Genomic DNA, 41,246 nt, shown 5'->3' with positions numbered 1-41,246 from the left:
CCGGGCCCGACCCGGCGGCCGACCCGCTCGGCGCGGCCCGGGCGCTGGTGCGGCACGCCCTGGACGCGGGCGGCCGCGACAACATCACCGTCGCCGTGATCCCCCTCCCGTCCCCCGCCTCGTCCGTTCCCCGTCTCCCCGCCCAGAGCCGCGACATCCCGCAGAGCACGGAGCAGCCCCGATGAGCGAGCCGCAGTTCACCATCAAGATCGACCAGAATCGGTTCCTGCCCGAGGGCGGACGCGAGGTGCACGCCATCGTGTCCGTCGAGGCGACCGCGGCGGGCGGCGCGGCGGTCCCGTCCACCACCCGGGCATCCGAGGTGATCATCATCGACACCTCGGGCTCGATGTCCTATCCGGAGACCAAGCTGCGCGCGGCGGTGGCCGCCGCCCAGGTCGCGATCGACACGCTGCGGGACGGTGTGGAGTTCGCCGTCGTCTCCGGGTCCAACACCGCCACGATGGTCTTTCCCCGGCACCAGGGGCTGGTCGCGGCGTCGCCGGAGACCCGCGCGGCGGCCAAGCACGCGCTGAGCGGGCTGAAGGCGGCCGGCGGCACCGCGATCGGGTCGTGGCTGCGGCTGGCGAACCGGCTCTTCGACACGGTCCAGGGCGGTATCCGGCACGCGATCCTGCTGACCGACGGCAAGAACCAGCATGAGACGCCCGAGGAACTGGACGCCGCGCTGGCGGAGTGCGGCGGCCGTTTCGTGTGCGACTGCCGCGGCGTCGGCACCGACTGGGAGGTGGCCGAACTGCGCAAGGTCGCCTCGGCGATGCTGGGCGGTGTCGACATCGTCGCCGACCCGGCCGGCCTCGTCGCCGACTTCCAGGCGATGACGGAGGCGGCGATGGGCAAGTCCGTCGCCGACGTCGCGCTGCGGGTGTGGACGCCGCAGACCGCGACGCTGCGGTTCGTCAAGCAGGTGATGCCGTCGGTGGAGGATCTGACCGGCAAGCGCGTGGAGTCGGCGCCGCAGGCGGGCGACTACCCGCTGGGCGCGTGGGGCGCCGAGAGCCGTGACTACCACATCTGCGTGGACGTGCCGCCGGGTCCGGTGGGCAAGGAACTGCGCGCCGCGTGGGTGAAGCTGGTCGTGCCGGGCGGGCCGGGTGAGGAGGCGAAGGTCCTCGCGACCGGGAACGTGCTCGCCCAGTGGACGGACGACGAGGCGCGGTCCACCCAGATCAACGCGCGGGTGGCGCACTACACCGGGCAGGCGGAACTGGCCGCCGTCATCCAGGAGGGGTTGCAGGCCCGCAAGGACGGCGACCTCGACACCGCGACGGCGCGGCTTGGCCGGGCCGTGGTGCTCGCCGACGAGGCCGGCAACGACGCGATCACCGCGATGCTGCGCCGGGTCGTGGACGTCATCGCCCCGGCGACCGGGACCGTCCGGCTGAAGCGCGACATCGACAAGGCCGCCGAGATGGAGCTGGACACCCGCTCCAGCAAGACGGTCCGGACCCGCAAGGACGAGACCGTGACCACGCGGAGGGGCGAGGGCTGAGCATGGCGAGCTGCCCCAACGGACACGCCTCGCAGGCGGCGGACTACTGCGACGTCTGCGGCGAGCGCATCGGCGACGCCCCTGCGGCCGGGCCGCCGGGCACGGCCGGGCTCCAGGCCCCGTCCGGCGGTGCCGCCCGGCCCTGCCCGGACTGCGGGACGCCCGGCACCGACCGGTTCTGTGAGGCCTGCGGCTACGACTTCGCGACCGGCGGCGGCAAGCCGACACCGCGGACGGCGCCGGCGGGGGACCGGGCGCCCTCCGATCCGCGGCCCGCGCCGCCCGTACCGGCCCCTCCGGTGCCCGGCCCGCCGGTTCCCACGCCGCCGGTTCCCGCGCCGGCGCCCCCGGTTCCGGCGCCGCCCGTCCCTTCCCCGCCCGTTCCCGGCACGGCCTGGACGGCGGTGGTGACGGCCGACCGCGAGTACTTCGCCACGGTCATCGCCGAGGAGGGGCCCGACTCGGCGGCGCTCTCGTTCCCCCCGTACGCGCCCGAGCGCCGGATCCCGCTGACCGGGCGGGAGGTGCGGATCGGGCGGCGCAGTTCGGCGCAGCCGTCCCCGCCCGAGATCGATCTGCGCGAACCGCCCGAGGATCCCGGCGTCTCGCACGTCCACGCGGTGCTGCTGGGCAAGCCGGACGGCACCTGGACGCTGGTCGACCCCGGCTCCACCAACCGGACCTGCCTGAACGGGTCCACCGAACCCATCCCGTACAACGTGGAGGTCCCGGTCTCTGACGGCGACCGGATCCACGTGGGCGCCTGGACCACCATCACGCTCATCCGAGGCGAGGCGACATGACCGCCGTTCAGCAGTCTCCCCCGGCGGGCCCGCCCGCCCCTGCGACGCAGGCGCCGCCCGCCCGCCGCGGCTCCGCCGGGCGGCTCCGGCATGCGCCCGAGAAACCGCCGGCAGGCATCGCGCGGTTGCTGCCCCGCACGGTCGCGGCCCGCGTCCGGGCGCTGACCGCGCTGTCGCTCGTCCTGCTCGTGGTGCTGCTCGGCATCGGCTGGGCGGCGGTCGCGAACGCCCGCGAGGGCGTGCGGGTCATCGGGCACGACGCGGGCCCGCAGGTCGTCGCCACCGGCGACCTGTACTTCCAGCTCTCCGACATGGACGCGCAGCTCGCCAACGCGCTGCTCATCGGCGACGCACCGGGCGGCGGACGCGATCAGGCCGTCGCCCGCTACGACGACAACCGGCGCAAGGCCGGGGACGCGCTGCTCAAGGCCGCCAAGCTCGCCGATGAGACGACGGAGAACAACACGGCCCGGGACCTGCTGGACGCCCTGGGCCGCTACGAGCGCCTCGCCGGGCAGGCCCTCCTGCTGGACCGGCAGTCCCCGCACCCGTCCGGTCCGCCGTCGCAGCAGGTCACCGAGCTCTACCGGCAGGCGGCCGACCTGATGAAGCTGGACCTGCTGCCCAAGGCGTACAACCTGACGCTCGACAACGGGACCCTCGTCCGGCACACCTACGAGGACAGGCGGTCGGCCGTCCTCATGGGCCGCACGGGCGTCCTGGTCGCGGGCGTGGCGCTGCTGGCGACCCTGGCCGGATTCCAGCTGTACCTCGCGAAGCGCTTCCGCCGGCTGCTGAACGTGCCACTGGCGCTGGCCACGATCGGCACGCTCGTCCTGGTGGGAGCGGGCACCCTCATGCTGTCCGGCCAGGCCGGCCATCTGCGCAAGGCCAAGGAAGAGGGCTTCGACTCGATCCTCGCGCTTTCCCGGACGCGCGCCATCAGCAACAGCGCGAACGCGGACGAGACCCGGTTCCTGCTCGACCCCGGGCGAGCCGACGCCTACGAGCAGGTGTATCTGAGCAAATCCCAGACCGTCCTTTATCTGAAGGCGGGCAACCTGACCCAGTACAACGCGGCCGTGCAGAAGGATCTGTCGTTCGAGCCCGGACGGGCGCCGTTCCTCGGCTTCCTCGGCACCGAGGCCAACCGCCCGGCGGAGTCGGCCGAGCAGAAAGCACAGCTGGTGAACGTCATGAACGGCGTCCTGCGCGATTACCGGAAGGTCCAGGCGAACGACCGGCGGATGAGAGACCTCGTCAAGGGCGGGCAGCGGGATCAGGCCGTGGCCGCCCGCGGCGCCGCGGGCGCGGACTTCACACGGTACGACCGGTCGCTGCAGGCACTGATCGGCATCCACCGGAAGGCGTTCGACGACGCCGTGCGGGACGGGGACGGCGGGACGAGCGGCTGGTACGCCGTCCTGCCGGCCGCGGGCGCCGCCATCGCCCTGCTCGTGCTCGCCGGGGTGCGGCCCCGCCTGGCGGAGTACCGGTGGTCGAAGTGAGGGCGCGGCGCACCGCGGCCGCCGCCGCCGCGCTCACCATGCTCGGCCCGGCCGCGGCGTGCGGCCTCGCCGACGCCGGCGAGACCTCCGTCGCGACGAAGGATCGGCTGGTCATCGGCGTCAACGCCGACCAGCCGGGCGTCGGCGAACGCGAGGGCGACGGTCCGTACAAGGGCTTCGACATCGACGTCGCCAAGGCGATCGCCGGGCGGCTGGGCGTCGCAGGGAAGAACGTCGCGTTCAAGCGGGTGTACTCCGCGACGCGCGAGAAGATGCTCCAGGACGGCGAGGTCGACCTCGTCGTGGCGAGCTACTCCGTCACCCCCGAACGCAAGGTGAAGGTCGCGTTCGCGGGCCCCTACTACGTCGCCCACCAGGACGTCCTCGTCCGCGCGTCCGACGCCGGGAAGATCCGGAGCATCCACGACCTGAAGGGCCGGCGGCTCTGCAAGGTGCGCGGCTCGGTGTCGTTCCCGCGCATCCACGACGAGCAGGGCGTCGCCGCGCTGCCGGTCGAGGAGGACGGCTACTCCGCCTGCCTCACCGATCTCGTCGAGAACCGGCTGGACGCGGTCTCGACCGACGACCTGATCCTCGCCGGACTCGCCGGGAAGGCGGCCGCGAACGGCCGGAAGCTCACGATCGTGAACGCCTCCTTCACCGACGAGCCGTACGGCGTCGGCATCCGCAGGAGCGACGTGGACGGCTGCGAGGCGGTGAACAAGGCGATCACCGGGCTGTACCAGGACGGCACCATGCCGCAACTGCTGAAGCGGTGGTTCGGGAACACCGGGCTGAAGCTCACCACCACCGTCCCGCAATTCGAGGGCTGCGTCTGAAAGGCCGCGACTTATAGCACGCAACCGATTACGGAATGACATGGAAAGGGCTGGCGGGAGCGGGCGGTCACTGAGATCAGTCGGTTACGTAAGTTTCGGTCGGCGCACATGATCGCAAGTTATGGTCGCGATCAAAACTGGATCCGGCGATCGCCGTCACGCCCCGAGGAGTGCCATGACGACCGTCATCCTGGTGGTGATGTGCGTCGTGGTGGGGGCGCTCGAACTGTACGCGGGCAAGCAGAGCCGCGACCAGGCCGACGCGTTCACCCGGCGGATCGAGGAGCTGAACGACCAGGTCACCAAGCAGAACAACGTCCTGGTCACGGTCGGCGAGCGGCTCACCGCCGAGCTGGCGCGGGTCAAGCAGGACGTACTGCCCGCGCTCGATGACCGGCTCCGGCGCAACACCGGGCAGGTCGAGGAGCTGGCGGGCCTCGTCCACCGGGCCGACGACCACCTGCGCGCGCAGGCGGGACGGCTGCACGAGCTGGAGCAGCAGCGGATCACGCTGGCCGCGCTGCGCCGCAAGCTCGGCGAGGTCGAGACGTCGGTGCGCACCGTCACCCGCGCGCACGCCGGCACGGCCGCCGGGAAGGTCGACGCGGCCCTCGAACGGCTCGCCGACCTCGAACGCGGCGGCACGCAGATCCTGGAGCTGCAGCGCACCCTCACCCGCACGCTGGAGGACGTCGAGGACATCGTCGCCGAGTTGCTGCAGTTCACCGAGGGCGAGCTGGACGGCACCGTCACCGCCGCGCTCACCGGGCGTCCCCGCGCGCCCGGCGACGCCGTCACCGCCACCGGGCGGCTCTGGACCCGCGACGGCCAGTTGGAGGACATCCTCTGCGAGGTGTACGAGCGGTGCGTCCGCGCGAGCCGGCTGAACGTCCGGTTCCGCACGGCGGAGGGCGCGGACGACCCGGCGCCCGGCTCCCCCGGACGCCGCCGCTACTTCCTCGGCGGGCATGCCTGCGAGGACCTCGCCGGCGTGTTCAGCGCGCTGCTCATCTCCACGGGCGCCGACCTGCCGGGGGGCGGCGCCCGCGGGTCCGGGCACGGCCTGGCCCGGGTGGAGCCCGGCGTCCCGTCCGGGGTGAGGCCGGCGCGCCCGCCCGAGGACGAGGTCGCGCTCAAGGCCCTCCTGCGGACGCTCGCGGAGTGCTCCGGCGCCGTCGCGCAGATCGGCCCGCTCCTGGCCGTCCGGACGCGCGGCGAACTGCTGTGCGCCGTGCTGACCGCCGCGCAGTCACTGGAGCTGGAGAGTGACGAGGTGTTCTGGGATCCGGCCGCCGCGGCCGTCCGGCTGCGGCGGCTGCCGTCCCATCAGCTGTGGGACCTCACCGGCTGGGCCGGCCCGTAGGGCGGGGCGCCCCGTAGGTTCGCACGGTCCGCTCCGCCGGGCTTCCCATGCGCACGTACAGCGGGCAGGCGGCGGCGCGGGTGAGCGGGTCGACCTCGGCGCACAGCCCGATCCCGGCCGCGCGGTCGAGGAACACCACGTTCTCCACCGCCCGCGCACCGCGCACCGCGTACGGGACGGAGCCGGCGTCGCGGGTGTCGAACAGCTCCTCGAACGTCAGCCGGCGCGCGAACCGCAGCAGCACGCCGGCGTCCACGACCCGGCTGCCGATCGCCGCGGCCGGGCCCGCGACGACGATGCCGAAGCTCGGGTTCTCCCGGCCGCGGACGTAGATCTCCCGGTCCGGTTCCAGGCCCCGGCGGCGGTCCGGGATCTGGATGCCGAACCCGGCGCCGCCGTCCAGGTAGGCGGGCGGCCCGAACCCGCCGGCCGCCGCCGTGTCCCGGACGTGCAGCACGCCCGCCGGCATCTCCCAGCCCGGCAGGTACACGCCGAGGCCCCGCAGCAGCAGCCGCCAGACGGGGCGCGCCGTCACGTCCGGAGCGAACTCCATGGCGCCCATCTTCGGGCGCCCGGCCTTCCGCCGACAAGATCCCTTACGACCCCAGAGCCCTTACCACGCGGCCCCCTGCGCGGCCGGCGCGCCGTCGGCTACCGTTGGGACCAACCGGATCATGACGAGGACGCCGCCGTGAATCTGCAGGACATGATCGTTCACCGCGACAACTCGTCGCGCACCGTCGACAAGTACCTGATGGCCTACGAGGGACGGGTCATCGCGGTGCGCCGGCACCCCGCCGTCCTGCTCGTGCCGGTCTCCGCCGTCGTCGCCGGGCTCATCGTGTGCGGCGCGGTCAGCGCGGTCACCGGCGCGGCCTGGATCTGGTGGCTGTGGCTGATCGCCATCGCCTACCTGGTCTGGAAGGTCATCGCCTGGTCGTTGGAGTTCTTCCTGGTCACCGAGCACCGGGTCATGGTGATCAGCGGCGTGTTCAACCGGAACGTCGTGATGATGCCGCTGACCAAGCTCACCGACATCGCGCTGAACCGGTCCATGCTCGGCCGGATGCTCGGCTACGGCGAGTTCCGCACCGAGTCCGCGGGCCAGAAGCAGTGGCTCCAGAGCATCAACTTCATGCCGTACCCCGAGCAGCTCTACCTGGAGATCTCCTCAGTGATCTTCGGGACGACCGACGCCTCCCCCGACTGACTCACGAATCGAAGCCGAGGCCGAGGCGGTCGAGGGTGTGAAGCCAGAGGCCGCGGCGGCCGGCGTTGCGGTCGGCGCGGGCGATCTCGCGCCGGGTCAGTTCGATCACGCCGTACCGGAGCGGTTCGGGCGGGAACGGGACGGGCTTGGTCCGCACCATCTTCAGCCGGGTCCGCTCGGTCTCCTCACCAGGTGCGAGGCCGACGTGCAGGAGGTCGAGCATGACGTCCGCGCCGAAGCGGGTGGCTCCGACGCCAAGGCCGGTGTAGCCGGCCGCGTACGCGAGCCTGCCGTCGTAGGCCGTCCCGAAGAACGCGCAGAAGCGGCTGCACGTGTCGATGACACCGCCCCAGGCGTTGGTGAAGCGGACGTCTTCGAGCTGGGGGAACGTTTCGTAGAAGTGCCGGGCGAGGGTGCCGAACGTGGCGGGACGCTGTTCCAGGTCGGAACGTATCGCGTTGCCGTAGTGGTATATGGCGTCGTAGCCGCCCCACAGGATCCGGTCGTCCGCGGTGAGCCGGTAGTAGTGGAACTGGTTGGCGCTGTCTCCGATGCCCTGTCGGTTCTTCCAGCCGATCGCCTCGCGCTGGGCGGCGGTGAGCGGTTCGGTCATGAGCGCGTAGTCGTACACGGGGACGACGAAGCCGCGCAGGCGCTTCAGCAGCGGCGGGAACGCGCCCGTCCCGAGGACCACCCGCCGGGCGGTGACCACGGCGCCGTGGCGCGCGGTCAGGTGGAGCCCGCGGATCCCGGAGCGCAGGCCCGTGATGCCGGTGTTCTCGAAGACGCGGACGCCGAGGGAACGGCAGGCGTCCGCGAGGCCCCAGGCGAGCTTGGCGGGATGCACCATCGCGGTGGCGTCCGGGTCCCAGAGGCCGGCGAGGTAGGTCGGCGAGTCGACCTCGGCGCGGACGGCGTCCCGGTCGAGCAGCACGGGCTCCCAGCCGAGCTCGATCGCCGTCTCCGCCGCCTCCTCCAGGGCGGGCACCTGCCATTCCTCGGTGGCGACGCTCAGTTCCCCGGTGGGTTCCCATTCGGCGTCGATGCCGTACCGGGTGAGCGTGTCGCCGATGGCGCGGAGATTGTCCCAGCCGAGGCGTTCGAGCGTGTGCATGTCGTCCGGCCAGCGGCCGATGCCGTTCTGCAGCCCGTGGGTGAGGCTGGCGGCGCAGAACCCGCCGTTGCGGCCGGACGCGGCACCGCCGATCCGGCCGGCCTCCAACACGATCACATCCAGCGACGGGTCGCGCTCCTTGGCCAGCAGGGCCGCCCACAGGCCGCTGTACCCGCCGCCGATGACGGCGAGGTCGCACTCCCGCGCGCCCTCCAGCGGGGACCCGGCCCCGGGACGGGCCGGGTCCTGCAGCCAGTACGGCTTCGGCTCGGCGTCGGCGAGCGCCTTCTGAACGTCCATGTCGTCCTCCGGCGGACGTCGTCAGCGCGGCGCGCGCATGTTGCGCCGTGCGGAGACGACCGCGATCACGATGCCGACCGCGAAGATGAGCGTTCCCATCACGTTGACCTGCGGCGGCGTTCCCGTCCGGGTCGAGCCGTAGATCCACAGCGGGAACGTGATGGTGGAGCCGCTGGTGAAGTTGGTGATGATGAAGTCGTCGATGGACAGCACGAACGCCAGCAGCGCGCCCGCGACCACACCCGGCATGATCATCGGCAGGGTGACCAGGCGGAACCGGGTCCACGGCCCGGCCCCGAGGTCCTGCGCCGCCTCCTCCACCGCCGGGTCGAGGCCGACGACGCGGGCCCGGACGGTCACCGCGACGAACGCGATGGAGAACATCACGTGCGCGACGAGGATCGTCAGGTAGCCGCGCGGCAGGTTGAACGTGACGAACATCGACAGCAGCGACGCGCCCATCACGATCTCCGGGCAGGAGATCGCCATGAACAGCACGAGGTTCGTCGAGCCCTTGCCGCGGAACCGGTACCGGCCGAGCGCGAGGCCCGCGAACGTCCCGAGGATCGTGGTGATGAGCGTGCTGAGCAGCGCGATCGTCAGCGAGTTGATCACCGCGGTGGTGAGGTCGCCCTTGTCGAACAGGTGGGCGTACCACTTGAGCGTGAAGCCCTGCCACTCGAAGTTCTGCTTGCTGCGGGTGTCGTTGAACCCGAACAGGATCATGATCGCGATGGGCAGGATCAGCCAGGCGATCAGCGCGAGCGTGTAGGCGTGCAGGCCGGAGATCCGGCGTTTCGGGCGGGCCGGACGGCCCCGTACCGGGGTCTTCGTGGTGGTGAGCGTCGTCATCGTCCCGCCGCCTCCAGAACGTCCTGTGTGCCGAGGGTGCGCGCGTAGGCGAAGATGCCGACGAGCAGGATCGCCATCAGCGAGAACGACAGCGCCGACGCCATCGGGTAGGCGCTGTTGTTGAAGTACTCGGTCTGGATCACGTTGCCGATCATGGTGTTCTGCGGTCCGCCGAGGACCTCGGCGTTGACGTAGTCCGACGACACCGGCACGAACGTCATGATCACGCCGGCGAACACACCGGGCAGCGACAGCGGCAGGATCACCCGCGTGAACGCCTGGAGCCGGCTCGCGTACAGGTCGTAGGCCGCCTCGACCACCCGGTGGTCGATCCGCTCCAGCGCCACGTAGATCGGCAGCACCATGAACGGCAGGAAGTTGTAGGCGAGCCCGGACACCACCGCGACGCTGGTGTCGAGGATGTGGAAGTCCTTCGGCAGGATCCCGCTGCCGCGCAGCGGCCCGAGGATCGGCCCGTTGTCGGTCAGCACGAGCTTCCACGACACCGTCCGCAGGATGAACGACACGAAGTACGGGAGCAGGAGCAGGAACAGGTACGTCGACTTGTGCCGTCCGCCGCGGAACGCGATCCAGTACGCGGCCGGGTAGGCGAGCGCGATGCACGCGACCGTCGCCAGGAGCCCGTACCAGAGCGACCGGACGAACTTGTCGCCGTAGGTGTTCAGCCCGTCGGTGTAGTTCTGCCAGTGGAACGTCTGCCGGAACCCCTCGATGAGGTTGCCCGTCTGCAGCGACAGGGACACCATCAAGACCATCGGGATGAGGAAGAACACCGCCATCCACAGCCCGCTCGGCAGGATCATGAGGTACGGCGCGAGCCGCCCCCGTCCGCGCGCCATCACGACCCCTTGGCGATGGGTTCGAAGATCTTCTGGTACTCGGGCTCCTCGGCCTGGGTGAGCCGCCGGTAGTGCCGCAGCCGGGCCAGGTCGCTCTCGGACGGGAAGATCAGCGGGCTGGTGCTCAGCCGGGTCAGGTCCCTCTTCTGCGACCCGGTGGCCTTCTCCGCCTTCTGCGCGATGAGCCGCTGGGTGGACGGGATCGGCGGCATGTAGTTGATGAACTCGGTCAGCGGGACGTTGTTCTCCGGGACGTACAGCCAGTCCATGAGGGTCAGCGCGTCCACCGGGTTCTCGGCGGTCTTCGGGATGCACAGGTTGTCGGTCCAGATCGTGCCGCCCTCCTTGGGCACCACGAACTTCACGTCCGGGCTCGTCAGGCTGTAGACGTCACCGGACCACGCCATCGTCAGCCACACGTCGCCCTTGCTGACGGCATCGACGTAGTCCTGGCTGTAGTACTTGCGGACGATGCCCTTGTCGCGCTGCTCGCGGAGCTTCTCGGCGGCCTTCTCCCAGTCGGCCTTCGTCGACTTCTCCGGGTCGATGCCGAGCAGGAACATCCCGAAGTTGCCGAGTTCCTGCGAGTCGCCCAGCATGCCGACCTTGCCCTTGTACTTCGGGTCGAAGAGCTGGGCGATGCTGGTGATCTCCTCCTTGACGTACTTGGTGTTGTACGCGATGCCGGTCACGCCCGACTCGTAGGGGATCGTGTGGGCGTTGCCCGGGTCGTAGGACGGGTTCTTGAACGCCTCGCCCGCGTTCGCCTGGAAGTTCCTCAGCTTCGACAGGTCGAGCGGCGCCAGGTAGCCGAGCTGGCGGCACTGCTCCAACTGGATGCCGTTCGTCATGATCATCAGGTCGAAGCCGATGGACTGGCCCGCCGCCAGCGGCGCCTGGATCTTGCCGAACCACGGCGCCATCTCCTGGATGACCTCCTTGTAGGTCACCCTGATGCCGGTCTCCTTCTCGAACGCCTTGATCGTCTCGCGGTCGTCCTGCATGTAGCCCGGCCAGTTCGCCCAGTTGAGCCGGCCGTTCCTCGTCTTGCCCGCCCAGTATTTCTGGACGTCGCTCTGGCTGACCTTCTCCTTGCCGCCCTGCCCCTGCACGCCGCAGGCCGACAGGGCGAGTCCCGCACCGGCCGCGCCCATCATCCGGAGGACGTCCCTGCGGGCATAACTGGAACGTGCCAGGCGGGGGCGGGTGAGGCCGCGCAGGAAAGCGGGGTCGATGCTGCTCACTGGGGGGCTCCTATGGCGTAAGAGTGACGCGGCTCCCACGACAGCCAGACACTGTCGCCGCGGGTGGCGATGTCATCGGCGGACGTGGCGTTCTGCAGGAAGACCACGACATCGGCGCCGGTGTGGGTGGTGATGTTGTAGCTCGTCGACGTCCCGAGGTAGACGACCTCGGTCACGGTGCCGCGGACGGCGCACAGCCCGTCGGCCGGCTTGTCCAGCCCGATGTCGATCTTCTCCGGGCGGATGGTCAGCTCCAGCCGCTGCCCCGCCGCGACCTTCACCCCGTCGCGCACCGGGACCTCGATCCGCCCATCCGGCCCGTAGGAGATCACCGCGGTGCCCTGCCCCATCTCGGCGACCTCGCCGTCGAGCAGGTTGGACGTCCCGATGAACCCGGCCACGAACCGGGACGCGGGATGCTCGTAGATCTCCCGCGGCGTGCCGAGCTGCTCGATCAGCCCGTCGTTCATGACGGCGATGCGGTCCGACATGGTCAGGGCCTCGCTCTGGTCGTGCGTCACGTACACGAACGTGATGCCGACCTCGCGCTGGATGCGTTTCAGCTCGACCTGCATCGCCTGGCGGAGCTTCAGGTCCAGCGCCCCCAGCGGCTCGTCCAGCAGCAGGGCGCGCGGCCGGTTCACCAGCGCGCGGGCCAGCGCGACCCGCTGCTGCTGGCCGCCGGACAACTCGGCGGGGCGGCGCCGCTCCCGCCCCGCCAAGTCGACGATGTCCAGCATCTCCCCCACCCGCCGCGTGATGTCCGCCTTCGGAACGCCGCGCCGGCGCAGGCCGAACGCGACGTTCTCGAAGACGCTCATGTGCGGGAACAGCGCGTACGACTGGAACACCATGTTCACGTCGCGCCGGTTGGGTGACACACCCGTGACGTCCTGGCCGTGCAAGTGGACGGCGCCCGCCGTCGGCTCCTCGAAGCCGGCGATCATGCGCATGGTCGTCGTCTTGCCGCAGCCGGACGGGCCGAGCAGGGAGAAGAACTCCCCCTGCCCGATCTCCAGGTCGACACCGCGGACCGCGGCCACGGTCTCGCCATGGGCGTAATACGCCTTCTCCACTCCCGTGAGCTCGATGGCGGGAACTGCGCGACCCGGGTCGTCGCGCGCCGGGGCCTGCTGGGTCTCGGTCATGGCGGGTCTTCCTTCACGGGCTCGGGCGGCGGTGGTCAGCCGCCGATGTAGTGCATGACGTGCTTGATGCGGGTGTAGTCCTCGATGCCGTACATCGACATGTCCTTGCCGTAGCCGGAGTGCTTGAAGCCGCCGTGCGGCATTTCGGACACGAAGGGTATGTGGGTGTTGACCCACACGGCGCCGAAGTCCAGTGCCTTGCTCATCCGCATGGCGCGGCCGTGGTTCTGCGTCCACACGCTCGCGGCGAGGCCGTACTTGACGCCGTTGGCCCACGCGATGGCCTGCTGCTCGTCCGAGAAGCTCTGCACGGTGATGACCGGCCCGAACACCTCGTTCTGCACCATCTCGTCGTCCTGCTTCAGGCCGCCGACGACGGTGGGCGCGAAGAAGTAGCCGCGGTCCCCGACCCGTTCGCCACCGGTCAGGACCTTCGCGTGGCCGGGCGCCCGGTCGATGAACCCCTGGACGCGCGCGAGCTGGTTCTCGTTGTTCACCGGCCCGTAGAAGGCGTCCGCGTCGCTCGGCGGCCCGACGGCGGTGCCCTTGGCGGCCTCCACGAGCGCCTCGGTGAACTCGCCCCGCAGCCGCTCGGCGACCAGGACGCGCGTGGCGGCGGTGCAGTCCTGCCCCGCGTTGAAGTAGCCGGCCTCGGCGATGCCCGTCGCCGCCGCCTCGACGTCCGCGTCGTCGAAGACGATGACGGGCGCCTTGCCGCCGAGCTCCAGGTGCACGCGCTTGAGATCCCTGGCCGCCGCCGCGGCGACCTCCATGCCGGCCCGGACGCTGCCGGTGATCGACACCATCTGCGGCGTGGGGTGCTCCACCAGCGCGCGTCCGGTGTCGCGGTCGCCGCAGACCACGTTGAAGACGCCCGGCGGCAGGACCTCGGCCGCGATCTCCGCCAGCATGAGCGTGCTCGCCGGCGTCGTCTCCGACGGCTTGAGCACGACGGTGTTGCCCGCCGCCAGCGCCGGCCCGAACTTCCAGACCGCCATCATCATCGGGTAGTTCCAGGGCGTCACCTGCGCACACACCCCGATCGGCTCCCGCCGGATCGAGGAGGTGTGGTCCGCCATGTACTCGCCGGTCGCCTTGCCCTCCAGCACGCGGGAGGCCCCGGCGAAGAAGCGGAGGTTGTCCACCATCGGCGGCACCTCCTCGTCCAGGGTCAGCTGGACCGGCTTGCCGGTGTCGCGGACCTCGGCCTTCACCAGGTCCTCGGCCCGTGCCTCGACCGCGTCCGCGAACCGCAGCATCGCCAGGCTGCGCTCACCCGGCGTGGCGTCGCGCCAAGCGGGGAACGCGTCGGCCGCCGCGCGGAACGCGGCATCGACGTCCTCGGCGCCGGACACGGGCGCCTCCGCGTACGCCTCGCCGGTGCTCGGGTCGACCACCTCCAGCGTCCGCCCGTCCTTGGCGTCCACGTACTCGCCGCCGATAAAGTTGCGCAGCCGCTCGCCGCTCATCCTCAGGTCCCTCCTGGGCAACGTCGCCCGTTGTGTCCTGTTGGCCCGACCCTGACAGAGGATTCAGCCCAACACAAGTGATTCCGTTGTTACGATCCAGTTTCACGACTGATTCGCTTGGTCCAGACGCCTCCCACTCTCGATGCCGCAACTAGGAGACCGCCCATGGAACGCGCATCCCGCGTCCAGCTCGACGAGACCGCGAAGCACATCATCGAGCAGCTCCAGCAGGACGGCCGCCGCTCCTACGCTGCCATCGGCAAGGCCGTCGGCCTGTCGGAGGCCGCCGTCCGCCAGCGCGTCCAGAAGCTCCTCGACGCCGGCGTCATGCAGATCGTCGGCGTCACCGACCCGCTCATGCTCGGTTTCTTCCGGCAGATGATGATCGGGGTCAAGTGCGAGGGCGACCTGGAGAGGATCGCCGACGAGCTCGCCGGCCTCCCCGAGATCGACTACGTCGTCATCACGGCCGGCTCGTTCGACATCCTCGTCGAGCTGGTCTGCGAGGACGACGCACGTCTGCTGGAACTTCTCGGCCGTATCCGCGCCGTGCCCGGGGTCGTCTCCACGGAAGGGTTCGTCTACCTCAAGCTGCGCAAACAGACCTACTCCTGGGGGACCCGCTGACTCCTCCGCACACCCGACGATTCTCGTTCTCAATGGGGATGTCCAGGCAACACCTCGCGGCGTACTTTTAAGAGCCGCAAGGAAGGAGACCGGCCATGCCAGAGTCGGTCCGCCAGGACCTTCCCGCCACCGATGACCACATCGCCTTCTGCACCTCCGCGGACCAGTTCCACGCAATCCGCAAGGCGGCCGAGCTGATCGGCTGGACGATCACCGACTACGTCCTCTCCGCCGCCCTGGACCGAGCCGAACGCGACCTCCACGAACACGCCACCTGCCAAGCGCCCCCCGCCGACGTCGACCCGACACCTCCCTACGTGGCTCTCCTGATAGCACTGACCTGAGCGCCGCACCGGCCGAGGAGTCTCCCGCCCCGCCACCAACGCTCCCGAGCATCCCCCGCCTCCCACCGAGCGCGCCCGACCACGGGCATCCGAACCGGCCACCCTGATTGGGTGCGCGGACACCCCGTGGCTTCGGGCGGGCTCGGCGGGAGGACACCACCGCGCAACCGGAGGACCGGTCCATGGGCGAAGCCCTGGCGGAGGACGACGAGGGCAACGCGCTTCTCGGCTTCCCGGCGGCCACGCACACCCCCGCCGCACCGCTCGACGCGCCGATGCCCGCGGCCCTCGCCGCCGTCTGGCACGATCACCACCTGCTCCTGGTCTTCGACCGCCACCGCCACCGCCACCAGTGGGAGCTACCAGAGGGCCGCATCGAACCGGGCGAAACACCCCTCGAAGCGGCCGTCCGCGAACTGCGTGAAGAGAGCGGCCTCCACCTTCCCGGCCTCGTCCTCGCCGGCCATGAGCAACGGCCGCGGACACACCCCGGGCACCCGGTGGGGTCATGAACGGCCGGCGACCGCTTCGGACAGGCGCGCCGCATACCCGGCCGCCTCCCCGTCGGAGTCGTACTTGTGCCGCGGCCAGAAGAAACCCCGGAGCCCGTCCTTCCGATTGCGCGGCACCACGTGCACATGCAGATGCGGGACGCTCTGGCTGATCCGGTTGTTCATGGCCACGAACGATCCCGCCGCGCCGAGCACCGACTCCATCGCCCCCGCGAGCCGCTGGGCGTGCCCGAAGAACGGGCCGAGAAAGTCCCCGGGCAGATCGCCCAGCGTCTCGTAGTGCGTCCGCGGAACCAGCAACGTATGGCCCTTGAACAGCGGCCGCGCATCCAGGAACGCCACCGCGTCCGGCGCGTCCAGCACGACATGCGCCGCCCGCTCCCCCGCAACGATCTCGCAGAATACGCAGCCCTTGCCCGCCGGCTCACCCATCCCCTCATTCTCCCGCCCCCGCACAGTCCCGCAGCCCCCGCACACCGCTGAGGGGACGTACGGGTTCCGGCACCTCTCTGTGTCAAGCGGCGGTGAGCAGGGAGGCGGCCGCCTTGCCGGCTCGGTGGCGTCGATCGCGGTCCGCAGCCAAGATCAGCAAGGCGATGGCCGGATCGCTCGCGTCCCACCTGCCGTTCACCGGCCCCCCGCCGAGGAAACCTGCGGGCCGCCACACGCTCGCGGGTGGGGGCGAGTGCGATTAACGCCGCCCTTACGGGCGGGGGCTTATCGTGCGGTTCTCATGCGGCTTGAGAGTGTCGCCTTTCGTTATCGCCGGTCGGACCCCTGGGTGCTCAAGGACGTCACGCTGTCCCTCGATCCCGGCAGCGTGACCGAGGTGACCGGGCGTAACGGCGCCGGGAAGTCCACCTTGCTGCGCATGGTCGCAGGTTTACGGAAACCTCGTGCGGGCGTCGTCAAAGACCGGCCGGCACGGGTGGGGTACGCGCCTGAGCGTTTCCCCGTGGACCAGCCGTTCAGCGTCCGCGGGTATCTGCGGCACATGGCCGCGATGCGCCGCGTGCCGGCGGACGCGGCCGGCACATGGGCGGAGCGGCTCGGCTTCGATCACCTTCTCGACGTGCGGCTCCCCGAGTTGTCGAAGGGCAGCGCCCAGAAGATCGGGCTCGCGCAGGCCCTCATGGGCGACCCGGAACTCCTGGTCCTGGACGAGCCGTTCGCAGGTCTGGACGCGGCCACGCGCGGCGCCCTCCCCGGGCTGATCTCCGACCTCGCAGGCGACGGCGCGACCGTGGTCGTCAGCGACCACCAGCGGTGCATCGAGGCTCTCCCGGACGTCGACCGGCTGCGTGTGGCCGAGGCGACGGTCACCCGGCTCCCGTCCGGTGCGGCCACGGACTGGACCGTCCTGGAGGTCGAGGTACCCGAGGACCATGCCGACACCGTGGAGACCAAGCTCCGCGCGGACGGCTACCGGGTACGGAGGCCCAAGCGATGATCGCGCTCGTCCGATTTCAGGTCGCCGGCTACGCCGGTTCGCTGCGCGTCCTGCAGCCGCTGATCATCGTGGCGCTGTTCGTGGCGCTGTTCCTCGTGCAGGGGCCGAGCGGACCGCATGCGGCCGACCTCGCCGCCCGGACGTTCGCGGACACGGCCGCGTTCATGTTCCCGGTGTGGGCCTGGGCGGCGCGCGCCCTGCTCGACACCCAGCCCGACGAGCAGCGCGCACTGACGGCCACCGCCGTCCGCCACCGTTCCACTCCCATCTGGGCGGGGCTGCTCGCGGCGTACGGAACGAACCTCTCCCTGGGCGCCGTCGCATTGCTCGTTCCCCTCCTTCAGGCCGTCCGGTTGGAGTGCCCCGGATCAGCGATCCTGGCCGGCTGTGCCCTGAACGCTCTCGTCGCCGTTCCCGGCACCCTGCTCGGCGCCTGGACGAGCCGGGCGCTCATCCCCGATCCGGGCGTGTCCCTGCTCGTTCTCCTCGGCGGGGCCACCGCGCTTCTTCTCCTCGGCATCGGACGCCTCGCCTGGCTCTCCGTCCCGATGATCGATTGGCTGCGTGCGGCCCACCACGGCCCGGCGGCCTTCACCTCCCGCTTCCCCGCGATAGCGCTCCACCTCCTCCTCTGGTCCGCCGTCGTCGGCGCCGCCTACGTCGCCACCGCCCACCGCCGCCCCTGACCTCACCGCGGCGGGTGTGGCGCGCGGTCAGGCGGCTTGCAGAATCAGGCGGCTTGCAGGGTCAGCCATGCTCGTTCCAAGGGGTCGTCCTGGCGGTTGCAGAAGTACACGCGGCCCGGGTCGCCCCAGTACCAGCCGAGGCGGTCGTCGGAGTCGAGTTGGAGGAGGAGGCGCCACTCCTCCACGGCGCGCTGCTCCTCGGGGGTGAGGGATGGCGGCTTGACGGAGTCCAGGGTGCGGCCCGTTGACGCGTACAGGCAGTCAGGGCCGATCGGACGCTGGATCAGGGTCGGCCATCCGCCCAGTTGGTGGACCGGCATGTCGTCCGGCCACGTGTGGCGCGTCCAGGCTGCGTGCAGTTGCTCGTAGACGGGCAGGAGGCCGCTGTAGATGGTGTCCATGCGCCGCACCACGGCCTCTTGGGGCGAGGGCAGGGAGAGGAACGGAGTGGCACTCAGCGCGGCCTGGGGGTAGATGGCCGCGCCCGGCGGCGGGCTCGTTTCGCGGAGGTCGCCGGTGAGGACGCGCCAGCCGTTCCGCTGTGCGGCCTTGTCGCCCCAGGGCCGCGGGATCTCGTCGGTGTAGTAGAAGGCGGCATTGCCGGACGACGGCAGACCGGGGATCCCGCCGAAGCGGGCGAGCCCGGTGAAGTCGATCGCGCCGAGGAAGGCCAGGGAGCGGCCCTCCCACGTGGGCCAGGGTTCGCCCGGCGGCAGGAGGGGCGTACCGCCGAGGCGGACGTGGACCCCGTCCCCGGCGCCGGGCCGCAACGCGGGCCTGGCCAGGGGCAGCAGGACCGCCGAGAGCTCGGGCGTGAGGAAGACGTCGAACAGGGCGCGGAGCCGCTGCCGCTGTGCCACGAAGTTGTCCATGCGCGTAGCGTGACCTCGCGCGGCGGCCACACGCAGCCGCGGCCGAAATTGTGGATAACTCCGGTCAGTGCTCCAGGGCGCTCGCGAGCTGCACCAGGAACCGGTCGACCTCCTGCTCGTCGTAGCCGGGCCCCAGCCGGACGACGCGGAAGGCGCTTTCCCGAACATCCCGGGCCGTCACGGGCGGGGCCGCGCCGCGCAGGCCGGCGATCACCCGGTCCAGGAACGCGTCCACGTCCCGCACGTCGTAGCCGGGGCGCAGGCCGGCCCCGGAGAACCGGGCGTTCTGGATCCAGGTGATCAGCCACGCCGGGTGCGCGCGGGGCCGTCCGGGACGTTCCCTGATCGGCGCCCTGGCCCAAAGTTCCCTGATGCACTCGCGCAGCAGTTCGTCCACCGCGCGGTTGTCGTAGCCGCGCAGGACGACGTCGAAACGGGCCGCGCGCACCTCGTCCGCGGAGACCGGCGGCCCGCCGTCCAGCGCCTGCGAGATCCGCTTCAGCAGGGCGTCGACCTGGTTCCGGTCGTAGCCGCGCAAGGCCACCGGCAACCGCGCGCTCGTCCTCACCCGTACCGTGCTCCTCAGCGGCGTCCCGCGCCCGCGGGACGCCGGGGACACGTCCGCGGCGCGCTCAGTCCCTGGTCGACGCGGCCAGCTGGCCGCAGGCCCCGTCGATCTCCCTGCCCCGGGTGTCGCGCACCGTGACCGGGACCCCGTGGGCCTCCAGGCGCCGGACGAACTCGCGCTCGTCCTCGGGCCGGGAGGCGGTCCACTTGGAACCCGGTGTCGGATTCAACGGGATCAGATTGACGTGTACGAGATGCCCGCGCAAGAGCCTGCCGAGAAGATCGGCCCGCCATGCCTGGTCGTTGATGTCCTTGATGAGGGCGTATTCGATCGAGACACGGCGGCCACTGCGATCCGCGTAGGCCCACGCCGCGTCCAGGACTTCGGACACCTTCCACCGGTTGTTGATGGGCACCAGATCGTCCCGTAGCTCGTCGTCGGGCGCGTGCAGGGACACCGCCAGCCGGACGGACATGTCCTCAGCGGCGAGCTTCTCGATCGCGGGGACGAGCCCGACCGTGGAGACCGTGACCGACCGCTGGGAGATGCCCAACCCGGCAGGCGCCGGATCAGTGATACGACGCACCGCGCCTATCACGGCCTTGTAGTTGGCCAGGGGTTCACCCATGCCCATGAAGACAATGTTCGAGACGCGTCCCGGCCCACCCGGGATGCGCCCACGCGCGAGTGCGCGCGCGCCCGCGGCGACCTGCTCGACGATCTCGGCCGTGGAAAGGTTACGGGTGAGCCCCGCCTGCCCCGTCGCGCAGAAGGGGCAGTTCATGCCGCACCCCGCCTGGGATGAGACGCACATCGTGGCCCGGTCCGGGTAGCGCATGAGCACGGATTCGAACAGGACGCCGTCGAACGCCTTCCAGACGGTCTTCAGCGTCGTCCCGCCGTCACAGTCGAGTTCGCGCACGGGCGTCAGCAGCGAGGGCAGCAGCTCGGACACGAGGCGTTCGCGGACGGCGGCCGGCAGATCGGTCATCTTGCCGGGGTCGTCGACAAGACGGGCGAAGTAGTGCCGGGACAGCTGGTCGGCGCGGAACGGCTTCTCCCCCAGCTCGGCGACCGCCTCCCGGCGCTCGGCCGTGGTGAGGTCGGCCAGGTGCCTCGGCGGCCTGGCGCGCCTCGGGGCGGCGAAGACGAGTTTCGCCGGGGTCTTCGCGGGCGCGGTGCCGCTGGTGTCGGGCGGGGTCGTAGACATGGTCCTTCCAGTGTCGCAAACACCGGCCGGTGCCTCGTCCGTCCGCGAACGACGTGTAGGGCGACATTCCTGCACATGACCTTGTCTGCGACTAAGGTCTCGATCATGGCGGTATTGCGTAGGGGCGACGCCTCGCCCCGAGGGTCCGCGGCCAAGGTCGTTCACGCCGCGGCGAGCCCGTACGGCAGTCGGCGGCTCATCGTCGAGACCGACGGCGACGTCACCGTGGCCTACCTGAAGGACGCACGGGACTCGGTGGTCGGGGCAACGTGGGTCGCCAACCACCGCAAGGCCCCGCCGGAGCTGGACCAGTCCCGGCTGGACGCGGGCCGTGCGCCCCTCCTGCCGGAGTCCCACGTGCACCATCCGCCGGGACGCGCCGCGCTGGACGCCGAGGCCCTGGAAGTGGTGTGGTTCGAGGAAGGCGACGGTGTCGCCGTCCTGGAGGCGGGCGATCCCCTGTTCGTGATCCCCGGCTGGTCGGACATGGGACGCGGCATCCCCGGATACGCCCGCGACGCCACACGGCAGAGCCCGTTCGCGTTCCCCCTGGACGAGGAGATCAAGGACTTCGGGCCACGCATCGACCAGGCGCGTGAGCACTGGAAGCGGTGCCACGCCGACGGTTCCTGGGCTGAGTTCCAGCAGTCGGTGCTCGGCCATCTGCTGCAAAGGCTCGGACCAAGTGGCCACTACTGGCACGACGTTGGACGGCAACTGGCGAGCGGCAGAACCGGGGTGGCCCCGACTGTAGGCGTGTCAGAACGTCCCGCGAGAGGCGATCGTGACTTCACCGTGTTGAGCACGGTCGGGATGAGCCGCCAACGTATGCCCACGGTCGAACTGTACGAAGACGACGTCGCCCCATACGGACGGATAGAACTCGCCGTCGCCAGCACACTCCCCAGCCAGAAGGCCGGCAGCATCTTTCCCTGGCTGGCGCAGTACCCATGGCGGTCGGTGACATGGTTCGCGCCTGGAGACGTCGTCAAGTGGTACCACGAGGCCCGCACGTTCCCCCTGGGCGGCGGCGAGTCGTCCTGGGAAGGCGTACTGCTCCTGGACGACCCGAGCCGTCTGGCAGGCCCTGAAGCGCCCGCGCTGACCGGGCTGACACTCAACGGCGACGCCGTCCGATGGCTGTGGCTCGTGCCCATCACCGGTGAGGATCACCGCTACGCCAAGAGCGAGGGATCGGACGCGCTCATCCGGCGTCTTGCCCAGCAGGGCCGCTCCTGGGTCATTTCCCAGGAGCGCTCTGGCTGACCTGTCCTCGAAACGCGCCCTGGCGGCGTCTCAGCTCGGAAGGAACAGTTCCAGAAGAAGCCACACGACGGGGGCCGTCGCGATCAGGGAGTCGAGGCGGTCCATCACCCCGCCGTGGCCCGGAAGGAGTGTTCCCATGTCCTTGATGCCGAGGTCACGCTTGACCATCGACTCGACGAGGTCGCCGGCGGTCGCGGTGACCACGGCGGCGAGCCCGATGAGCACACCTTGCCAGACGTGCCCGCCGTCCAGGAGCCACCACACCAGCCAGCCACCGACGGCCATGCACGTGATGGCCGAGCCGGTGACGCCCTCCCATGTCTTCTTGGGGCTGATCGTGGGCGCCAGCTTGTGCCTGCCCAAGAAGGACCCGGCGAAATAACCGCCGATGTCGCTCGCGACGGTCGTGGCGATGAAGATGACGATGCGGTGGTCGCCGTCGTCCGGGCGCATGAGCAGCGCGACGATCCCGCCCATGAGCACCAGGTAGCCCGCTATGAACGACCCTGCGGCGACATCCCGCACGTATCCGGCGGCGCCCTCGGTCATGCGCGTCATCAACAGCGCCAGCACGGTCAGGGACACCGCCGCCACCGTGGCGGTGGGCCCCCATATGTAGGCGGCGATGGGTGTGCCGACCATGCCCGCCGCGACCGGAATGAACGGGACGTGGATGTCGCGGCTCTTGAACGCCTCGGTGATCTCGCGCATACCGAGGAAGAGGAACACGACCATCACGCCAAGGAAGATCTCCTTGACTGTGTAGAGCGACACCAGGACCAGCGCGCCCAGGGCGACGCCCACGCCGATGGCCAGCGGCAGGTTACGGCCGGTCTTGCTCTCACGTTTCCCTTCGGCCTCCCCAGAGGGGCCTTCAGGGGACGCGTCGGAATGCGTCGTATTCGACGTCCCAGAAGGGAACGCGGCGGTGGCACCGGAGGGCGGCACGTCCGCAGGGGGGACGTTCTTCGCGGAGCCGTCCTGCTCGGAGGGCGAGTCCAGTGCTTCTCCGGGGGGTGGGCCGGCCATGTCGACCTCCGGCTCATCCGGGGAACCCGAAGGCCCCCCGGCATCGTCGAGTTCCATCAAACCTCGAGCAGTTCGGCCTTCTTGTGCTCGAGCAGTTCGTCGACCTGCGCCACGTAACGGTGCGTCATGTCGTCGAGATCCTTCTCGGCACGCCGCACCTCGTCCTCGCCGGCCTCGCCGTCCTTGGCGAGCTTGTCGAGGGTGTCCTTGGCGCGCCGGCGGATGTTGCGGATGGAGACCCGGCTCTCCTCGGCCTTCGTCCCGGCGACCTTGATGAACTCGCGGCGGCGCTCCTCCGACAGCTCGGGGAACACGACCCGGATGACATTGCCGTCGTTGGTGGGGTTCACGCCGAGGTCGCTGTCGCGGATCGCCTTCTCCACCGCCTGCATGGACGACTTGTCGAAGACCTGGACGATGACCATCCGCGGCTCCGGGAGCGTGAACGACGCGAGCTGGTTGACCGGCGTCGGCGTCCCGTAGTACTCGGCGGTGATCTTGTTGAACATCGCGGGGGTGACCCGCCCGGTGCGGATGGCCTGGAAGTCCTCCTTGGCGACCGCGACCGCCTTCTCCATCTTCTCCTCGGCTTCGAGGAGGGTCTCGTCGATCACTGCGACTCCCATGTCATCTGGTCGGCCCTGGTCCTGCGGTCGGGCGGCACGGACGGCGCCGCCGCGGGCTGCGGTCAGCCCTGTGCCGGGCTGACCAGCGTGCCGATCTTCTCACCCCGGACGGCCCGGACGATGTTGCCCTGCCCCATGAGGTCGAAGACCACGATGGGGAGCGCGTTGTCCATGCAGAGACTGATGGCCGTGGCGTCCATGACCTTCAGGCCCCGCTGTAGAACTTCACCGTATTCCAAACGGTCGAACTTGACCGCCTCTGGATTCTTTCGTGGATCGGCGTCGTACACGCCGTCCACCTGGGTTGCCTTCAGTACCGCCTCTGCCCCGATCTCCAGCGCGCGCTGCGCGGCGGTGGTGTCGGTGGAGAAGAACGGCTGGCCGAGTCCGGCGCCGAAGATGACCACGCGGCCCTTCTCCAGGTGCCGCATGGCGCGCCGCGGGATGTACGGCTCCGCCACCTGGCTCATGGTGATGGCGGTCTGCACGCGCGTGTCCAGCCCGAGCTTCTCCAGGAAGTCCTGGAGGGCCAGGCAGTTGATGACGGTACCGATCATCCCCATGTAGTCGGCGCGGCCCCGGTCCATGCCGCGTTCGGCCATGACGGCGCCGCGGAACATGTTGCCGCCGCCGCACACGACCGCCACCTGCACGCCGTCCCGGACGGCTTCGGCGATGGCCTCGGCGACGTGCTGCACGACCTCGGGGTCGATGCCGAGCGGGTCACGTCCGGCGAACGCCTCGCCCGACAGCTTCAGCAGCACCCGCTTCCAGCCGGCCCGCGGCGCGTGCTGGCCGGAGGCGCTCCGAATGGATGGGGCCCGGTCGGACGACGAGGCCGCCGTCGCGCTGGTGGTCGTCTTGTCCTGCACGTCGGCGGCCTCCTCGTTGCGTTGCGATGTCTCGGGTACCTGTCTCCAGAGTGCCCTTATGCCTGCCCGACCTTGAACCGGGCGAAGCGGACGACCTTCACCCCGGCCTCGTCGAGGACCTTGGCGACCGTCTTCTTGCCGTCCTTCACGAACGCCTGCTCCAGGAGCACGAAGTCGCGGAAGTAGGCGTTCACCCGGCCCTCGACGATCTTGGGAATGGCCTGCTCGGGCTTGCCCTCGTCGCGGGTGAGCTGCTCGGCGAGCGCCCGCTCCTTCTCGATCGCCTCGGCGGGGATCTCCTCGCGGGCGAGGTACTTCGGCGCCATCGCGGCGATCTGCTGCGCGACGTCCTTGGCCACCTCGGCGTTCTCGGTGTCCAGCTCGACCAGCACGCCGGTGGTCGGCGGCAGGGACGGGTCGGACTTGTGCAGGTAGCTGGCCACGAAGGCGCCCTGGAAGTGGGCGAAGCGGCGCAGCTCCAGCTTCTCGCCGATCTTGGCGCTGTTCTCCTCGATCAGGGCCTGGACGGTCTTGCCGGGCTCGATCTCGGCCTTCAGCAGGGCCTCGGCGTCGGCGGCGCCGCTGCCGGCGGCGAACTCGACAAGACGCTGGGCCAGCTCGATGAACTGCGCGTTCTTGGCGACGAAGTCGGTCTCGCAGTTGAGCTCCAGGAGCGCCCCGTCCCCGGAGTTGGCAAAGTACTCGGCGACCAGCCCGTTGGCGGCGGTGCGCTCGGCGCGCTTGCCGACGTCCTTGGCGCCCTTGAGGCGCAGCAGTTCCGTCGCCTTCTCGAAGTCGCCGTCCGCCTCGGTGAGGGCGTTCTTCACGGCCATCATGCCGGAGCCGGTCAGGTCGCGGAGCCGCTTGACGTCAGCGGCGGTGAAGTTGGCCATCGCTCTCTTCGCTTCTCTCGTCGTTGGTCGTGGGACCCGCGACGGTCCCGGCGGCGCCCGCGGGGCCGCCGGGACCGCGGGATCAAGCCTGCTCGGCCTCGGCGGGCTGCGCCTGCTCGGGCTGAGCGGCCTGCGCCTGCTCGGACTGGGCGGCCTCGGTGCTCGCGGCGGCGTCCGCCGGAGCCTCGGTGCTCGCGGCGGCGTCCGCCGGAGCCTCGGCGGGCGCCTCGGCCGGAGCCTCGGCCGGCTTGTTCTCCAGCAGGTCGCGCTCCCACTCGGCCAGCGGCTCGGCGGAGCCCGCCGCCGCGGCGCCCTCGGCCGGCTTCTCGTCCCCGCCGGTCGCGGCGCCCGCGCGGGCGAGGAGGCCGTCGGCGACGGAGTCGGCCACCACGCGGGTCAGCAGGCTGACGCTGCGGATGGCGTCGTCGTTGCCCGGGACCGGGTAGTCGACCTCGTCGGGGTCGCAGTTGGTGTCGAGGATCGCCACGACCGGGATGCCGAGCTTCTTGGCCTCGTTGACCGCGATGTGCTCCTTCTTGGTGTCCACGATCCAGATGGCGCTCGGCACCTTCGCCATGTCGCGGATACCGCCGAGGGTGCGCTCCAGCTTGTCCTTCTCACGGCGCAGGCCGAGCAGCTCCTTCTTGGTCATGCCGGAGCCGGCCACGTCGTCGTAGTTGATCTCCTCCAGCTCCTTGAGCCGGGTCAGCCGCTTGTGGACGGTGGAGAAGTTGGTGAGCATGCCGCCCAGCCAGCGCTGGTTGACGTAGGGCATGCCGACCCGGGTGGCCTGCTCGGCGATGGACTCCTGGGCCTGCTTCTTGGTGCCGACGAACAGGATCGTGCCGCCGTGGGCCACCGTGGCCCTGACGAACTCGAACGCGCGGTCGATGTAGGACAGCGACTGCTGCAGGTCGATGATGTAGATGCCGTTGCGCTCGGTGAGGATGAAGCGCTTCATCTTCGGGTTCCACCGGCGGGTCTGGTGGCCGAAGTGGACGCCGCTCTCAAGGAGCTGCCGCATGGTGACGACGGGTGCCATTGCCCGTGTTCTCCTTCTCTGGCCCTGCCGGGCCGCATTTGGTTGTCTGCCTGCGCCCGGGTGCCGTCCCACCGCCGCCGAGGCGACGGACCAAGGGACTGCGCCCCACCAGGTCTGCGGTGGCATGCGGACGCGTGAAATCAGCCGCCGTGGGAAAACCCAGGCGGCTGGCCCGTTGCCGGGTCTGAGCCTGTCCGTTCTGGGAGCGGCTTCTCTTCTCCCCGCACTCGGTGGGTCGATGACGGCCTGGCCCTGGCCGGTGCCCTTCCAGGCACCCCTACAGATTATCAGGGCGCCGACGCGGCCGGGTCTCCTCGGCCTCCGCGGTTATCCACAGTTGGCCGACCCTGTCGACGCGCCGCCGCGGCCTCGGCAGGCTGCGGTTCATGACGCTGCTCACACTGCTGCTCACCTGCCTGATCACGGCCGGCCCACCGGGTCTGGACGCCTGGCGATGGCCGTTGGGCCCGCCCGCACCGCGGATCGTCCGGGCCTTCTCACCGCCGTCCTCCCCCTGGGGTCCCGGCCACCGCGGCGTGGACCTGGCGGCACACCCCGGCCAAGCCGTCTACGCCGCCGGACCGGGCCGCGTCTCCTACGCCGACCATCTGGCCGGACGAGGCGTCGTCGCGATCGACCACGGCGTGCTGCGCACGACGTACCTGCCCGTGCGGCCGAGCGTTCACGTTGGCCGTCGGGTCGCGTCCGGCACCCGAATCGGCATTGTGGAGGGCGTCCTGCTCCACTGCCCCGTGCCCTGCCTGCACTGGGGTCTGCGCCGCGGCGCCCTTTACCTGGACCCGCTCACTCTCGTCCAACGCCAGGTACGACTTCTCCCGCGCTGGCCACGCCCTGCACCGTCCCAGAGCCGGCCCGCCGCAGGGCCGGCGCAGCCTCGGATGGTCCTGCGCGACGCCACCACGGCGACGGGCGGCGCACTGGCGGGCGTGGTCCTGACCTTGTCCCTGGCCTTCGCCTGGCGCCGCACCCGGCTGCGTTTCCGCCTCCACCGCCATCGCCGTCCGCCCCCAGGCGTCATCAACCTCTCCCAAGAACGCCGGCTACGCCGCACCCCGTAGCCCGCGCGGCTGCTCCCAGGCTCCCCGGGAGGAATGCCGGTGAGGCGGGCGGCCTTCGCGCTGCGCAGCCGGGATGCCCCCGCTCGCGGCTCCTGGCCTCGTGGCAGGGTCGTGTACCCCGGTCATTCGGGCCGCGTACCGCGAGGGTGGGCTTGGCGATGGACCTGTTTCAGGCGTTCGGCCGAGACGTGCGTGTAGATCTGCGTGGTCTGGAGGGAGGCGTGGCCGAGGATCTCCTGGACGCTCCGCAGGTCGGCGCCGCCCTCCAGCAGGTGGGTGGCGGCGCTGTGCCGGAGTCCGTGAGGGCTCAGGTCCGGGACTTGGCCGACCTCGGCGATCCGCGCATGGACGATGCGGCGTGCACTGGTCGGATGGAGGCGTCCCCCGCGGGCACCCAGGAAGAGGGCCGGGCCGCTGTCTTCTGTCGCAAGTTCGGGACGTCCGGCGCGCAGCCAGTCGTGGACGGCGCGGACGGCGGGTTCGCCTACGGGGACGCTCCGTTCACGTCCGCCCTTGCCGAGGACTCGGATTGTCCGGCGCCCTGTGTCCAGGTCATCGACGTCGAGTCCGCAAAGTTCGCTGACGCGGACGCCCGCCCCATAGAGCACCTCCAGGACGGCCAGATCGCGAAGCCCGAGAGGCCCTTGAACGTCCATGGTGTCGAGTAGGCGTGCCGCATCGTCCTGGGTGAGGACGCTAGGGAGGTCGCGCTGTCGTTTGGGTGTGCCCAGGAGCAGCCCTGGGTCGTCCCGGAGAAGGCCACACCGATGCAGGTGCCGGGTGAACATGCGGACGGCAGCCGTACGGCGAGCCAGGGTGGCACGGGACCGGCCAAGAGCGTGCTGGCGCGCGAGCCAGGCCCGCAGTAACGAGACGTCCAGTTCCGCGGGATCGGTCACGCCGGCGACGGCGGCATAGGCGCACAGGTCGGCCAGGTCACCGAGATACGCCCGCAGCGTGTGCGGCGACACGTCGCGTTCGGCGCGCAGATGGCGTCCGAAGTCGGAGACTGCGTCCTCCAGCGCATTGGTCACAGGCGTCACGGTCCGCCAACGCCCCCGCCGACGCAAGCACCCGCAGGCGGTTTCGAGTGAATTGCCGCGGATCTTCGGCCACGTTATCCACAGGAAGTCGTTCAGCGGATACGCGGCGTCACTCTCCGGCACCGTCGAAGTCAGGAGGTGAGGCCCCATGAACGCCCACATCGGTCTCGGACAGCGCGGCGAGGACGCCGCCGCCGGCTACCTCGTCGGCCTCGGCTGGACGATCCTCGACCGCAACTGGCGGTGCCGCGAAGGAGAGCTCGACATCGTCGCCCATGACGGGCGCAGGCACATCGTCTGCGAGGTGAAGACCCGCCGCTCCACCCGGTTCGGCGACCCCCTCGAAGCGATCACCGCCGACAAGGCGGCCCGGTTACGCCGGCTGGCCTGGCGGTGGGCCGCCGCACACGGGGTCAGCGCGCCCATGCGGGTGGACGTCCTCGGCCTGACCGGCGACGGCGACGGCTTCTCCATCGACCACCTGCGGGAGGTGTGCTAGATGACGCTCGCCAAGACACGCTCGGTGTCCCTGGTCGGCGTGGACGGTTTCGTCGTCGACGTAGAGGCCGCCATCACCAGCGGCGTCCCCGGCCTGCATCTGGTCGGGCTTCCCGATACGGCGCTCAGCGAGGCCCGCGACAGGGTCCGCGCGGCGATCTTCAATTCGGGCGAAGACTGGCCCAACCGGCATGTCACGGTGTCGCTGTTCCCGGCGAGCATGCCGAAGAAGGGGTCGACCTTCGACGTCGCCATCGCGATCGCCTTGCTCGCGGCCGCGGAGGCCGTTCCGGCGCGCAGTTGCGCGGGGTTGGTGCTGATCGGCGAACTGGGCCTGGACGGGCGGATGCGCCCGATCCAAGGCGTACTGCCCGCCGTGCTGGCCGCCGCCAACCGGGGCTGCCGCACGGTCGTCGTGCCCCGCGCGAACGCCGCCGAAGCCGAACTCGTCCCCGGCATGCAGGTGGTGTCGGCGAGCACGCTGCGCGGGCTGCTGTGCCTCCTGCGCGACGAGCCCCCGCCCATCGAGGAGGACGAGGACGGCTCCCTGGCCATCCCCGCGGACGGGTACCCCATACGGCAGCAGGAGGTCCCGCCAGATCTGGATCTGGCCGACGTCCGGGGGCAGGCCGAGGCCCGGCGTGCCCTGGAGATCAGCGCCGCGGGCGGGCACCATCTCTTCTTCGCCGGGCCGCCCGGGTGCGGGAAGACGATGCTCGCGGAGCGGCTGCCGACACTGATGCCGCCCCTGGAGCCGGAGATCGCGCTGGAGGTCACCGCGATCCACTCGGTCGCCGGAACCCTCCGCCCGGGCCAGCCGCTGATCACCCAGCCGCCGTTCTACGCCCCGCACCACACCGCCTCCCGGGCGTCGATGGTCGGCGGCGGGTCGGGCCGTGTGCTCCAGCCGGGCGCCGTGTCCCTCGCGCACCGGGGCATCCTCTTCCTGGACGAGGCACCGGAGTTCATGGCGGGAACGCTGGACGCCCTCCGCCAGCCCCTGGAGGAAGGCGAGGTGCGGATCACCCGGATCGAGGGCATCGCGCATTTCCCCGCGCGGTTCACGCTCGTCCTCGCGGCGAACCCGTGCCCGTGCGCGGCCGCGAAACAGATCGACTGCTCCTGCGCCCCGGGCGTCCGCCGCAAATACGCCAGCCGCGTGTCCGGCCCGCTGCTGGACCGCATCGACCTCAAACTGGAGCTCACTCCCGCGAGCCGGGCCGAACTCCGCTACGACCTGGAGTTCGCCGAGTCGAGCAAGGTCGTGGCGGAACGCGTCCAGCTCGCCAGGGAGCGGACGCTCCGCCGCCTTGCGGGCACCCCTTGGCGCTCCAACTCCGAGGTTCCCGGACCGGAGCTGCGCCGCCGCTTCACACCGTCCGCCGAAGCGATGCAGAGCGCCGACGAAGCCCTGCAGAGAGGCACGCTGAGCGCACGCGGCCTCGACCGTGTCCTGCGGGTCGCCTGGACCATCGCCGACCTGGCCGGCCACGACGACCCCTGCCCGGACGACGTCGGCGGCGCGCTCGCACTGTGGTCCGCGGGGCGCCAATGAGCGACGAGCGCACCGCCCGCGCCACCCTCACCGCCGTCGCGGAGCCCGGCGACGCCTTCCTCAACCGGATCATCGACCATTGCGGGCCGGAGGAGGCGCTCGAAGCGATCCGCACCGGCCGTCTCCCCGGCGGCGTGGACGCCTCCCCCAAGGAGGTTCAGCGCCTCGGCCACTGGCGGATCCGGCTGATCGCGGCGGAACCCGACCAGGACATGGCCGTCTGCGCACGGTTCCGCGGCCGCCTCATCTGCCCGGGAGATCCCGAATGGCCGACGCCCCTGGACGATCTCGGCGCCGGACGCCCCTACGCCCTGTGGCTGCGCGGCCCCGGCGACCTGCGCTACTGCTGCCTGCGTTCGGTCGCCATCGTCGGGTCCCGCGCCGCGTCCCCCTACGGGCTGCGCGCCGCCGCCGACTTCGCGTCCGACCTGGCCGACGCGGGCTGGACGGTGCTCTCCGGCGGCGCCCTCGGAATCGACGCGGCCGCCCACCGCGGCGCGCTGGCCGCCGACGGCCCCACCGTCGCGGTCCTCGCCAACGGGGTCGACGTCCCCTACCCGGCGTCGAACGAGGGCCTGTTCGCCGAGATGGCACGGCGATCCCTGCTGGTGAGCGAGTCGCCGCCGGGCACTCATCCGCACCGCCTCCGGTTCCTCGTCCGCAACCGGGTGATCGCCGCCCTGTCCCGGGGCACGGTCATCATCGAGGCGGAGGCGCGCAGCGGCGCCCTGAACACCGCCGGGTGGGCATCGAAGCTCGGCCGGGTGGTCATGGCCATGCCCGGACCGATCACTTCCCGCTCCTCGGCCGGCTGTCACCGGCTCCTGCGGGAAGAGGGCGCCACGCTGGTCACCCGCCCCGAGGAGATCATCGAGGCGGTGGGACGCATCGGAGCCGACCTGGCCCCGCCACCGCACACGCCCGTCCTCCCCCGCGACCGTCTCGAACCGGTGACCCGCTCCGTTCTGGAGGCGTTCCCCGCCCGTGGCGCGGCCGGGCCGGCGCAACTCGCCGTCAAGGCGGGCGTGGACCTGACCACGGTCAACGCCAAGATCGGTCTCTTGGCGGCCGGCGGCTTCATCGAACGCGCCCCGTCCGGCTGGCGGCTGACCAAGTCCGGGAAATCCCCCAAGGGGCCCGCCGACGACCCCGGGATCGTCCAGCACCGTCCCGAGGAGCCGGAATGACCCGCCGACTATCCACCACCGGCAGACCAAAGCGACACGGGATCACCGAGATGCGCGGTTTGGCGGTGACATCGGCCTCTACGACGGCCGATGCGAGAGAACTCACTCGATGTACAGAGGGACCCGTGCGTGCCCCGCCCACCACATGGCCCAGGCCCCGCGCATCACCTGGGAGGGGTCATAAGCCGACGCTGCCGCTCGCCGCGTCTCGGCTACTCGTCGGCCGGGAGTTCGAAGTCGCTCTTGGCGAGTTCTTCGACGTTCACGTCCTTGAACGTGACAACACGCACGTTCTTGACGAAGCGGGCGGGACGGTACATGTCCCAGACCCAGGCGTCCTGCATCGTGACCTCGAAGAAGACCTCGCCGTTGTCGGTGCTGCGCACCTGCAGGTCGACCGAGTTCGTGAGATAGAACCTGCGCTCGGTTTCGACGACGTAGCTGAACAGCCCGAGGACGTCGCGGTACTCCCGATAGAGCTGCAGCTCCATCTCGGTTTCGTACTTCTCGAGATCCTCGGCGCTCACGCTCGTGCCCCTTCCGTGCGGCCCTCGCCGGAGACCTCTCTTTCGGTCTCCTCCCCCACGGCCACCTCTCCATTGTTACGCAAGGCCCGCATGACGTTGACGTAGGAGAACCGATGTTCCGGACATGGACCGTGCGCGGCGAGCGCCTCGCCGTGCGCGCGGGTCACATAGCCCTTATGGACGTCGAAGCCGTACTCGGGGTACCGCTCATGGAGCCCGGTCATGATCCGGTCTCGGGTGACCTTCGCGACGATGGACGCGGCGGCCACACAGGCCGCGACCTGGTCCCCCTTGATCATCGCGAGCCCGGGAACGTCGAGGCCGGGCACCGGGAAGCCGTCGCTGAGGACGTAGGCGGGCCGCTCGTGCAGGACGGCCAGGGCCCGCCGCATCCCGGTGATGTTGCATCGGTGAAGGCCGATCCGGTCGATGTCGTGGCACGGGATGACGATCGTGCTCCACGCGCACGCACGCTCGGTGATCTCGGCGTACAGCTCTTCGCGGCGCCTCGGGGTGAGCAGCTTGGAGTCCGTGAGGCCGTCGATCCCGCCCCGTCCCCCCCGCAGGATCACCGCGGCGACGACCAGTGGCCCCGCGCAGGCCCCCCGCCCCGCCTCGTCGACGCCGGCCACGGGGCTGAACCCGCCGTGGGCCAGGGCGCGCTCATATGCGAACAGCCCGGCGTCCCGGCGCGGCGTGAAGCGGAGTGGACGTCCCCTCATGCACCGCAGCGTACGTCCCCTACCTCCGCACCGCTCCCCGAATGCCCGCGATCGCCCCCGGCTCGCTCCACCACGACCACGACCACATGCAGTGGCGCACTCCAGGGCCCTGGAGAAACATTCGCGGCCCACCGCCCCATGGTGGGGCCGGCTTAAGTCCCGTGCGATCCTTCGCCGGCCGGGCGGTGCGGCGGGGCGGGGTTCAGGTGGTTCTCCGGTAGTGCCGACGGCGGAGGTAGGCGAACGGAAGGGTGCAGAGGATGCCCAGAACGTAGGGGGTGGCGGGGATGGCGGCGGCGGCCGGTTTCTCCAGGCCGCGTTGTTTGAAGGTGCCGGGGATCGGGAGGGTGCCCAGGCGGTCGAGGGGCCAGACGATGACGAAGGCGCGGCCGATGACGCGGTCGGTCGGGATGGTGCCGCCGCCGGGGTCTCCGCGGTGGGAGCGGGAGTCGTAGGAGAGTTCGCGATGGTCGCCCATGACCCAGAGCTGGCCCGGCTTGACCGTGACGTCGAAGGGGTCGTTCGACGGCTTGTTCTGCTCGTGCGTGATCGGGTCGGTGAAGAGGTAGGACTTCTCGTCCAGCGGGACGCCGTTCACGGTGACGCTGCCCTGGGCGTCGCAGCATTTGACGTGGTCGCCGGGGATTCCGATGACGCGCTTGATGTAGTCCTTCTCGTTGGGCGCGACGCCGAAGGCGGTACCGACGGCGCGCAGCGCCTTGGAGACCGGGTTGCTGGGCTCGTCGACCTGGACCTCGGGGTCCCAGGAGTCCAGGCCGTTGAAGACGATGACGTCACCGCGGGCGATGTCCCGCGTGTGGTAGACGATCTTGTTGACGAGGACGCGGTCGCCGACCTGGAGGGTGTTCTCCATGGAGCCGGACGGGATGTAGAACGCCTGGACCGCGAATGCCTTGATGACGAGGGCCAGGACGACGGCGACGACGATGAGGACAGGGAGTTCCTTCCAGAACGAGCCCTGCTTCTTCTTGTCCTTGCCGTCGTCTTCGGAGTCGTGAGCCGTCTCCTCGGCGGGGTTCACGGGCTCCTTCTCTTCGGGCACCGCGCCCTCGGCCTCGGATCGCACGTCTCTCCGATCGTCCTCGTCAGTCATCAGAGCGAAAGCCTAGCGGCGCAAGGTCGACGGAACGCCGCACGCGGGCGTGTCGCCGGGGTTCGAGCCGGCCGTGCCCCTCCGAAACGGGCAACGCCCCGGTCACCGCCTTGGGTTCCCGGGGCGTCGTGGTCCATCGGCTCAGTGCTCGCGCTTCTCCTTGATGCGCGCGGCCTTGCCGCGGAGGTTGCGCAGGTAGTAGAGCTTGGCGCGGCGGACGTCACCGCGGGTGACGACCTCGATCTTGTCGATCGACGGGCTGTTGACCGGGAACGTCCGCTCGACGCCGACGCTGTAGCTGACCTTGCGGACGGTGAACGTCTCGCGGGAGCCGCCGCCCTGCCGCCGGATCACCACGCCCTGGAAGATCTGGATACGGCTACGGTTGCCTTCAGTGACGCGCACGTGCACCTTGAGCGTGTCGCCCGGACGGAAGTCCGGGACGTCGGGGCGCATCGCGGCCTTCTCGATCTCCTGGATCAGGGTGTGCATCGCAGCGGTTCCTTGTGGTCGAACGCGGGCGCCGAGAGGCCCCGATGGGACATGCGTGGGGGCGTCGCGCCGCGGGAAGTGGTCTGTGGGTGCCGTGCGTTCTGGACGCACGGACGCTCTAGTCTGCCATATCTTCGCCGTCAACCGGAAAACCGGCCTCGCGCAGGACCGCACGGTCCCGCTTGTCGAGGCTCTCCGGCGCGAGGCGGGCGAGAAGTTCGGGACGGTGCCGGGCCGTCCGGCGCAGTGCCTCGTCGCGCCGCCAGCGGGCGATCGCGCCGTGGTGTCCCGACAGGAGGACGTCCGGAACCGGCCGACCACGCCAGACGGGAGGCTTGGTGTAGACGGGGCCCTCCACGAGTGACTCCATGGCGCCGGGGGCGAAGGAGTCGTCCGCGACCGAGTCGGCGTTGCCGAGGACGCCGGGCAGGAGGCGCCCGATCGCCTCCACCATCACCAGGACGGCGACCTCCCCGCCGGCCAGGACGAAATCGCCGAGGCTGACCTCGTCCACGGGCATGCGGGTGCGGGCCTCCTCGGCGACGCGGGAGTCGATGCCCTCGTAGCGTCCGCAGGCGAACACCAGCCAGGGCTCGGCGGCGTACCGCACCGCGTCGGCCTGCGTGAAAGGCCGGCCGCTCGGCGTGGGAACGAGCAACCGCGGCACCGCCCCGGAGCCCCCGGGGTGCGCTGCCTCCGCCCCCGCGTCCCCGCTCGCCGGCGCGACGCCGCGCGACGCCGAACCCGGCGGGTGCCCGTTCCGCGGTGTTCCCAGGGTGGGAGACGCCGCGGCGAGGGGCGCTTCCGCGATCGGCGAACCGGCCGGTGAGGAGCCGGAACCCCCCGGCGGCACCAGGGTGTCGAGGGCCTCCCCCCATGGGTCGGGCTTCATGACCATGCCCGGACCGCCGCCGTACGGGGTGTCGTCGACGGTGCGGTGCCGGTCGTGGGTCCAGTCGCGCAGATCGTGGACGCGGACGTCCAGCAGTCCGGCACGCCGGGCCTTGCCCAGAAGGGAGAGGTCCAGGGGGGCGAAGTACTCGGGGAAGATCGTGACGATGTCGATTTTCATGATTCGTCGAGCAGGCCGGGGGGCGGGTCGATGACGAGCCGCCCCCCGGGAACGTCCACCTCGGGGACGAGCGCGGCCACGAACGGGACGAGCTTCTCCCCGCCGGGAGCGCGCACGACCAGAAGGTCCTGACCGTGGTGCAGGATGTCGGCGACCTCGCCGACATCGGCGCCGTCCGCGGTGACGACGGCGAGGCCGATCAGTTCCTGGTCGTGGAAGTCGTCCGGATCGGTGGACGGAGGGATGTCGCCCGGGTCGACGACGAGCCACGTGCCGCGCAGAGCGTCGGCGGCGTCGCGGTCGCCGATCCCGGCGAAGCGCAGGAGCAGGCGTCCCGAATGGTGGCGTATCCGCTCGATGGTGAGCGGGCCGGCGGCGGCGGGATCGGTGGCGATCCGCGTGCCGGCGGCGAACCGGCGGTCCGGATCGTCCGTGCGGACGTCGATGGTGACCTCGCCCCGGACCCCGTGCGGCCGTCCGATCCGTCCCACCACGAGCGGTTCGCTCATCGGGACGCCACTCAGCGGACCTCGTTGACGTCGAGAAGGTCAACGCGCACGTAGCGGCCCCCGGACAGGGCGCTGATCACCGTGCGGAGTGCCTTGGCGGTGCGACCGCCGCGGCCGATGACCTTCCCGAGGTCCTCGGGGTGCACGCGCACCTCGAGGACCCGGCCGCCCCGGATCCGACGGGCGCGGACCCGGACGTCGTCCGGGTTCTCCACGATCCCGCGGACCAGGTGCTCGAGCGCTTCTTCGAGCACGGTCAGCCCTCGCTCTTGGCTTCGTCGGTCTCGGTGGCCTTCGCCTCGGACTTCTTCGGCTCGGCCTTCTTCTTGCCGCGGGTCGCGGGGCCGGCGGCCTCGACGTCGCCCAGGGCCTCCTTGACGGCGGCCTCGAAGGCGGCCTTCTTGTCGGCCTTGGGCTCGGCGACCTTGAGGGTGCCCTCGGCGCCCGGCTCGCCCTTGAACTTCTGCCAGTCACCGGTGATCTTCAGCAGGTTCAGGACGGGCTCGGTCGGCTGCGCGCCGACGCCGAGCCAGTACTGCGCCCGCTCGGAGTCGATCTGGATGAGCGACGGCTCCTGCTTGGGCTGGTAGAGCCCGATCTCCTCGATGGCGCGCCCGTCCCGCTTGGTGCGGGCATCGGCAACGACGATCCGGTACTGCGGGTTCCGGATCTTCCCCAGACGCTTGAGCTTGATCTTGACTGCCACGGGTGTGGTGTACTCCGATTTCATCACTGGTTGGACGAGCCCGCACCAGGTGGGGAACACCGGCTCACGGCCGCCCGATGGACTCCGGTCGCGCAGGACGAGAGAGGGCGCCTCGCGATTCCGGGTTTCCAGCCTGTCATTCTGCCAGACGTTCGGCGCGAAAGCGCAATCGCGCCACGGGGTGTCGCCCGGCCCCGGTGCCGGGCGCCCGAGCGCCTCCCACCGGGGCCGGACGCCCCGCGCTCACTTCTTCTTGCGGCCCTGGAGCTTGTTCAGGTCGGGCATCTGGAAGCCGGGCGGGAGCTGCCCGCCGAGACCGGGCGGCAACCCGGGCCGGCCGCCGGCCGCGCCGGGGCCGCCGAGACCGGGCGGGAGCCCCTGCGGCGTGCCGTCCACCGCGGGCTGCTCCGGGTGTCCCTTGGCCGCGGCGGCGCGCTTGCGCGGGTCACCGCTGCGCTGCTTGCCCTTCTTGTTCTTCTTGGCGGCCGCCTTCGCCGCCTTCCTGCGCCCGCCCGGCATCCCGGGCAGGCCCATGCCGCCGGCCATCTGCCGCATCATCTTCTGCGCTTCGAAGAACCGGGTGACGAGGCTGTTGACCTCGCCGACGCCGACACCGGAGCCCTTCGCGATGCGGGCCCGCCGGGAACCGTTGATGATCTTGGGTTGGGAGCGTTCCTGCGGGGTCATCGAGCGGATGATCGCGGCGATGCGGTCCAGGTCCCGGTCGTCGATCTGGCTGATCTGGTCGCGGACCTGCCCCATGCCCGGCATCATCCCGAGCAGGTTGCCGATCGGGCCGAGCTTGCGGATCATCATCATCTGCTCAAGGAAGTCCTCAAGCGTGAAGTCCTCGCCCGACGCGAACTTGGTGGACATCTTCTCGGCCTGCTCGGCGTCGAACGCCTGCTCGGCCTGCTCGATCAGGGTGAGGATGTCACCCATGTCGAGGATGCGGCCCGCCATGCGGTCCGGGTGGAAGACGCTGAAGTCCTCCAGCTTCTCCCCGGTCGAGGCGAACATGATGGGACGTCCGGTGATATGCCGAACGGACAGCGCCGCACCACCGCGTGCGTCACCGTCGAGCTTGGTGAGGACGACGCCGTCGAAACCGACCCCGTCCATGAACGCCTGGGCGGTGTTGACCGCGTCCTGGCCGACCATGGCGTCGACGACGAACAGCACCTCGTCCGGCTGGACGGCGTCACGGATGTCGATGGCCTGCTGCATCATCTCGGTGTCGATGCCGAGCCGGCCCGCGGTGTCGATGACGACGACGTCGTGCTGGGCGTGCCGGGCCTGGTCGATCGAGCGGCGCGCCACGTCCACCGGGTCGCCGACACCGCTGCCCGGCTCGGGCGCGAACACCGGCACCCCGGCCCGCTCACCGACGACCTGGAGCTGCTGGACGGCGTTGGGCCGCTGCAGGTCGGCGGCCACGAGCATCGGCGTGTGCCCCTCCTGCCTCAGCCACCGGGCGAGCTTGCCGGCGAGCGTCGTCTTACCGGCGCCCTGCAGACCCGCGAGCATGATCACGGTCGGCGGCGTCTTGGCCAGCTGGATCCGCCGGGTCTCACCGCCGAGGATGGTGATGAGCTCCTCGTTGACGATCTTGACGACCTGCTGCGCCGGGTTCAGCGCCTGCGAGACCTCCGCGCCCCGCGCCCGCTCCTTGACCCGCGCGATGAAGTCCTTGACGACGGGCAGCGCGACGTCGGCCTCAAGCAGCGCGATCCGGATCTCGCGGGCCGTCGCGTTGATGTCGGCCTCGGAGAGCCGACCCTTGCTGCGCAGCGACGAGAAGACCGTCGTCAACCGGTCGGAGAGCGTCTCGAACACGTGTCTGGACCGTCCTTGGAAAGCTTCTGGGATCGTCTATCAGCGTATCGGGTCAGTCGTACTCATTGCTTTGCTCTCGGCGTCAGGCGCTGGCGCGCCTTCCTTCAACGAGCAAAGCGGCGATCGCTGTGTTCATTGCGTTGCCCTCGGCGTCGGGCCTTGACGGCCCTCCTTCAACGGGCCACGCGGCGATCGCTGGCATCGCTCCGGCTCGCCCAGGGGCTCGCTGCGCGATCAGGTTCTCGCTTCGCTCGAACCTGGCTTCGCACGCGATCGCAACGCGGCGGGTTGTTGCGGGCCGAGCTTAAGACAGCGTGCCTTTCGGTTGTCGCGTGGCTGAGGGATGGCTCATGCGAGTGTAATGGCGGGTTTCTGTGGTCTTGTCCGCTTCCCTGGGCGCTAGTGGAGAGCGGCGAGGATTCGGGCTCGGACGGTGTTGAGCGTGTTGAGGTCATCGAGGGGGCGATGCTCGTCGTCCACCACGTAGAAGACGTCCACGGCCTCGGCTCCCAGGGTGTCGACCTGGGCGGCGCGGATCTGGAGGCCGCACGCGCCGAGTGCCCGCCCGACCCGCCACAGCAGGCCGGGACGGTCGTGGGCGCGCACCTCGATGACGGTCGCCGTCCGTGAGGCGTCGTCCAGGATCATGACGCGCGGCGGCGGCACCGGGACACCGGGACGTGCCCGCACCGCCCGTGTCCGCCGCTCAAGGCGGGCGGCCACGTCGAGGCGTCCCGCGAGCATGCGCCGCAGGTCCGCCTCCAGACCGGCGGGGTCGGGCGGCGTCCCGTACTCGGGCACCGCCGTGAAGTCCAGCACCGCCGTCTCCCCCGAAGACGCGGACCCGTCCCGGGCGGGTGGATGCGGGGAGGAGATCGTGCGGGCGGTTCTCACGGCCAGGCGGTGCAGGGCCAGGACACCGGCGGCGCGCCAGAGGAGGCCGGGGCGGTCGGGGGCGGTGATCGTGATGTGGGAGCCGGTGACGCGGACGGCGGCGCCGTCGTGGCGGACCAGGGCCAGGTGGGCGGGTCCGAGGACGGGCGCGGGCGGCGGCGTCCCGCCGGAGAGGGCGGCGGCGGCGCGGCGGGCGAGTTCGGCGACGAGGCGGGCCTTCCAGGTGCCCCAGGCCGCGGGTCCGGTGGCGGTGCCGTCGGCGATCGCGAGGGCGGCGAGGAGGTCGAGGAGTTCACGTTCGCGGCCCGGCACGTCCGACACGGCCGTGACCACGCTCTGGACGGTCACCGGGTCGTCGATGTCACGGCGCGTGGCGGTCTCGGGGAGCAGGAGGTGGTGGCGGACGAGGGCTTCGAGGACGCGCACGTCGTCCTCGGGGAAGCCGAGCCGGGCACCGAGGTCGCGGACGACGAGGGCACCGGTCGTCGAGTGGTCGCCCGGCCCGCCCTTCCCGATGTCGTGCAGGAGGGCGCCGATGAGGAGCAGGTCGGGACGGGCGACCTCGCGGGTGAGGGCGGCGGCGCCGGCGGCGGTCTCGACGAGGTGGCGGTCCACGGTGAAGCGGTGGACGGGGTTGCGCTGCGGCCGGTTGCGGACGCGTTCCCAGCCGGGCAGCAGCCGGACGATCAGTCCCGCCTGGTCGAGGGCCTCCCAGCCGGCGATGGCGGCGGGGCCTGCGCCGAGCAGGGAGACGAGCGCGTCCCGGGCGCCGGCGGGCCACGGCACCGGCGGCAGGGCGGCGTGCCCGGCGAGCCGGGAGACGGTGGCGGGGGCGAGCGGCAGCCCGGCCTGGGCGGCGGCAGCGGCGACGCGCAGGCCGAGCGCGGGGTCGGCGAGGTCGGCGTTGCGGGCGAGGACGACCTCGCCTTCGTGTTCCACGGCGCCGTTTCCGAGGGGACGGCGCTCGACGCCGCGTCGCCGGGGCGCGGGCCGGGCGTTCCTGGATCTCGCGAAACGTTCGACACGGCGCCACAGGTGGGAGCCGGCGTAGGTGATCGTGCGGGCCGCCTCCACGATCGAGCGTTGCAGGACGGCGGCCTCCGGCAGGCCGAGTGCGCGGGCGACGGCCTGCTGTTCCTGCAGGACGAGCCGGTCACCTGACCGTCCGGTGACCTCGTGCAGCGCGTGCCGCACGTCGAGGAGCAGGTCGTGGGCGGCCCGGACCCGGCCGTCCGGGGCCGACGCCACCCAGGACGCGGCGACGGCGTGCATCACGTGGACGTCCCGCAGTCCGCCGTGCGCCTCCTTGAGGTCGGGTTCGAGGAGGAACGCCAGTTCGCCGTGGCTCTCCCAGCGTCCGCGGCACATCGCCGACAGGTCGGGCAGCCGGGCGGGGGCGGCGGCGCGCCAGTCGGCGAGGACGGCGGCGCGCAGTTCGTCCGCGAGCGTGCGGTCGCCCGCGACCCGCCGCGCGGAGAGCAGCCCGAGGGCGGCCTTCAAGTCGTCGCGGGCGACGGTCCGGGCCTCGTGGACGGTGCGGACGGAGTGGTCGAGCCGCGTCCCGGAGTCCCAGAGCGGATACCAGACCCGGTCGGCGATCTCGGCGATGTCGTCCCGGCCGCGATGCAGGAGAACGAGGTCGAGGTCGCCGCCGGGCGTCAGCTCGCGCCGCGCATGGCTCCCCACCGCGACGAGCGCGACCCCGTCCGGCGCGGCGGGCGTGGCCAGCAGGGCGGTCAGGTGCCGGTCCAGGTCGCCGGCGCGGGCGGCCCGCGCCGCCGCGAGGGCCGCG

At 71.0% G+C, this 41,246-nt stretch carries 43 protein-coding genes and 1 pseudogene; 17 read left to right on the top strand and 27 right to left on the bottom strand.

What is annotated here, in order from left to right:
- From AF1_RS36405 to AF1_RS16740, 6 genes and pseudogenes are all read left to right on the top strand, one after another.
- Window positions 1-185: pseudogene (locus AF1_RS36405) on the top strand (hypothetical protein); the annotation flags it as partial.
- On the top strand, window positions 182-1,513 hold the full coding sequence (locus AF1_RS16760; protein ID WP_067799446.1) for a VWA domain-containing protein: 1,332 nt from the start codon (window positions 182-184) through the stop codon (window positions 1,511-1,513). The pseudogene AF1_RS36405 and the gene AF1_RS16760, both read left to right, overlap by 4 nt.
- Before the next feature lie 2 nt (window positions 1,514-1,515).
- The gene (locus AF1_RS16755; RefSeq protein WP_067799443.1) at window positions 1,516-2,316 is read left to right on the top strand and encodes an FHA domain-containing protein; all 801 of its coding nucleotides are present in this window, start codon (window positions 1,516-1,518) and stop codon (window positions 2,314-2,316) included.
- Window positions 2,313-3,824: a hypothetical protein gene (locus AF1_RS16750; RefSeq protein WP_067799440.1), complete on the top strand. Its 1,512-nt coding sequence runs from the start codon at window positions 2,313-2,315 to the stop codon at window positions 3,822-3,824. Before AF1_RS16755 ends, AF1_RS16750 begins: the two co-directional genes overlap by 4 nt.
- Window positions 3,812-4,663: a transporter substrate-binding domain-containing protein gene (locus AF1_RS16745; protein ID WP_242608722.1), complete on the top strand. Its 852-nt coding sequence runs from the start codon at window positions 3,812-3,814 to the stop codon at window positions 4,661-4,663. Before AF1_RS16750 ends, AF1_RS16745 begins: the two co-directional genes overlap by 13 nt.
- A gap of 175 nt (window positions 4,664-4,838) precedes the next feature.
- On the top strand, window positions 4,839-6,026 hold the full coding sequence (locus AF1_RS16740) for a hypothetical protein (RefSeq protein ID WP_067799434.1): 1,188 nt from the start codon (window positions 4,839-4,841) through the stop codon (window positions 6,024-6,026).
- Here the strand turns inward: AF1_RS16740 and AF1_RS16735 are convergent.
- On the bottom strand, window positions 6,004-6,579 hold the full coding sequence (locus tag AF1_RS16735) for a hypothetical protein (protein WP_242608721.1): 576 nt from the start codon (window positions 6,577-6,579) through the stop codon (window positions 6,004-6,006). The two genes, AF1_RS16740 and AF1_RS16735, sit on opposite strands and share 23 nt — an antisense overlap.
- A 138-nt stretch (window positions 6,580-6,717) precedes the next feature.
- Between AF1_RS16735 and AF1_RS16730 the strand changes: the two genes are divergently transcribed.
- Complete coding sequence (locus tag AF1_RS16730) at window positions 6,718-7,236, top strand: PH domain-containing protein (protein WP_306303167.1); 519 nt, start codon at window positions 6,718-6,720, stop codon at window positions 7,234-7,236.
- A gap of 1 nt (window position 7,237) precedes the next feature.
- Here AF1_RS16730 and AF1_RS16725 read toward each other — a convergent pair whose 3' ends face one another.
- From AF1_RS16725 to AF1_RS16700, 6 genes are read right to left on the bottom strand one after another with little or no spacing between them, the layout of a single operon-like run.
- Window positions 7,238-8,650: an NAD(P)/FAD-dependent oxidoreductase gene (locus tag AF1_RS16725; protein WP_067799429.1), complete on the bottom strand. Its 1,413-nt coding sequence runs from the start codon at window positions 8,648-8,650 to the stop codon at window positions 7,238-7,240.
- 21 nt (window positions 8,651-8,671) lie between these two features.
- Window positions 8,672-9,502: an ABC transporter permease gene (locus AF1_RS16720; protein WP_067799427.1), complete on the bottom strand. Its 831-nt coding sequence runs from the start codon at window positions 9,500-9,502 to the stop codon at window positions 8,672-8,674.
- Complete coding sequence (locus tag AF1_RS16715; protein WP_067799424.1) at window positions 9,499-10,362, bottom strand: ABC transporter permease; 864 nt, start codon at window positions 10,360-10,362, stop codon at window positions 9,499-9,501. The genes AF1_RS16720 and AF1_RS16715 overlap by 4 nt, the downstream gene beginning before the upstream one ends.
- Entirely contained in the window at window positions 10,362-11,606 is a 1,245-nt protein-coding gene (locus AF1_RS16710) for a polyamine ABC transporter substrate-binding protein (RefSeq protein ID WP_067799419.1), read from the bottom strand. The genes AF1_RS16715 and AF1_RS16710 overlap by 1 nt, the downstream gene beginning before the upstream one ends.
- Complete coding sequence (locus AF1_RS16705; protein ID WP_067799415.1) at window positions 11,603-12,754, bottom strand: ABC transporter ATP-binding protein; 1,152 nt, start codon at window positions 12,752-12,754, stop codon at window positions 11,603-11,605. The genes AF1_RS16710 and AF1_RS16705 overlap by 4 nt, the downstream gene beginning before the upstream one ends.
- A 35-nt stretch (window positions 12,755-12,789) precedes the next feature.
- Window positions 12,790-14,223 (bottom strand): gamma-aminobutyraldehyde dehydrogenase, encoded by a 1,434-nt coding sequence (locus AF1_RS16700; protein ID WP_067799413.1) that lies wholly within the window; start codon window positions 14,221-14,223, stop codon window positions 12,790-12,792.
- 165 nt (window positions 14,224-14,388) lie between these two features.
- Between AF1_RS16700 and AF1_RS16695 the strand changes: the two genes are divergently transcribed.
- The 3 genes from AF1_RS16695 to AF1_RS36820 all read left to right on the top strand — a co-directional run bounded on the left by AF1_RS16695 (window position 14,389) and on the right by AF1_RS36820 (window position 15,706).
- Window positions 14,389-14,850: an Lrp/AsnC family transcriptional regulator gene (locus AF1_RS16695; protein WP_067799410.1), complete on the top strand. Its 462-nt coding sequence runs from the start codon at window positions 14,389-14,391 to the stop codon at window positions 14,848-14,850.
- A 95-nt stretch (window positions 14,851-14,945) separates the two neighbouring features.
- On the top strand, window positions 14,946-15,194 hold the full coding sequence (locus tag AF1_RS16690) for a type II toxin -antitoxin system TacA 1-like antitoxin (protein ID WP_067799403.1): 249 nt from the start codon (window positions 14,946-14,948) through the stop codon (window positions 15,192-15,194).
- A 182-nt stretch (window positions 15,195-15,376) separates the two neighbouring features.
- The gene (locus AF1_RS36820; RefSeq protein ID WP_067799400.1) at window positions 15,377-15,706 is read left to right on the top strand and encodes an NUDIX hydrolase; all 330 of its coding nucleotides are present in this window, start codon (window positions 15,377-15,379) and stop codon (window positions 15,704-15,706) included.
- Here AF1_RS36820 and AF1_RS16680 read toward each other — a convergent pair.
- Complete coding sequence (locus AF1_RS16680; protein WP_067799397.1) at window positions 15,701-16,138, bottom strand: HIT family protein; 438 nt, start codon at window positions 16,136-16,138, stop codon at window positions 15,701-15,703. The genes AF1_RS36820 and AF1_RS16680 overlap by 6 nt on opposite strands.
- 301 nt (window positions 16,139-16,439) lie before the next feature.
- Between AF1_RS16680 and AF1_RS16675 the strand changes: the two genes are divergently transcribed.
- Together AF1_RS16675 and AF1_RS16670 are read left to right on the top strand one after the other, a co-directional pair.
- Window positions 16,440-17,156 carry an ATP-binding cassette domain-containing protein gene (locus tag AF1_RS16675; RefSeq protein ID WP_067799395.1) on the top strand — a complete coding sequence of 239 codons (717 nt, stop codon included), beginning with the start codon at window positions 16,440-16,442 and terminating at the stop codon, window positions 17,154-17,156.
- Window positions 17,153-17,842: a hypothetical protein gene (locus tag AF1_RS16670; RefSeq protein ID WP_067799394.1), complete on the top strand. Its 690-nt coding sequence runs from the start codon at window positions 17,153-17,155 to the stop codon at window positions 17,840-17,842. The genes AF1_RS16675 and AF1_RS16670 overlap by 4 nt, the downstream gene beginning before the upstream one ends.
- Before the next feature lie 44 nt (window positions 17,843-17,886).
- Here AF1_RS16670 and AF1_RS16665 read toward each other — a convergent pair whose 3' ends face one another.
- From AF1_RS16665 to rlmN, 3 genes are all read right to left on the bottom strand, one after another.
- Window positions 17,887-18,714 (bottom strand): YwqG family protein, encoded by an 828-nt coding sequence (locus tag AF1_RS16665; protein ID WP_067799393.1) that lies wholly within the window; start codon window positions 18,712-18,714, stop codon window positions 17,887-17,889.
- A gap of 64 nt (window positions 18,715-18,778) precedes the next feature.
- Window positions 18,779-19,282: a DivIVA domain-containing protein gene (locus AF1_RS16660; RefSeq protein ID WP_165488347.1), complete on the bottom strand. Its 504-nt coding sequence runs from the start codon at window positions 19,280-19,282 to the stop codon at window positions 18,779-18,781.
- Window positions 19,283-19,346: 64 nt separating this feature from the next.
- Window positions 19,347-20,492 carry a 23S rRNA (adenine(2503)-C(2))-methyltransferase RlmN gene (rlmN, locus tag AF1_RS16655; protein WP_067799389.1) on the bottom strand — a complete coding sequence of 382 codons (1,146 nt, stop codon included), beginning with the start codon at window positions 20,490-20,492 and terminating at the stop codon, window positions 19,347-19,349.
- A 105-nt stretch (window positions 20,493-20,597) separates the two neighbouring features.
- Between rlmN and AF1_RS16650 the strand changes: the two genes are divergently transcribed.
- On the top strand, window positions 20,598-21,758 hold the full coding sequence (locus AF1_RS16650) for a suppressor of fused domain protein (RefSeq protein WP_067799386.1): 1,161 nt from the start codon (window positions 20,598-20,600) through the stop codon (window positions 21,756-21,758).
- 30 nt (window positions 21,759-21,788) lie between these two features.
- On the opposite strand, the gene AF1_RS16645 is transcribed toward AF1_RS16650, so the two are convergent.
- The 5 genes from AF1_RS16645 to rpsB form a co-directional block, all read right to left on the bottom strand.
- Window positions 21,789-22,787 (bottom strand): phosphatidate cytidylyltransferase, encoded by a 999-nt coding sequence (locus tag AF1_RS16645; protein WP_084263015.1) that lies wholly within the window; start codon window positions 22,785-22,787, stop codon window positions 21,789-21,791.
- A gap of 56 nt (window positions 22,788-22,843) precedes the next feature.
- Window positions 22,844-23,401, bottom strand: coding sequence for a ribosome recycling factor (gene frr, locus AF1_RS16640; protein WP_067799384.1), 558 nt, complete (start codon window positions 23,399-23,401; stop codon window positions 22,844-22,846).
- Between the two features lie 74 nt (window positions 23,402-23,475).
- Entirely contained in the window at window positions 23,476-24,225 is a 750-nt protein-coding gene (gene pyrH, locus AF1_RS16635) for a UMP kinase (protein ID WP_067799452.1), read from the bottom strand.
- Between the two features lie 116 nt (window positions 24,226-24,341).
- Complete coding sequence (gene tsf, locus AF1_RS16630) at window positions 24,342-25,178, bottom strand: translation elongation factor Ts (RefSeq protein ID WP_067799381.1); 837 nt, start codon at window positions 25,176-25,178, stop codon at window positions 24,342-24,344.
- 82 nt (window positions 25,179-25,260) lie between these two features.
- A complete protein-coding gene (gene rpsB, locus AF1_RS16625) occupies window positions 25,261-26,220 on the bottom strand; it encodes a 30S ribosomal protein S2 (protein WP_067799379.1) in 960 nt (319 codons plus the stop codon).
- A 386-nt stretch (window positions 26,221-26,606) separates the two neighbouring features.
- On the opposite strand from rpsB, the gene AF1_RS16620 reads away from it, so the two are divergent.
- A complete protein-coding gene (locus AF1_RS16620) occupies window positions 26,607-27,299 on the top strand; it encodes a murein hydrolase activator EnvC family protein (protein ID WP_084263011.1) in 693 nt (230 codons plus the stop codon).
- Between the two features lie 122 nt (window positions 27,300-27,421).
- Here the strand turns inward: AF1_RS16620 and AF1_RS33370 are convergent, their stop codons facing one another.
- Window positions 27,422-28,333, bottom strand: a complete 912-nt coding sequence (locus tag AF1_RS33370; protein ID WP_242608720.1) for a tyrosine recombinase XerC — start codon at window positions 28,331-28,333, stop codon at window positions 27,422-27,424.
- Between the two features lie 157 nt (window positions 28,334-28,490).
- Between AF1_RS33370 and AF1_RS16610 the strand changes: the two genes are divergently transcribed.
- Genes AF1_RS16610 through dprA form a run of 3 tightly spaced genes read left to right on the top strand, consistent with a single transcriptional unit; the run spans window position 28,491 to window position 31,582 of the window.
- Complete coding sequence (locus tag AF1_RS16610) at window positions 28,491-28,841, top strand: YraN family protein (RefSeq protein ID WP_067799375.1); 351 nt, start codon at window positions 28,491-28,493, stop codon at window positions 28,839-28,841.
- Window positions 28,842-30,395 (top strand): YifB family Mg chelatase-like AAA ATPase, encoded by a 1,554-nt coding sequence (locus tag AF1_RS16605; protein ID WP_067799372.1) that lies wholly within the window; start codon window positions 28,842-28,844, stop codon window positions 30,393-30,395.
- Window positions 30,392-31,582, top strand: coding sequence for a DNA-processing protein DprA (dprA, locus tag AF1_RS16600; RefSeq protein WP_067799369.1), 1,191 nt, complete (start codon window positions 30,392-30,394; stop codon window positions 31,580-31,582). Before AF1_RS16605 ends, dprA begins: the two co-directional genes overlap by 4 nt.
- A gap of 212 nt (window positions 31,583-31,794) precedes the next feature.
- Here dprA and AF1_RS16595 read toward each other — a convergent pair whose 3' ends face one another.
- The 10 genes from AF1_RS16595 to AF1_RS16550 form a co-directional block, all read right to left on the bottom strand.
- A complete protein-coding gene (locus AF1_RS16595) occupies window positions 31,795-32,109 on the bottom strand; it encodes a DUF2469 domain-containing protein (protein ID WP_067799366.1) in 315 nt (104 codons plus the stop codon).
- Window positions 32,106-32,831: a ribonuclease HII gene (locus AF1_RS16590; RefSeq protein ID WP_067799363.1), complete on the bottom strand. Its 726-nt coding sequence runs from the start codon at window positions 32,829-32,831 to the stop codon at window positions 32,106-32,108. The genes AF1_RS16595 and AF1_RS16590 overlap by 4 nt, the downstream gene beginning before the upstream one ends.
- 202 nt (window positions 32,832-33,033) lie before the next feature.
- A complete protein-coding gene (lepB, locus tag AF1_RS16585) occupies window positions 33,034-33,918 on the bottom strand; it encodes a signal peptidase I (RefSeq protein ID WP_067799361.1) in 885 nt (294 codons plus the stop codon).
- A gap of 168 nt (window positions 33,919-34,086) precedes the next feature.
- On the bottom strand, window positions 34,087-34,437 hold the full coding sequence (gene rplS, locus AF1_RS16580; RefSeq protein WP_067799358.1) for a 50S ribosomal protein L19: 351 nt from the start codon (window positions 34,435-34,437) through the stop codon (window positions 34,087-34,089).
- 118 nt (window positions 34,438-34,555) lie between these two features.
- Window positions 34,556-35,509, bottom strand: a complete 954-nt coding sequence (gene trmD, locus AF1_RS16575) for a tRNA (guanosine(37)-N1)-methyltransferase TrmD (protein ID WP_067799352.1) — start codon at window positions 35,507-35,509, stop codon at window positions 34,556-34,558.
- Window positions 35,506-36,018 carry a ribosome maturation factor RimM gene (gene rimM, locus AF1_RS16570; RefSeq protein ID WP_067799350.1) on the bottom strand — a complete coding sequence of 171 codons (513 nt, stop codon included), beginning with the start codon at window positions 36,016-36,018 and terminating at the stop codon, window positions 35,506-35,508. The genes trmD and rimM overlap by 4 nt, the downstream gene beginning before the upstream one ends.
- Before the next feature lie 11 nt (window positions 36,019-36,029).
- Window positions 36,030-36,272 (bottom strand): RNA-binding protein, encoded by a 243-nt coding sequence (locus tag AF1_RS16565; RefSeq protein ID WP_067632131.1) that lies wholly within the window; start codon window positions 36,270-36,272, stop codon window positions 36,030-36,032.
- 2 nt (window positions 36,273-36,274) lie between these two features.
- Window positions 36,275-36,724: a 30S ribosomal protein S16 gene (gene rpsP, locus AF1_RS16560; protein WP_067799347.1), complete on the bottom strand. Its 450-nt coding sequence runs from the start codon at window positions 36,722-36,724 to the stop codon at window positions 36,275-36,277.
- A 243-nt stretch (window positions 36,725-36,967) separates the two neighbouring features.
- Window positions 36,968-38,560 carry a signal recognition particle protein gene (ffh, locus tag AF1_RS16555; RefSeq protein ID WP_067799345.1) on the bottom strand — a complete coding sequence of 531 codons (1,593 nt, stop codon included), beginning with the start codon at window positions 38,558-38,560 and terminating at the stop codon, window positions 36,968-36,970.
- A 399-nt stretch (window positions 38,561-38,959) separates the two neighbouring features.
- A partial coding sequence (locus AF1_RS16550) for a [protein-PII] uridylyltransferase (RefSeq protein ID WP_067799342.1) occupies window positions 38,960-41,246 on the bottom strand: 2,287 nt, incomplete at its 5' end.

Origin of the sequence: Actinomadura formosensis NBRC 14204 (assembly GCF_001552155.1) — a bacterium.
GTDB lineage: Bacteria > Actinomycetota > Actinomycetes > Streptosporangiales > Streptosporangiaceae > Spirillospora > Spirillospora formosensis.
The sequence above is the reverse complement of the archived record's forward strand: the minus strand, read 5'-3'. Positions and strand labels throughout refer to the sequence as shown.

What these genes read in the sequence shown, in the direction of transcription:
- AF1_RS16760 (WP_067799446.1), top strand. Translation starts at nt 182, where the DNA reads ATGAGCGAGCCGCAGTTCACCATCAAGATCGACCAGAATCGGTTCCTG.
- AF1_RS16755 (WP_067799443.1), top strand. Translation starts at nt 1,516, where the DNA reads ATGGCGAGCTGCCCCAACGGACACGCCTCGCAGGCGGCGGACTACTGC.
- AF1_RS16750 (WP_067799440.1), top strand. Translation starts at nt 2,313, where the DNA reads ATGACCGCCGTTCAGCAGTCTCCCCCGGCGGGCCCGCCCGCCCCTGCG.
- AF1_RS16740 (WP_067799434.1), top strand. Translation starts at nt 4,839, where the DNA reads ATGACGACCGTCATCCTGGTGGTGATGTGCGTCGTGGTGGGGGCGCTC.
- AF1_RS16735 (WP_242608721.1), bottom strand. Translation starts at nt 6,579, where the DNA reads ATGGAGTTCGCTCCGGACGTGACGGCGCGCCCCGTCTGGCGGCTGCTG.
- AF1_RS16725 (WP_067799429.1), bottom strand. Translation starts at nt 8,650, where the DNA reads ATGGACGTTCAGAAGGCGCTCGCCGACGCCGAGCCGAAGCCGTACTGG.
- AF1_RS16720 (WP_067799427.1), bottom strand. Translation starts at nt 9,502, where the DNA reads ATGACGACGCTCACCACCACGAAGACCCCGGTACGGGGCCGTCCGGCC.
- AF1_RS16715 (WP_067799424.1), bottom strand. Translation starts at nt 10,362, where the DNA reads ATGGCGCGCGGACGGGGGCGGCTCGCGCCGTACCTCATGATCCTGCCG.
- AF1_RS16705 (WP_067799415.1), bottom strand. Translation starts at nt 12,754, where the DNA reads ATGACCGAGACCCAGCAGGCCCCGGCGCGCGACGACCCGGGTCGCGCA.
- AF1_RS16700 (WP_067799413.1), bottom strand. Translation starts at nt 14,223, where the DNA reads ATGAGCGGCGAGCGGCTGCGCAACTTTATCGGCGGCGAGTACGTGGAC.
- AF1_RS16695 (WP_067799410.1), top strand. Translation starts at nt 14,389, where the DNA reads ATGGAACGCGCATCCCGCGTCCAGCTCGACGAGACCGCGAAGCACATC.
- AF1_RS16690 (WP_067799403.1), top strand. Translation starts at nt 14,946, where the DNA reads ATGCCAGAGTCGGTCCGCCAGGACCTTCCCGCCACCGATGACCACATC.
- AF1_RS36820 (WP_067799400.1), top strand. Translation starts at nt 15,377, where the DNA reads ATGGGCGAAGCCCTGGCGGAGGACGACGAGGGCAACGCGCTTCTCGGC.
- AF1_RS16680 (WP_067799397.1), bottom strand. Translation starts at nt 16,138, where the DNA reads ATGGGTGAGCCGGCGGGCAAGGGCTGCGTATTCTGCGAGATCGTTGCG.
- AF1_RS16675 (WP_067799395.1), top strand. Translation starts at nt 16,440, where the DNA reads ATGCGGCTTGAGAGTGTCGCCTTTCGTTATCGCCGGTCGGACCCCTGG.
- AF1_RS16670 (WP_067799394.1), top strand. Translation starts at nt 17,153, where the DNA reads ATGATCGCGCTCGTCCGATTTCAGGTCGCCGGCTACGCCGGTTCGCTG.
- AF1_RS16665 (WP_067799393.1), bottom strand. Translation starts at nt 18,714, where the DNA reads ATGGACAACTTCGTGGCACAGCGGCAGCGGCTCCGCGCCCTGTTCGAC.
- rlmN (WP_067799389.1), bottom strand. Translation starts at nt 20,492, where the DNA reads ATGTCTACGACCCCGCCCGACACCAGCGGCACCGCGCCCGCGAAGACC.
- AF1_RS16650 (WP_067799386.1), top strand. Translation starts at nt 20,598, where the DNA reads ATGGCGGTATTGCGTAGGGGCGACGCCTCGCCCCGAGGGTCCGCGGCC.
- AF1_RS16645 (WP_084263015.1), bottom strand. Translation starts at nt 22,787, where the DNA reads ATGGCCGGCCCACCCCCCGGAGAAGCACTGGACTCGCCCTCCGAGCAG.
- tsf (WP_067799381.1), bottom strand. Translation starts at nt 25,178, where the DNA reads ATGGCCAACTTCACCGCCGCTGACGTCAAGCGGCTCCGCGACCTGACC.
- rpsB (WP_067799379.1), bottom strand. Translation starts at nt 26,220, where the DNA reads ATGGCACCCGTCGTCACCATGCGGCAGCTCCTTGAGAGCGGCGTCCAC.
- AF1_RS16620 (WP_084263011.1), top strand. Translation starts at nt 26,607, where the DNA reads ATGACGCTGCTCACACTGCTGCTCACCTGCCTGATCACGGCCGGCCCA.
- AF1_RS16610 (WP_067799375.1), top strand. Translation starts at nt 28,491, where the DNA reads ATGAACGCCCACATCGGTCTCGGACAGCGCGGCGAGGACGCCGCCGCC.
- AF1_RS16605 (WP_067799372.1), top strand. Translation starts at nt 28,842, where the DNA reads ATGACGCTCGCCAAGACACGCTCGGTGTCCCTGGTCGGCGTGGACGGT.
- dprA (WP_067799369.1), top strand. Translation starts at nt 30,392, where the DNA reads ATGAGCGACGAGCGCACCGCCCGCGCCACCCTCACCGCCGTCGCGGAG.
- AF1_RS16590 (WP_067799363.1), bottom strand. Translation starts at nt 32,831, where the DNA reads ATGAGGGGACGTCCACTCCGCTTCACGCCGCGCCGGGACGCCGGGCTG.
- rplS (WP_067799358.1), bottom strand. Translation starts at nt 34,437, where the DNA reads ATGCACACCCTGATCCAGGAGATCGAGAAGGCCGCGATGCGCCCCGAC.
- trmD (WP_067799352.1), bottom strand. Translation starts at nt 35,509, where the DNA reads ATGAAAATCGACATCGTCACGATCTTCCCCGAGTACTTCGCCCCCCTG.
- rimM (WP_067799350.1), bottom strand. Translation starts at nt 36,018, where the DNA reads ATGAGCGAACCGCTCGTGGTGGGACGGATCGGACGGCCGCACGGGGTC.